Source organism: Streptomyces sp. NPDC007863 (assembly GCF_040633895.1).
Lineage (GTDB): Bacteria > Actinomycetota > Actinomycetes > Streptomycetales > Streptomycetaceae > Streptomyces.
Window position 1 is genome coordinate 109,921 of record NZ_JBEYEI010000021.1, and the last position, 55,258, is coordinate 165,178.

Consider the following 55,258-nt stretch of genomic DNA (forward strand, 5'->3'; position numbering starts at 1 on the left):
GATTTGCCGGTCAGGTCACCGAGTTTGCTGGACTTTTCTCGCGGAGTACCGCTGACCTGCTAGAACCGAGCCAGGCCCACCGACCATGCTGGGGTTCAACACCCTGGAAGGGAGAGCGTTCATGGCACGCCAGTTGCGCTTCACCGGTACCGACAGCAAGGTCGACGGTTGCCCCGCCCTGCACGTGGACGAGGGAACCGGCGACGTCATCGTCCAGGGCACACCGGTCACCGACCCGGCGGACCTCGCTCAGCTCCAGCACTTCGGACCGGACGAGGCGGCGGTGGCCGTACCGCGCGAGCTCCTCGTGAACTGGGGCCCCAAGGAGATGAAACGCGTGCCAGAAATGGTCGATCGGGACACGTTCCGGCGCCTCTTCGAGACCTTCGAGCACACCGCCTGGCGCCTGGAGACACGGCGCGGCTACGCGTCGGACCGGCAGGACCCCGACTACCAGGAATTCCTGGCCACGGGCGCGTGCCCCTGTGACCTCACCGAGCCCTGGTTCGCCAACATCCGTGCTCAGGTGGACGCGGGCAAAACGGTCGGCCGCGTCAGGATCGCCGACAACCCGCCGACCCCAGAGCAGTCGTTTCTGCTCTACTACTCCCGGCACAACGCGGCTTCCGGCGAGGACATCCGCTACCTGTGGCGCGAGAAGACCGCCGCCCTGCCCGCCGAGGACTTCTGGATCTTCGACTCCCGGATCGTGGCTCTCCTGCACTTCGACGACGATGACAACATGCTCGGCATCGAGTTGATCACCGAGCCGGCGGAGGTCGTCCGGTACTGCGTCGCCCGCGACGCGGCCACGCACCACGCTGTGCCGTACGACCGGTTCGCCGAGCAGGTGGCTGAGGCCGAGTGACGGGTGACCGGTGAGCACCGACTACCAGCGGGCCCGGGAAGCGTTGGGGGCGCGACTTCGCGAACTCCGCTTCACCTGTCCTGCCGGCCGGCTCACCGGTCAGCAGCTCGCCCAGCGGCTCGGCTGGCAGGGATCCAAGGTCAGCAAGCTGGAGAACGGGAAACAGACGGCGACCCCCGAGGACGTGAGGGCGTGGGCCGACGCGACCGCGCAGCCGGAGGCGTACCCCGAACTGGCAGCCCGGCTGGCCGGTTTCGAAACCGAGATCAGGTCGTGGCGCAGGGCGCTGGCCAACGGCTTCCGGCCGATGCACGAGGGACTGACCGCCGAGATCAACCGCTCCTCCGACATCTGGGTATGGGAGGAGGCGGTCGTCCCAGGTCTGTTGCAGACCCCCGAATACGCGCGACACGTCGTCCAGCGCTACGCGGATCTACTGGAGGTGACGAAGGGCGTCGAGGACGCCGTACGCTCCCGGACGCAGCGCCAGGAGTGGCTGTACCAGCCGGGGCACAAGCTGCGCGTACTGGTGTGGGAAGCTGCCCTGCGGTCACTGATCTGCCCGCCGTCGGTGCTGGTGAGCCAGCTCGACCGGCTCGCCGGGGTGATCGGGATGGACACGGTCGAGCTGGGCGTCGTCCCCCTCTCGGCACCAGTGAAGATCGTCCCCGCCAACGGCTTCTGGATCCTGGGCGACCGCCTGGTCGTCGCGGAGGACTGGCACGCCGAGTTGTGGCTGGACGACGCCGACAACCTCGCCTTGTACCGGAAGGTCTGGAAGACGCTGCGGGAGTCGGCCGCGTACGGGCCGGAAGCCCACACCATCGTCAACGCGGCTCGACGGGCACTGAAACCGTGAGGCGGGAAGAGGAGCGGGAACACCAGGCCCGGGACACCCGCCGACGGCTGTCAGAGGCAGGTCACCTGGAGGACGTAACCGCACTCATGGCGTGGGACGAGAAGGAAGACGAACATCCCACCGGTGACCCGCACGTGTTCGCTCCGGGGGTTCCCACCCTGGAACAGGGAGCCATCGAGGTAGAGGGCTTCCGCCGCCCTCACCAGCTCGTCCGCCCGCCCCTCCACCTCGGCGACGAAGGCCGGCGGCGCTCCCCCGATGACCTGCTCCTCGCTGGGGTCGTACTCCCACCTCCAGCTCACCCACCCACCGCCCTGTGCGCGGCTCGGATGATGTCCCCCGCGGCCCGTACGTGACGGCGGCTCTCCTCCGGGTCCTCGGCGATCTGCGCCAGGTACTCGGCGCGGCGCAGTTCACGCGCGGTGTCCGGGAAACGCTCAATCTCAATGACGGCGGCCCACTCGATCAGGAACATCCGCAGGGGTGCGATGCCGCTCTGCTCGATGGCCTCCGTGACGGCCGTACGCTGGCTGGCGTCCATCTCGGGCAACCGCTCGGGAGCGACGACGGCGAGGGCTGCCCGCAGCGCGGCGGGAGTCTGCTCGGGGCGCGGGATGAGTTCTCCGGCGTGGTCGGCCTGTGTCGTCACCATGTCCTCCAGAAAGGGTGCCCCGGCCAGCGTATCCAGCCGGAGCGAGCCGCCGCTCATACCTGGCCGCCGGCATGGCAGGCGCACCCGCACACGAGGTACCGCACGCCCGGTACGCCGCTGTCGCGGGGTGCGTGGTCGCGGCAGCGGTCGTGGCGGCCGACGATGCAGCGCGGGGAGCGGAACTCGGGCTCGGGCTCGGGCTCCGGCGCCAGGGCGCGGGCCAGGAGGGAGACGCTCACCGCGTCGGCGACCTCAGGGGTCACCCACCAGCCGTCGCCCGCGCGGTCGCGGTGCAGGCCGTCGTGGCCCACGTCGAGGACGCAGACGGACCCGCCCCACACGGGCCGGACCACCTCCGCGACGGCGTACACGGACCGCCGGGCCCCGCAGCGGCTCATCGGGCGCCCCCGGCGTGGATGTTGCGGCGGTCGACGTCGACACCGACCGTGGCCAGCCACAACGTCCACCGACGCCGCCGTTGCGCCGCCGGCGTGAGCGTCCAGAGAAGGAGAGGGAGGAAGGGGATCAGGGTGTGCGCGATAAGGTTCCGCACGTCATCAACTCCGTTGGTAGTTGGTGGCCATGCCCCGGGGCCGGTAGGACGGTCGCCGGGGTCTTGTACGTGCGCCTCACGATAGTCCGCGCTACACATTGCTACATAGTGACGTAGCTAGATCCATCCGAACGTGACTTTGTATGACTATCTAGTGTTGACGCATGAGCCTTGACCCGCAGTCGGGACGCCCGCTGTACATGCAGCTGGCTGACGTGATCGCAGCGAAGATCGCGGCCGGGGAGTACGCGCCCGACCGCATGGTTCCCGCACCGACCCGCCTCGCCGAGGAGTACGGCATCGCCGTGCTGACCGCCCGTCGTGCCATGCGCCAGCTCGCCGAGCACGGGCTGGTCTACACCGTGCCCGGCAAGGGCTCCTACGTCACACCCGCCGCCGGGGTCACCGCCATCCCAGGTGATCCGGGCGCCTCGCCGGGGAAGGCTCCCCGCATGGACCAGGACCAGGCCCGCCGGTGGCTCGCCGTCGCCCTCGACGAGGCCCGTGCGGGGCGGGACGAGGGCGGGGTGCCGATCGGGGCCGCGCTCTTCGGGGCCGGCGGGGAGCTGCTCGGGCGGGGGCACAACCGGCGGGTGCAGGACGGGGACCCGTCCGCGCACGCCGAGACCGCCGCGTTCCGGGACGCCGGGCGGCAGCGCTCGTACCGGGGGACGACGATGGTCACGACGCTCTCGCCGTGCTGGTACTGCTCCGGGCTGGTGCGGCAGTTCGGGATCTCCCGGGTGGTCGTCGGGGAGGACCGGACCTTCCGCGGCGGGCAGGAGTGGCTCGCCGCGCACGGGGTCGAGGTCCTCGTGCTCGACGATCCCGGCTGCGCCGAGCTGATGCGTACCTTCATCGCCGCCCACCCCGCCCTGTGGAACGAGGACATCGGTCATGAGTGAAGCCCGGCTGCCCGTCATCGACCTCTCCCGCGACCCCGCGCCGCAGCTCCCCGCCGTCGACCGGGCGCTGCGCGAGGCCGGGTTCCTGCTGGTCGGTGGGCACGGGGTCGATCCGGGGCTGCGACAGGAGATCCGTGAGAGCGCCCGGGCGTTCTTCCACCTGCCGGCCGCCGTCAAGGAGCCGTACGCCGTGCGGGTCGGCGGGCGGGGGTGGCTCGGACCGGGCGCGGAGGCGAACGGGTACGCGGAGGGGACCGCCACCCCGCCCGACCTGAAGGAGTCGCTGTCCTTCGCCGCCGAGGAGCCGACCGGCGACCCCGCCGTGGACGCCGAGTGGTTCCTGCCGAACCTCTGGCCCGCCGAGGTGCCGGAGCTGAAGCCGCTGGTGGAGACGTATCTCGCGCAGATGAAGGCGCTGTCGGACCGGGTGCTCGACCTGCTCGGGGTGGCGCTCGGCGAGGAGCGGGACTTCTTCACGCGGCACACCGGGCACCCCACCTTCGGGTTCAACATCAACTGGTACCCGGGGCAGGAGCGGACCGGCGCCCCGGAGCCGGGGCAGTTCCGGATCGGGCCGCACACCGACTTCGGGACCGTCACCGTCCTCGACCGGCAGCGGGGCAAGGGCGGGCTGCAGCTCTTCACCGACGCCGGCGGCTGGCAGGACGCGCCGTACGACCCGGCCGCCTTCACCGTCAACATCGGCGATCTGATGGCGAGCTGGACGGGCGGGCGGTGGCGGTCCGGACGGCACCGGGTGCTGCCGCCGCCGGCCGACGCGCCCGACGAGGAGCTGATGTCGCTGGTGTACTTCTACGAGTGCACCCCCGGCACCACGATCCACGGCATCGAGTCCCACCGGTACCTGCGGGCACAGCTCGACGCGATCGCCACGGAGTGACGACACTTCGGCAACGGTCCCGAAAAGGCGTTCCAGTTCCCTCCTGTTCCCAACACGCCGTCGTTATCCTGGAGTTCACTGCGACGGGGGTGGCGGGTGGACAGAGAGCTGTACGGCCGCGAGGCGGTCCTGGATCCTCGCGGACTGGCCGCGCGGCTCATCGGGCTCGGGCCGAACGGCCAGGGGCGGGTGCCCTTCGAGCACGGCGACGACCCGCCCGTCACCGTCTTCACCGGCGGGCGCGGCATGGGCAAGACCGTACTGCTCAAGGAAGTCCGCAACCGCTACCGCGACTTCACCCCGCTCGCCCTGCTCGACTGCGCCCACATCGAGGAGCCGGCCGATCACGGCGCCGGCTGGTCCCCGGTCACCGGCGCGCTCGCGGAGCTCTCGGTGCAGCTCGGGCGGAGGACCGACGCGGTCAGGGCCGTACCGTTCCCGCGGCTCGCGCTCGGGCTCGTCGCCGTCACCTCGGTCGGCTGGACGCGGGAGGACGACGAGCGGGCCCGCCGCGACCTGTTACGCCTCGGGCCGCTGCTCGCCACCGTCGACGCCGGGCGCGCGGCCGCCGCCGCCTGGGTCGGCCGGGTGCTCGCCAAGCTCGCCGGCACGGCCGCCGAGGCCGGCGCGCCCTTCGCCGGGCTCGTCGCGGAGGCCACCGTCGAGACGGTCGTCGACGAGTTCTTCAACCGCTTCAAGAAGGCGCCCGAGGAGTGGTTCGGCGGCTACCGCAACGCCGGCGGGCGCGGCCGGGCCGGGCTCCAGCAGCTCGCCGTCGACTTCGCGCAGGGCGGGCCACGCCGCGAGGAGGCCGAGGCCTTCCTCGTCCTCACCCTCACCGAGGACCTGCTCCGCGCCTACACCGGGCTGCGCCGCGGCAGCCGGGTCGGCAGGCCCCTGATCCTCCTGGACAACGCCCATGAGCTCGTGGGCCGCGCCCTGGTCGAACCGATTCTGCGGGCCCGCTCCGACGGCCGCCGCGACCACACCGTCGTCCTCGCCGCCTCCCGGCTGCGCGAACACGAGGCGCTGCGCCACGCCACCCGCCTCCGGCTGCCCGAGACCGCCCACCAGGCCCCCTGCCCGCGCACCGGCCGGGTCGGCTCCGGCCTCCTCGCCGTCGAGCTGACCCCGCTCACCCCCACCCAGACCCGCGCCGCCTTCGACCGCCACGACCCGGCCGGCAGCGCCCCCGCCACGCTCTCCCGGGCCGTCCACCGGCTCACCGGCGGCCGCCCGCTCGGCGTCGACCTGCTCGCCCGCGCCGCCGGCGAGACCCCGACAGCCGACCGCGCCCGCCTCACCCCCGGCGGGCTCCTCGACCGGACCGTGGAGCTCCGCGAGGACGCCGCGCCCCTGCCCGTCGCCCCCGCCCTCCTCGCCGCCCTGCTGCCGGTGCCCAGACCGGGGCCGTACGCGGTCCTCGCCGCCGCCCACGACGAGGACTCCGCCCGCCGCCTCGCCCAGGCCCGGCTCGCCGCCGAGTCCCTCGACGGCGACGTCGCCCTCCGCGTCCGCGACCGGCTCCGCGCCGAGCACTGGACCGACCACCCCGGCCACTTCGTCGGCGACCCGCTGCTGCGCTCCCTGCTGCTGCACCGGCTCCGCTTCGAGGACGCCGACCCTCCGCAGTACTCCGCCTGGCGGGCCGTCCACGAGACCCTCCGCCGCCACTACGGGCCCCAGCCGGGAGCGCACCGGCTCCACCACGACCTGGCGCTCGGCGACACCGCCGAGGCCGTCGCCCACCTCCGGCTCACCTTCCCCGGCCCCGACGTCCTCGGCTGGCTCGGCCTGCTGCGGTTCGTCGCCGCCGCCCCCTACCCGCGCGAGCGGGGCCGCACCAGCCCCGACCCGCGCCGGGCCGTCGCCCTCGGCCAGGAGGCCGACCCGGCGCTGCCCGACGGGCTCGGCCCCGACGCCGCCGAACTGCACCTCTCCGTACGGCGGCTGCTGCACGCCGTATGGCTGCTCACCGATCCGCTCGCGCTGCCCGACGAGGAGGTCGCCGCCCGGCTCGCGTACGAGCTGCGCCGGCTCTCCGGCCGTCACCTCACCGGCAGCGGTCCACTGTGGGACGCGGCCGGGCACTGGCCGCGGGACATCCGCGCCTGGCGGGAGCTGTCGCTGCCGCCCGGGCGCGAGGACGGAGTCTGACGCGATGTTCGACCGGCTGCGCCGCCGCTTCTTCTGGACGCCCCGGCAGAAGCTCCTCACCGTGCTCCTCGCGACCGCCCTCGTCGCCGGCCTCGGCGGCTGGGGCCTGGTGCGGCTCCTCCAGCCGGAGGACCGTTCCTGCGCCGCCGGCGTGGAACGGCCCTCCGGCAGCGGGGAGTGCGTCGGCGTGAACGGGGACGGCCACGCCTTCGGCGTCCCCGCCCTCGCCGCGATCACCGGCGCCATCGGGCGCGAGAACGCCACCCTCAAGGCCGGCGAGTACGCCACCGTCGCCGTGCTGCTCCCGATCACCGCCACCGACCCCGGCACCCGGGAGAAGATCCTCCGCGAACTCCAGGGCGCGTACGCCTACCAGTACCGGGCCAACCACGAGTCGAACAGCGAGACCCCGAAGATCCGGCTCGTCCTCGCCAACACCGGCAACAAGAACGCCCACTGGCGCACGGTCGTCGACCGGCTCGTCGCCATGACCGCCGCCCCCGACCGGCTGCGCGCCGTCTCCGGCGTCGCCACCTCCTCCGCCGAGGTGCGGGAGGCGGTCACCGCCCTCACCGGCGCGGGAATCGCCGTCGTCGGCACCACCATCACCGCCGACGACCTCGCCAACGGCCCCGGCCGCGACCGCTTCCCCGGCCTCGCCCGGGTCTCCCCCACCAACAGCGACGAGGCCCGGGCCCTCGCCGACTTCGGCCGGGTCGACGCGGCCCGCGCGATCCTCGTCCAGGACTCCCGCACCGGCGACCACTACATCGACACCCTGCGGACCGCCTTCGCCGAGTCCCTCAAGGGCGCCCCCTACGAGCCGCAGCTCTACACCTCGCCGAAGGACAACACCGAGGAGGGCACCACCGCCAACACCTTCCGCCAGATCACCCACCTGATCTGCGACACCCGCGCCGAGACCGTCTTCTTCGCCGGCCGCCACACCCAGCTGCGCCAGTTCATCAACGCGCTCGGCTCCCGCGGCTGCGCCGACCGCGCCTTCACCGTCCTGACCGGCGACGAGGGCTCGTACCTCGGCGCCGACGAGAAGCTGAACCGCGCGGCCCTCGGCAAGAAGCTGACCGTCCGGTACGCCGCGCTCGCCCACCCCGACGCCTGGAAGCCCGCACCGGGCCGGCCGGTGCCGACGACCGGCGGCTCGGTCGTCGCCTTCGAGACCTTCCTCACCGACATCGCCCGCGCCGACCCCAAGCCGATCCCGCTCCGGGACGGGCAGGCGATCATCGCGTACGACGCGATGGCGACGGCCGTCCACGCCATCCGCCAGGCCACCCCGGCGAACGCCCCCTACCCGGAGCTCGCCGACGTCGGCACCCAGTGGCCCCAGGTCAAGGGCTCGCTGCGGGTCCAGGGCGCGAGCGGCTGGATCTGCCTCGACAACCACGGCAACCCGTACAACAAGGCCGTCCCCATCGTGGAGCTCGCCGCCGACGGCACCCAGCGCTTCGTCCAGACCGCCTGGCCGGAGGGCGAACCCCCGACGACGAGCTGCCTGCCGCCGAAGAAGGGATAGACCGCGTCCGCTACGGCACCCACTTGGGCCAGGGCGCCACGTCCTGGGCGTACAGCTCGCGCAGCTCGCTCCAGCGCCCGGTCGTCCATTTCCGCCAGTCCATAGGGGCACCGTCCAGCGCGTCCCGCAGCCGCTCGAAGTGGTCGTGCCAGCCGGCCAGGCAGTCGAGGAGCAGGTCCCGGTCGCCCTGGAACTCGTTGGTGAAACGCAGCACGGTCGACGCCCCGCCGGCGTCCGGTTCCAGATGGAACCGGATCCGTCCGTGCGGGGCGTCGACCGTGTACTCGGCCACGTGGTCGGGGTCCCAGGCGGTCACCCGCCCGGAGACCTCGGTGTCGCCGTTCAGCCAGCGGAGGGTGACCCTCCCGTCCAGCCTCGGCTCCAGCGGGTCCGCCGCGCAGAGCCAGGAGGGCAGCCCCTCCGGCGAGGCGACCTTCTCCCACACCACCGCCTGGGGGTGCGGCAGCTCGATCACGTACCGCAGCAGGTGCGTGTCGCCGTCGTGGGTCTCGCTCCTGCCCCGGGGTATCTCGCTCATACCTCCAGCGTGGCCCCCCGAAGGGGGCCGTGCCAGCGCAGACGCCGTGCCGGCTCAGACGCCGGCGTAGGAGTGCTTGCTGCTGACGAAGATGTTCACGCCGTAGTAGTTGAAGAGGAAGCAGCCGAAGGCGATGAGCGCGATGTACGCGGCCTTGCGGCCCTTCCAGCCGGCCGTGGCCCGGGCGTGCAGGTAGGCGGCGTAACCGACCCACGTGATGAACGACCAGACCTCCTTGGCGTCCCAGCCCCAGTAGCGGCCCCACGCGTCGCCGGCCCAGATGGCGCCCGCGATGATCGTGAAGGTCCAGAGCGGGAAGATCGCCGCGTTGACCCGGTAGGCGAACTTGTCGAGGGTGGCGGCGGCGGGAAGCCGCTCCAGGACGGAGCGGGCGAAACCGCTCGGCGTGCCGCCGTTCGCGAGCTTGTTCTCGTACGAGTCGCGGAAGAGGTACAGCAGGGTGGCGACGGCGCCCAGGTAGAGCACGGCGCCGCAGAAGATCGCGGTGGAGACGTGGATCCACAGCCAGTACGAGTCCAGGGCGGGCACGAGCTGGTCGCTCTCGGTGTACAGCAGGGTGGTCGCCACGCCCAGGTCGAGCAGGACCGTCGTCACCAGCGGGAGCCCGATCCAGCGGACGTTCTTCCCGGCGAGCAGGAACGCCAGGTACACGCCCACCGCCACCGTGGAGAAGGTGGTGGAGAACTCGTACATGTTGCCCCAGGGGGCGCGCTGCACGGAGATCGCGCGCACGACCACGCCCGCCGCCTCCAGGGCGAAGGCGAGGACGGTGAGCGAGACGGCGATCCGGCCGTAGAGGTCGCCCTTGACCGTGCCGCCGGCGGCGCCGGGGCCGTCGGGGACGTCACGGGTGCCGGCCGCGGCCCGGGTGACGACCTTGGGCCGGTCCAGGACGGTGGTGCCGCCGGCCCCCTTGACCTGGACGGACACGGTGGCGGCCGCGGCCTCCTTCCGCTCCGTCAGCGCGGCGGCCGTGCGGCCGACCTTGCTGCGGCTGCCGAACACCCACTCGGCGATGTGGGCGAGGAAGGCCAGGGTGTAGACGGCCATCGAGGAGTAGACGAGCGTGTTGCTCATCTGCGCCAGGCTCTCGTTGGTCTCGGCGGCGAGGATCACTTCTCGACCCCTTCTGATGCTTCCGCTTCTGCTTCGGCGGGTTCGGATGCGGCGGGTTCGGACGCTGCGGAATCCGGTTCGGCGGCTTCCGGTTCGGCGGGTTCGGGCGCCGGGGGCGCCGTGGCGGTGAGCGCGACCGCGAGCTCGGCGAGCTCCTCGGGCAGCTTGGCGGACTCGCTGCGGCCGAGGCCCGCCATCTCGACGACGGTCGTGCCGTCCTCGCCGCGGACGGCGCGGACCCAGACCCGGCGCCGCTGGATGAAGAGCGAGCCGGTGAGTCCGGCGATCGCGGCGACCGCGCCGGAGAGGGCGAGGCCGTTGCCCGGCTGCTGGGAGACCTGGAAGCTCGCCCACTCCTTGATCTCCTTCTCGAAGGTGATCGAGCCGGCGCCGTCGGGCAGCGTCATGGTCTCGCCGGGCCGCATCCGCTGGGCGACCCCGGTGCCTCCGTCGACCTTGAACTGGGTCATCTTGGAGGTGTCGAGCTGGTACACGTTCTGCGGCAGCCCGGAGTTGACCCGCAGGTCGCCGCGGTAGCCGGTGAGGGCCATCACGGGGAAGTCGAGCGCGGGGAACTGGGAGAACATGTTCCCCTGCCCGGCGCCCGCGAAGGTGGGCACGAAGAAGGCCTTGAAGCCGAGCTGTTCCGGCTTGCCGTTCTTGTCGCGGTAGCCGTCCATCACCTTGATCGCGCCGGTGGAGGTGATGTTGTTGTCGATCGGCAGCAGCGGGACCGCGCCGCGGAAGACGACCTTGCCCCTGCCGTCCTTGACGGTGACGACCGGCGCGTAGCCGTGGGCGATCAGATAGACCTTGGAGTCGCCGACCTTCAGCGGCTCGTTGACCCGGATGACCGCCTTCTCGTCCTTGCCGTCGCCCCGCGTGTAGGTGACGGCCGCCTCGAAGGTGCGCGGGGTGCCGCGCTGCGGGCCGCTCTTCTCGTACGTACCGGTGAAGCGGTCCAGGGTGAAGCTGAACGGCTCCAGCTCGTCGACGCCGAACTGGGAGCCGGACTTGAAGTCGTCGTACTGGGTGAGCGTGTTGGAGAAGCCGTCGCCCTCGACGACCAGCTTGCCGCCCTCGGACTTGAAGAGCTGGCCCCAGGCGAAGGCCACCAGCATCACGATCAGCGCGAGGTGGAAGAGGAGGTTGCCCGCCTCCCGGAGGTAGCCCTTCTCGGCGGCGACCGCGTCACCCGCCGTACGGGCCCGGAAGCGGCGTCCCTTGAGGACGGCGAGGGCCGCCTCGCGGACCTCCTCGGGGTCCGCCTCGGTGCGCCAGGTGGTGTACGCGGGGAGGCGGGTGAGCCGCTTGGGGGCGCCCGGCGGCAGGCCGCGCAGCTGGCCGACGAACTGCCAGGTGCGCGGGACGATGCAGCCGATGAGGGAGACGAAGAGCAGGATGTAGATCGCGGAGAACCACACCGAGCTGTAGACGTCGAAGAGCTGGAGCTTCTCGTACAGCGGCGTGAGGGTCTCGTGCGCCTGCTTGAAGTCGGCGACCTTCATCTCGTCCGCGCTGGTCTGCGGGATGAGGGAGCCGGGGACGGCGCCGAGGGAGAGCAGGAAGAGCAGGATCAGCGCCACCCGCATGGAGGTGAGCTGGCGCCAGAACCAGCGGATCCAGCCGACGACCCCGAGGGTGGGGCCGCCGATCGTCTCTTCCCGGGGGGCGGTGGAGAGGTCGGCGCCGGCCGCGTCGTCACCGGTCGTGTGCTCGGTGTCCGCGGTGTCGGTCGCGTCCGTCGTTTCTGTCTTGCTCATGGATCAGATTCCCACCGTGAAGCCGCCGGCCCAGCCCTGCATCGTGGAGACCATGCTGTCCCAGACGCCTGTGAGGAGGAGGACACCCGTGACGATCATCATGCCGCCGCCGATCCTCATCACCCACACGTAATGCTTCTTGACCCAGCCGAAGGCGCCGAGGGCCTTGCGGAAGGCGACGGCGGCGAAGACGAACGGGACGCCGAGGCCGAGGCAGTACGCGAGGGCCAGTATGGCCCCGCGTCCGGCGCTGGCCTGTTCGAGGGCGAGCGCGTTGACCGAGGCGAGCGTCGGACCGATGCACGGGGTCCAGCCGATGCCGAAGAGCGCGCCGAGGACGGGCGCGCCGAGCAGGCCGGCGACGGGCTTCCGGTGGAAGCGGAACTCGCGCTGGGTGAACCAGGGCATCAGGCCCGCGAAGAAGAGCCCCATGAGGATCATGAAGACGCCGAGGACGGTGCCGAGCCCCTCGCTGTACTTCTCGAGCGTGCGGCCGAACTCGCCGAAGAGGGCGCCGCCGGAGACGAAGACGGCGGTGAAGCCCGCGACGAAGAGGAGGGCCCCGGCGGCCATCCGGCCGCGGCGCTGGTCGGCGAGGTCGGTGCCGGAGACACCGGTGACGTACGACAGGTAGCCGGGGACGAGCGGGAGCACGCACGGCGAGAAGAAGGAGACCAGGCCGGCCAGGAGGGCGACGGGGACGGCGAGCAGGAGGGCTCCGCTGGTGACGGTCTCGTTCACCGGCTCACTTCTCCTTGAGCAGCGGGTCGATCATGGACCGCAGCTTGGTCTCGTCGACGGCCATGAGCGCGCGGGCGGCGATCTTGCCCTCCTTGTCGAGCACGACGGTGGAGGGGATGCCCTTGGGGCTGAGGGTGCCCTTGGGGAAGCCGAAGAGGATGAGCTTGCCGTCCCGGTCGTAGAGGCTCGGGTACGGGATCTTGTAGTCGTCCTCGAAGGCGAGCGCCTGCTGCTTGTTGGCGTCGCGGGTGTTGAGGCCGACGAAGGCGACGTCCTCGCCCTTCAGGGCCTCGGCGGCCTTGGCGAAGTGCGGGGCCTCGGCGCGGCAGGGGCCGCACCAGGAGCCCCACACGTTGAGGACGACGACCTTGCCCTTGAGGTCGGCGACGTCGAGCTTCTCGCCCTCCAGGGTCTCGCCGGCGATCTGGTTGATCCCCTCGCGCTGTCCCTTGGGGACGGTGGAGACGCCGCCCTTGCTGGTGACGAAGTTGGTGTTGCCGCCACCGGAGGTGCCGTTGTCGTCGCCACCGCAGGCGGAGAGCACGAGGGCGGCGGACAGCGCGCCGACGGCGGCGAGGGCGCGTCGGGAGGCAGGACGGAGGCCACGGCTAAGGCTCATGTGAAAAGTTTCGCATGGGCGTTTGGGGGATCTTGGGCACCCCCCTACGTGCCCGTAACGCCCCTTGTCAAGATCGCCTAAGCGGCTTTGAGATAGGTGCTCCACCCACCGGCCGGCTTCTGCCCCACGTCGAGGGTACGCAGCCGGGCCAGGAGCGCCGGGTCCTGGACGTCCATCCAGTCGGTGAACTGGCGGAACGACACCAGCCGGACGTCCTTCTTCCCGGCCATCGCCTTGAGCGCCTCCTCGACGGCGTCCATGTAGATGCCGCCGTTCCACTGCTCGAAGTGGTTGCCGACGAAGAAGGGCGCGCGGTTGGACTCGTACGCGCGCGTGAAGCCGGCGATCAGCGCGTCGGTGGCCTGCTTGCGCCAGCCGGGATAGCGGGAGGGCATGCCCTTGGTCGAGTTCTTCGACTGGTTGGCGAGGATGTTGTAGTCCATGGAGAGGACCTCGAAGGAGTGCCCGGGGAAGGGCACGGCCTGGAGCGGGAAGTCCCAGATGCCCTTGCGCTTGACGGGCCAGGTCTGGCGGCCGCCGGGGGAGCTGGCGTCGTAGCGCCAGCCGAGGCGCTTGGCGGTGGGCAGCAGGTTGTCCTGGCCGAGGAGGCAGGGGGTGCGGCCGCCGACGAGCTCCTTGGAGTAGTCGAAGGGCAGCGGGTCGAGGTCGGTCCAGCCGCTGTTGGTCTTCCACTCGGTGACGAACTTCATCGCCTGGTCGATCTCGCTCTGCCACTGGGCCGGGGTCCAGTTGCCGACGGAGCCGGAGCCGCCGCAGAAGTGGCCGTTGAAGTGGGTGCCGATCTCGTGTCCGTCGAGCCAGGCCTGGCGGACGTTCTTGAGGGTGTCCTTGATGTGCTCGTCGGTGAGGTAGCCGATGTCGGAGGCGCCGACGCGGTTGTTCGGCGGGCGGTAGAGGTTCTTCTTGGACTCGGGCAGCAGGTAGACGCCGGAGAGGAAGAAGGTCATGGCCGCATCGTGGTTGCGGGCCAGTTCGAGGAAGCGGGGGAAGAGGCCGTTGCCGACCTCGCCGGCGCCGTCCCAGGAGAAGACGACGAACTGCGGCGGGGTCTGGCCGGGTTCGAGCGGGACGGGGGTGTCGGGCTGGTGGGGCTGCTTGCCGGTGTCGGCGGTGGAACCGTCGCCGATGAGCCGGACGTCGTCCTTGGTCGGCGCGGGAGTGGTGGTGTCGCCGCCGGTCGCGGGGGCACCGCCCTTGTCCGGTCCGGAACTTCCCTTGCCGCCCTGATCCTTGTCGCTGCACCCGGCGACCCCGAGCGCCGCCGCCGCTCCGACACCCGCTCCGAGAAGGCCCCTTCGACTGATCCCGCGCATGTCATCCCCATTCGCGCTGTTGTGTGACCGAAACATCATCCAAACCGACAATGAGTGAGATGCGGGGAGGAACACGGAGGTTCCGGTCACTCGCACAAAAATTTCAGGGCGGCCGGAGAGGAACCTCTCTCCGGCCGCCCTGACGTCGCTTCGACGATGCCGCTTTGACGATGTCCCGTCAAGCACATGCGCGGTGGGTACGGGGGCTACGCCCCGGCGGGTACGGGACTACGCCCCGAAGGCCTTCTGCCTGCCCTTCACCGGCTTGGCGCCGGCCCGCAGGTGCACCGGCACCAGATCGATCGCCGGCTCGCTGTACCCGACCGAGACGATCTTGTCGCCCTTGTACGTGAACGAGGTCAGCGAGGCCAGCGTGCACTGCCGGCGCCGCGGGTCGTGCCACAGCCTGCGCCGCTCCACGAAGGACCGCACGATCCAGATCGGCAGCTGGTGGCTGACCAGCACCGCCTCGTGCCCACGCGCCGCGTCCTTCGCCGCGTCCAGCGCGCCCATCATCCGCACGACCTGCTCGATGTACGGCTCGCCCCAGGACGGCTGGAAGGGGTTCGTGAGGTGCTTCCAGTTCGCCGGACGGCGCAGCGCCCCGTCGCCGACGCCGAAGGTCTTGCCCTCGAAGACGTTCGCCGCCTCGATGAGGCGCGAGTCGGTGGCCAGGTCCAGGCCGTGCGACTTGGCGATCGGGGTGGCCGTCTCCTGCGCCCGCTCCAGCGGGGAGGCGACGACGTGGGTGACGTCCCGCTCGGCCAGCGACTCGGCCACCCGGTCGGCCATCTGCCGGCCCAGCTCGGACAGGTGGTAGCCGGCCCGGCGCCCGTACAGCACGCCGTCCGGGTTGTGCACCTCGCCGTGGCGCATGAGGTGGACGACGGTGATGTCCTCCGCGCCCTTCACGTCCTCGCTCGCGCTCATGCCGTGGCCTCCGCGGCGGCGCGGGCGGCGGCGGGCAGCGCGGCGGCGATCCGCTCGATCGCGCGCTCGTCGTGCGCGGCGGAGACGAACCAGGACTCGAAGGCCGACGGCGGCAGGTAGACGCCGTCCGCGAGCATCGAGTGGAAGAAGGCGTTGAAGCGGAAGGCCTCCTGCCGCTTCGCCTCGTCGTAGTTCCGCACCTCGTCGGCGGTGAAGAAGACCGAGAACATGTTGGACGCGGTCTGCAGCCGGTGCGCCACGCCCTCCTTGGCGAGCGCGCCGGTGACCAGGCCCTGGATCTCCTTCGAGACCGCGTTCACCTTCTCGTACGCGGCCTCGTCGAGCAGCCGCAGCTGCGCGAGCCCGGCGGCGGTGGCGACCGGGTTACCGGAGAGCGTGCCCGCCTGGTAGACCGGGCCGGCCGGGGCGAGGTGCGCCATGACGTCGGCGCGGCCGCCGAACGCCGCGGCCGGGAAGCCGCCGCCCATGACCTTGCCGAAGGTCAGCAGGTCGGCCTTGACGCCGTCCACCCCGTACCAGCCGGCGCGGCTGGTACGGAAGCCGGTCATGACCTCGTCGGAGATGTACAGCGCGCCGTTCTCCCGGCACAGGTCCGCGAGGCCCTGGTTGAAGCCGGGCAGCGGCGGGACGACGCCCATGTTGCCGGGCGAGGCCTCGGTGATCACACAGGCGATCTCGCCCGGGTGCGAGGCGAACGCGGCCCGCACGGCCTCCAGGTCGTTGTACGGCAGCACGATCGTGTCGCCGGCCTGGGCGCCGGTCACGCCGGGCGTGTCGGGCAGGCCGAGGGTGGCGACGCCGGAGCCGGCGGCGGCCAGCAGCGCGTCCACGTGCCCGTGGTAGCAGCCCGCGAACTTGACGACCTTCGCGCGCCCGGTGAACCCGCGGGCGAGCCGGATCGCGGACATCGTCGCCTCGGTTCCGGAGGAGACCAGGCGCACCTGCTCCACCGGCTCCACGCGGGCCACGATCTCCTCTGCGAGCGCCACCTCGCCCTCGCCGGGCGTGCCGAAGGAGGTGCCGCGGGCCACCGCGGCCTGCACGGCGGCGGTCACCTCGGGGTGCGCGTGGCCGAGAATCATCGGTCCCCACGAGCAGACGAGGTCGACGTACTCGCGACCGTCCGCATCCGTGAGGTACGGACCGGTGCCGGACACCATGAACCGGGGCGTACCGCCCACAGCCCGGAAGGCCCGCACCGGTGAGTTCACGCCGCCGGGCGTCACAAGGGACGCGCGGTCGAAAAGCGTCTGTGAGACTGGGGCTTCGTATGAATACGACACAACGATCCTGACCTGCGAGTACGACGTCTGGTACGGAGGGACGGTGTGGGCACCCTGTGCGTCACGCCGGGGCGGCCTGCCGCCGCGTCTGCGAAACTGTGGCGACAGGGACCTCATGGGGTTGGCTCACGGGAACCATGGTGTCAGAGGCGGCGGCGTTTCTTGCGGACAGGTGTTTCACCGCAGTGACGCGGGGGAGGTCACTGACACGATGATCGGGTTGCGCGGCGGGGTCGTGTTGCCGAGAAAAAGCAGTCGGGTGGAGATATGCATCGCGGTGGCGGACCGGGCGAGGGGACGGACGACCTGGGTCCGGAGCCTGTCCGGCGGGGGAGGCACCGGCGCCGGCGGGCGGAGGACCCGGCCGCGCCGGACAATCGCGCGTCCCCCGAGCAGCCCCCTGCGGACCCGCCCCTCGGGAGCCGCAGCTTGGCGGTGACCTACAAGTACTTCGGCGCGCCCGACGGCGCCACGGCGGCCCGCGTCCCGATCTCGATGCGCCCGGAGGAGCTCGGCGGCGACGAGCTGGGCATGGGCGGCATGTTCTCCAAGATCAAGCCGGAGACCATAGCGGCGATGGTCCTCACCGGCATCCAGGGCCTGCCGCTGAACAAGGTCCCCCCGCTGGAACTGGTCGTCCTGCACCCCGACTACGCGGTGGTGAAGCTCCCGACGACCGTGGTCGACCCGCTGCGCGCGATCGGCGAGGAGTCGGTCGGCGCCGCCGCCTTCATCTGGTCCACCGTCCCCGACCGCGGCGGCCCGCGCGACGCCTTCGACGTCTACCAGCTCCTCCACGAGTGGCAGGACTTCTCCGTCCGCCTCCACGAGGCCGGCCACCAGCCGTACTGCCTGGTCTGGCCCTGACGGCTGGCTCTCTCCGCGTTTCCGACCGTCATAGCGCCTGAAATTAGGACGAATCGGATCTAATGCATGGAGGTTGGTTCCCAGGCGCCGTACGAGGAGGACCCTGTCGTGACCCGAGTGACCGGCTTCACCGGAATGACCGGAGCGACTGGAGCGACCGCGACGACCGGGGTGCGCCCGTCGGCGGCCCGCATGCCCGGGGCGCGGACCGCGGTGGGCGAGCCCATGCAGATCTCCGAGGTCGCCGCCCGCACCGAGCTCCCCCTGCGCACCATCCGGCAGTACGAGGACTGCGGCCTGGTCGTCCCCTCGGCTGCCTCCCCGGGCGGCTTCCCCCTCTACACGGACGCCGACGTGACCCGGCTGATGGTGATCCGCCGCATGCAGCCGCTCGGCTTCGGCCTCGACGAGACCCGTGAGCTCCTCACCTCGGTCGACCGTCTCGCCGCCGACCTCCCCGGCACGGACGGCGAACTCGAACCGGCCGAACGCGAGCTCCTGGTCGCCCGCGTCCGCCGCTACGAGGAGGCCGCCGCCGCCCGCGTCGCCGACCTCCGCCTCCAGCTGACCCGCGCCGAGGAGTTCGCCGCCTCCCTCCGCTCCCGCCTCACCGCCTGAGACGGCCCCGGGCGACGGGGAGGCGGGGGCACGGGACCGTCGGGAGCACGAGGCCCGGCGGCACAAAGGATTCAGGGGCGCGGGGGCTCCGCGAGGGCCTGGGCCAGGGCGTGGAAGAAGCGGGCGTAGGCGGCCGGGCTCGGCGGGGTCTCGGGGTTCCACGGCAGCAGCCGCGCGCCGGCCGGCAGCCGCTCCGGCCCCTCGGGCCGGCTCGCGTGGGCCCTGCTGTCGTACAGGACCAGCGCCGGGGCGAGGTCGAGGGCCCGCTCCCAGCCGGTGGTCAGCCAGTTCGCGCCCGGCCCCGGCCCCGGGTCGAGCAGCCGGACCCCGAGTCCGGCCAGCCGCGCCAGCTCCGGCCAGGCCACCGGACGCGCCAGGTGCACCTGCTCGGCGCCGCCCCCGGAGAGCGCCAGCACCCCGTACCCGCCGTCGGCCGCCGCGGCCGCGTCCCGTACCGCCTCCTCCGCCTCCGCGAGCACCCCCGCGCCGCCCGGCCCGTGCTCCGGCGCCCCCAGCGCCGCCCCCAGCTCCCCGAACCGTCCGATGATCGCCGGCAGACTCAGGTCGTTGCCGACGGAGAGCGCCACCAGCGGCACCCCCAGCCGCCCCAGGAGCTCCTCGTCCACGGCGTACGGGCTCTTCCCGTCGTACGTGACGTCCACCACCAGCTCCGGCCGCAGCTCCCGCAGCCGCTCCTCGTCCAGCGCCCGCCCCGGCCCCAGGTACGGCACTCCGGCCGCCGCGAGACCGCCGTCCTTCGCCGGGTCCGGCTCCGCCCCGTCATGCCCGGAGCCGTACACCGCGACCGGCGTCACCCCCAGGTCCAGGAGGGCCGCCCCGGCCCGTACGTAGGCGAGCACCCGTGTCGGCCTCGCCGCCGCCTCCGCCTCCACTCCCCTGTCGTCCGTGAAACCCCATCCGCGCACACCAGTTCCGGACATGCGGCTGCTCCCTCCCGGCCGGAATCTGCCTCCGCCGCCACCTTCGAACGGTTCCCCGTCCGGCACAAGAGGGCCTCCCCGGAGCGCGCCGCCCGCCCCGCCGCCCCGGGACTTTGGTCCCGGCCCCCCTGCCGAAAGTCCCCCACCGTGGTGTTAACTGAACGGGTCGGGAGGAAGCAGTAGGAATCGCCTGTGCCGCCGTGCCCGCACGCCCCCTGCCGGCGCGTGCGCCGTGCGCCGGCCTCCTCGCCCTGGAGTGAACGTCATGTCCGTGCCCGGCCAGTTCTCCGACCCCCGTGTCCTCACCCTCTTCGCCGTGCTCACGGTCGCGACGGGCGTGTGGCTGGTGACCGGCCTGCGCGCCCGCGCCCGCCGGATCCGCTCGCTGACGCCGATGGACCGCGTCTGGCACCCGCAGGAGTCGGTGCCGCTCACCCCGGCGGAGGAGCTCGCCTTCGGCCGGGTCGTCTCCCGCCTCTCCCTCACCTCCTCCGGCCGCCTGCGCTGACGGCGCCGCCCACGCCCCGACCCGCTTCCGCGTCTCCGCGGGCCGCCGGCGCAAGATCCACTGTTCTCGAAGGCAAGGTGCCTGTCGGCGTCCGTCATGGACTCGACGCAGGAAGATCTCCCCGGCCCCGTCGGGGAAAAACGCGTCAGGCCCCCGACCCGTCCCGGACCCCGCCCCCTACGGGCCGCTCGGGCCAAAGCCCGCCCGATGCCCGGCTCGACGCCCGGCTCGACGCCCGGCTGGACGCCTGGCTCGACGCCTGGCCCGGAGCCCGGTTCGGAGCCCACCCGAGGCCCCGCCTCGGATCGCGGCCCGCCTGTCGGTGCCGTGCCGTACGGTGCGCGCATGACCGAATCCCCCGCACTCCCCGAGCCGTCCGCGACCACCGGGGCCGCCGGGACCGCCGCCGCGGCCGTACGCCTCGAAGCCTGGTCCGAGGAGGACGCCGGGCTGCTGCGGGCGCTGAACGCGCTGGAGCTGATGGGGCACCTGGGCGGGCCGGAGACCGAGGAGCAGCTGGTCCGCCGCCACCGTCGGTACGTGGACCTGAGCGCCGACACCACGGGCGCGGGCCGGATGTTCCGGGTCGTGCTGCTGCCGGACGAGCGGGTCGCGGGCAGCATCGGCTTCTGGACGTCGGAGTGGCGGGGCGAGCCGGTGTACGAGACGGGCTGGGCGGTCCTGCCGGGCTTCCAGGGCCGCGGCGTCGCGACCCTGGCCACGCGCTCGGTGGCGGAGCGGGCCCGGGCCGCGGGGCTCCACGGCCACCTGTTCGCCTTCCCGTCGGTGGAGAACGCCGCGTCGAACGCGGTGTGCCGCAAGGCCGGGTTCGAGCTGCTCGGCGAGGAGGACTTCGAGTACCCGCCGGGCCGGCCGATGCGCTGCAACGCCTGGCGTCTCGACCTGGGGGCTACCGGGGGTCGGTGAGCGGCCGGACGAAGTGGAAGGCCACGATGTCGAAGCGCTCGCGCAGGTAGAAGCGGTGGGCGTCGGTGCGCTGGGTGCCGGAGTCGAGGTTGAGCTCGTGGCAGCCGGCGGCGCGGGCGTGGCCGTCCAGGTGGGCGATGAGCGCGTGGCCGACGCCGGTGGAGCGGACGACGGAGGCGGTCACCAGGTCGTCGACGTACAGCTTGCTGATCGAGCTGGTGTTGTGGACGAGCCGCCAGCCGGCCGCGCCGACGCACCGGCCGTCCTCGTCGTAGGCCGCCGTGAAGCGCAGGCCCTGGGCGTGGCCGCGCTCGTACACGTCCCGGAAGAGGGCGGGCGTGAGGTGCGGGCGCAGTTCGAGGAGGACCGGCAGGAGGTCGCTCTCCAGACGCGGGTCGCCGGGTTCGAGGTCGATGATCTTCATGCAGGGGACGGTAACCCAGCCCCCGGCGCCCTGTCGTGGCCGTGACCGCCCTGGTCACGACTGCGGTCGACTCCGGTCGCCTCCGGCGCCACGGCCCGGAAATCCCTGGCCCGCCGTCCGTGCCCGGTGCGATCCTGTCCCCGTGAACGGACCGGAGATCCAGATCAGTTTCGCGCCCGGCCTCGCCGTCTTCGTCGCCGCCGAGCGGCGCTCGGGGCGCACGGCCGTGGTGACCGACGGCGTCTCCTCGCTGGGCCATGTCGTCGAGTCCCTCGGCGTCCCGCTCACCGAGGCGGGCCGGCTTCTGGTCGACGGCCGTCCGGTGGCCGCCGCGCACGTGCCCGCCGCCGGCGAGACCGTCGAGGTCGAGGACGTCGCCCGCCCCCAGCCGGTGCCCGGCGCGCCCCTCCGGTTCCTGCTCGACGTGCACCTGGGCACCCTGGCCCGGCGGCTGCGGCTGCTGGGCGTCGACGCCGCGTACGAGAACGAGGACATCGGCGACCCGGCGCTCGCCGCGCTCTCCGCCCAGGAGCGGCGGGTCATGCTCTCCCGCGACCGCGGGCTGCTGCGCCGCCGCGAGCTGTGGGCGGGGGCGTACGTGTACAGCGACCGGCCCGACGACCAGCTCCGTGACGTCCTGGAGCGGTTCGCGCCGGCGCTGGCGCCGTGGACCCGCTGCACCGCCTGCAACGGGCTGCTCACCGACACCGGCAAGGACGAGGTGCGCGAGCGGCTGGAGCACGGCACCGAGAAGACGTACGACGTCTTCGCGCGGTGCGAGGAGTGCGACCGGGTGTACTGGCGGGGCGCGCACCACGCCCGTCTGGAGGCGATCGTCGACGAGGCGGTGCGCGAGTTCGGCGCGGCCGCCTCGTAGGTACCGCCGCGGTTCAGCGGGCCCTCGGCGGCTTCAGGGCGTCTCGGCCGTGAGGTAGCGCTGCACGGTCGGCGCCAGCCAGGCCACCACCTCGTCGCGGCTCATCTCGGCGGCCGGGGGGATGCGGAGCACGTAGCGGGCGAGCGCCATGCCGAGGATCTGGGAGGCGACGAGCGCGGCGCGGGCCGGGGCCTCCTCGGGCTTCGGGCAGACGCCGAGGGTGACGGGGCCGAGCTGCGCCCCGAAGATCGCCTGCATGCGGGCGGCCCCCGCCTCGTTGGTGACGCCGACTCTGAGCAGTGCGGTGAGGACGTCGTCGCGCTCCCAGCGGTCGAGGAAGTGGTTCACGAGGACGGCCCCGATGTGCCGGGAGGGCAGTGCGCCCAGGGGCGGCAGGGCCAGGTCGATCTCGGAGGCGGCGGCGAAGAGCCCTTCCTTGTTCCCGAAGTAGCGCATGACCATCGACGGGTCGATCTCTGCGTCGCGGGCGATGGCCCGGATCGTGGCGCGCTCGTACCCGTCGGCGGCGAAGCGCTCGCGGGCGGCCTCCAGGATCGCGGCCCGCGTGGTGTCGGAGCGGCGTGCGGTCGTCATGCCCACAACTGTAGGCCAACAGGTGTTGACACGTCACACGGGGTGGTCATACCGTTGCCAACAAGCGTAGGCCAACAAGCGTTGACCCATCGGAGGCAGCCATGCGCACCACCGAATCCCACCCGGCCGACACCACCACCGAGCCCCTCGGCGCCGACGTCGTCGTCATCGGCGCCGGCCCCACCGGACTGCTGCTCGCCGGCGACCTCGCCGCCGCCGGCCTCGCCGTCACCCTCGTCGAGCGCCGACCCGCCGGCCGCTCCAACCTCACCCGCGCCTTCGGCGTGCACGCCCGCACGCTGGAACTGCTCGACACCCGAGGCCTCGCCGACGCCCTGGAAGCCACCGGCATCCGGCTGAACCGCATGCGGCTCTTCGGCAACCTCTCCCTCGACCTCAGCCGCCTCCCCTCCCGCTTCGACCACATCCTCATCACCCCCCAGTACGAGGTCGAGCGCCTCCTCGAACAGCGCGCGGTCGACGCCGGCGTCACCTTCCGCCACGACACCTCCCTCACCGCCCTCCACCAGGACGCCGACGGCGTCACCGCCGAACTCGCCGGCCCCGACGGCACCCCCTTCACGCTCCGCGCCCGCCACCTCGTCGGCACCGACGGCCACCGCAGCACCGTCCGCACCGCCCTCGGGCTGCCCTTCCCCGGCACCAGCGTCATCCGCTCGATCGTCCTCGCCGACGTCCGGCTCACCGAGGAGCCCGCCGCCTCCCTGACCGTCAACGGCACCGGGGACACCTTCGCCTTCATCGCCCCCTTCGGCGACGGCTGGTACCGCGTCATGGGCTGGGACCGCACCCGCCAGGTCCCCGACAGCGAGCCCATCGACCTCGACGAGGTCCGCGACCTCGCCCGCCGTGCCCTCGGCACCGACCACGGCATGCACGACGCCCGCTGGATCTCCCGCTTCCACAGCGACGAGCGCCAGGCCCCGGCCTACCGCGTCGGCCGCGTCTTCCTCGCCGGGGACGCCGCCCACGTCCACTCCCCCGCCGGCGGCCAGGGCATGAACACCGGCCTCCAGGACGCCGCCAACCTCTCCTGGAAGCTCGCCGCCGTCCACCGCGGCGAAGCCCCCGACCCCGAGGCCCTCCTCGACAGCTACCAGACCGAGCGCCACCCCGTCGGCACCATGGTCCTGCGCAGCAGCGGCGCCCTCATCCGCCTCGCCATGGCCCACACCCCCGCCACCCGCGCGCTGCGGGCCGTCGCCACCACCGTCCTCGGCGTCCTGCGCCCCGCCTCCGCCAAGGCCCTCGGCATGATCAGCGGCATCGGCATCACCTACGCCCCCGTCCCCGGCGGCGGCCGCGCCTCCGGCCGGCGCGCCCCCGACGCCCGGCTCCGCGAGGGCCGGCTCCACGAGCTGCTCCGGGCGGGCGAGTTCGTCCTCGTCGCCCCCGAGGGCACCGCCCCGGCCCTGCCGCCCTCCGCCCCGACCGGCGCGGCACGCGTCGTGCGGGCCACCTGGACGGACCCCGCCCGCCGGACCGCGGTCCTCGTCCGCCCCGACGGATACGTGCACTGGAGCAGCCGATGAGCAGCGACCCGGCACCCCTGACGGGCACCTCAGAAGACGTACGGGTCCCCGGTGGCGAGGACCAGCACCCGGTGCCGGTCGTTGAAGGAGTTCCGGTCGGCCCCGCCGGCCCGCCAGGCCGTGCTCACGTCGACCGTCAGCTCCTGCGGCCGGCCCACGGTCCTCAGGTCCAGCGCCAGCTCACCCGCCGCCCCGCCGCCGGACAGCGCACCCGTCCGGCAGGACACCACCCGGGCGCTGCTCCACAGACACCCCGGAGGCAGCTCCTGGCCGCCCGCCATGGGCGCGGAGAAGGCCAGCCGGACGGTGGCGTCCGCGACGTCGGACGGCCCGTGGTTCTCCGTCACCAGCCACACCCCGACCCGCCCGTCCCACAGGGAGACATGACCGTGGTGGGCGAGATCCGCCTCGGCCCCGGCCGCGCCGGCGACCGCCGCGGCACCCACGTCACCACCCGCGTCACCACCCCCGTCACCGGTCCCCTCACCGGTCGCCCCGGCCGTCGTCCCGGCACCCAGCACCACGAGCGCCGCCAGCACGGCCCCGAGCACACCCTTCGACATCGCACGCATAAGGCAAAAATACCCATAGATCATCCCATTTTCTGACAATCCGTCAGCCCGCGTGTCCTCCGGAGCCACCGACCCGCCGCCTATCCTGACCACGACACCGACCGACCACCTGTGCGAGGAGCCTCCGCCATGTCCGCCCCCATCGCCGTCATCACCGGAGCGAGCAGCGGCATCGGCGCCGCCACGGCCCGGCAGCTGGCCGCCGCCGGCTACCGCGTGGTCCTCACCGCCCGCCGCAAGGACCGCATCGAGGCCCTCGCCGCCGAGATCACCGAGGCCGGCCACCAGGCCACCGCGTACGCCCTCGACGTCACCGACCGCGCCGCCGTCGACGAGTTCGCCACCGCCTTCCGCACCCTCGCCGTCCTCGTCAACAACGCCGGCGGCGCCCTCGGCCTCGACCCCGTCGCCACCGGCGACCCCGAGGACTGGCGCCGCATGTACGACGTCAACGTCCTCGGCACCCTCCACATGACCCAGGCCCTGCTGCCCGCGCTCACCGCGAGCGGCGACGGCACCGTCGTCGTCCTCTCCTCCACCGCCGGCCACTCCACCTACGAAGGCGGCGCCGGCTACGTCGCCGCCAAGAACGGCGCCCGCGTCCTCGCCGAGACCCTCCGCCTGGAGATCGTCGGCACCCCGGTCCGCGTCATCGAGATCGCCCCCGGCCTGGTCAAGACCGAGGAGTTCGCCACCACCCGCTTCCGCGGCGACACCGACCGCGCCGCCAAGGTCTACGCCGGCGTGGCCGAGCCCCTCACCGCCGACGACGTCGCCGACACCATCACCTGGGCCTGCACCCGCCCGCCGCACGTCAACATCGACCTCCTGGTCGTCCGCCCCCGTGCCCAGGCCTCCAACACCAAGCTCCACCGCGAGCCGTAGGCAGCGAGCCGTGGACGGCGTGGACCGCGAGGTGGCAGCGGGCACGACGAAGGGCCCCGGCGCAGCGCACCGGGGCCCTCCCACCGAGCCGTCCTAGCCCTTCACGCAGATGACCTGCTTGAGCTTGGCGACGACCTCCACGAGGTCGGTCTGCTGCTCGATGACCTTCTCGATCGGCTTGTACGCACCCGGGATCTCGTCCACGACGCCGGAGTCCTTGCGGCACTCCACGCCCTGCGTCTGCTCCTCCAGGTCCCGCGTCGTGAAGCGCTTCTTCGCCGCGTTCCGGCTCATCTTCCGGCCCGCGCCGTGCGAGGCCGAGTTGAACGAGGCCGCGTTCCCGAGGCCCTTCACGATGTACGAGCCGGTGCCCATCGAGCCCGGGATGATGCCGAACTCGCCGGAGCCGGCCCGGATCGCGCCCTTGCGGGTCACGAGCAGGTCCATGCCCTCGTACCGCTCTTCCGCCACGTAGTTGTGGTGGCAGGAGATCACCGGCTCGAAGGACACCTTCGCCTTCCGGAACTCCTTGCGGACGACCTCCTGGAAGAGCGCCATCATGATCGCGCGGTTGTACTTCGCGTACTCCTGCGCCCAGAAGAGGTCGTGCCGGTAGGCCGCCATCTGCGGGGTCTCGGAGACGAAGACCGCGAGGTCACGGTCGATGATCCCCTGGTTGTGCGGCAGCCGCTGCGCCACGCCGATGTGGTGCTCGGCGAGCTCCTTGCCGATGTTCCGCGAGCCCGAGTGCAGCATCAGCCACACCGCCCCGGACGTGTCCACGCAGAGCTCCACGAAGTGGTTGCCGGAGCCGAGCGTCCCCATCTGGAGCGCGGCCCGCTCGCGGCGGAACTTCACCGCGTCCGCCACCCCGTCGAAGCGCGACCAGAAGTCGTCCCAGCCGCCCGTCGGGAACTGGTAGAGCCGCTTCGGGTCGACCTCGTCGCGGTGCATGCCCCGGCCGACCGGGATCGCCTGCTCGATCTTCGAGCGGAGGCGGGAGAGGTCGGCGGGGAGGTCCTCGGCCGTCAGGGAGGTCTTCACCGCGGACATGCCGCAGCCGATGTCCACACCGACCGCCGCCGGGCAGACAGCGTCCTTCATGGCGATCACCGAACCGACCGTCGCGCCCTTGCCGTAATGCACGTCGGGCATGACCGCGAGGCCCTTGATCCACGGCAGCGTCGCCACGTTCCGCAGCTGCTGCATCGCGCCGCCCTCCACCGTGGAAGGATCGGCCCACATCCGGATGGGCACCTGCGCACCCGGTACCTCTACATACGACATACTTCCTCGATTCCCCCGAAAAGTCCGATAACGCAAAAACCGGAGCCAAAGCCCGTACAGGTGACGGCGGACCGGCATCAACGGCTGTGCGTGCGATAGACATTGTGTCCATCCGCCTTCACGGGGCGGCAAACAGTTTTCGGGAAAGACTTCGGGAGAAGGGAGCCTGGGACGGTGCAGCGAAAGAGGTACTCACCCGGCCGCGTCCCCGGCACTCTCCTCGGCCTCGGCGCCGGTCTCGGCGTCGCGCTCGGCGCCCTGACCGGCTGCTCGGCGGCCGGTACCGCCGAGGACGTCACGGTCGACGCGAAGGCCGGCTCCGCCGCCGTGCCCGTCGCGCCCCCAGGCCGCTACCGCACCCTCTTCGAACCGTGCGGCGCCGTCCCCCAGGCCGCCCTGCGCGAGCTGCTCCCCGGGACCGTGGCGCTCGCCGACGCCGAGCGTGCCAAGGCGCTGCGCGGCACGGCCGCGGTCACGTACGACACGGACCGCCGCGTCGGCTGCACCTGGACCGCCGACACGGCGGACGGCGGTTCGCACCGCCTGGTGCTCGACGTGGAGCGGGTGGTCTCGTACGACCCGACGGTGAGTGACGCCACGCGGGCGCAGGAGGTCTACACCCGCAAGCAGCTCGCGGCCGGGATCGCCGTACCGGTGACCCCGACACCCACCCCCACCGGGCCCACCGCGCCGAGCGGCGCCCCGACGACGCCCCCGCAGGCCCCGACCGCCTCGGGCACCGCCACCACGCCCCCGCCCTCCCCCACCAAGGCGCCGACGACCGGCACCGGCACCACCACCGGGGCCACCCCCACCGGAGGCCCCTCTTCCACCTCCTCCTCCACCTCCTCCGGCGCCCCCGCCGCAGGCACCCCTTCCGCGCCGGCGACGACCGGCCTGGAGCCCCGGCTGCTCGGCGGGCTCGGCGACATCGCCTTCGTCGGCGACACCCTCGGTTCGGCCGGCGGCGCCGGCCGCCAGCGGGTCGTGAGCGTGGTGTTCCGCACATCGAACGTCGTCGTGACCGTCGAGTACCGGCAGCGCACGACGGGCACGGCGCCGGCCCCGGACAGCAAGGAACTGCAGGACAGGGCGCAGAATCTGGCCCGTCTGCTGGCGGACCGGCTGGAGGAGTAGCCGGCCGCCCGGTGTCCCGCGCGGCCCCCCGGGCCGCGGGGGGACCACGTAACGTGTCGGCGTACCCAGGGCCGCCAGGGCCACCGACCGGCACCGGCACCACCGGCCGTACGACAAGCGACTGAAGGAACCATGCAGCGATCAGCTCCGCGACTCACCCGCATCCTCGCCGCCGCAGCCGTCCCCGTGATGCTCGTCGTCGCCGGCTGCTCCTCGGACTCGGGAAGCGACGGCGACGGAGCCGCCAAGACGGGCGGGGAGAAGGCGAAGGCGACCGCGACCGCCACCGCGTCGGCGACCCCGTCCCCGACGCCGACCGTCGAGCCCGCGAAGTTCGCGAAGCTGCCCTCGGCGTGCAAGGCGATCGCGGCGAAGACCACCGCCGCGCTGGTTCCGAAGGCGAAGAACGAGAACGGCACCGCCGCGCCCTCCACGGACCTCGCCCACCGCAGCGGCTGCTCGTGGAACGGCCTGGAGGACAAGGGCGTCAAGGGCTCGCAGTACCGCTGGCTCGACGTGTCGTTCTACCGGTACGACTCCGAGGTCTCCCTCGGCAGCGGCCAGGCGCGCGCGCAGGAGAACTTCGCCAAGGAGCTCGGGAAGATCCAGGGCACCACCGGTGCGAAGACGCTGAGCACCACGTCGGTGACCGGTATCGGCGACGAGGCGAAGATGGTCACGTACACCGTCAACAAGACCGGCGAGAACTTCCCCTACGCGTCGGTCGTGGCGCGCACCGGCAACGTGCTGGTCCTGCTGTCGTACAACGGCGCCGGATACGCGGGCGCGCCCGTGCCGCGGGCGAAGACGATCGTCGAGGGTGCGACGAAGGCGGCGAAGGAGGCGGTCGCCTCCGTGGGCGCCGCCAACAAGTAGTCGTACCCGCCGATCGGCCCGGCCAACCCCCGTCGGCCGCCCGGGTACTGACACAAATCAACACAGACAGGCGTGTCCGAGCGGAGCCCGTCCCTCCCCAGAGGGTCGGGCTTCGTTCATGTGTGCCACTCTGGGGCCCGCGAGACGTCGAATCACGGGAGGGGATCGCGGGTGGCCGCGATGGAGCTGACACGCACACACCGCATACTCATCGGGCTCGTCATCGGCGGCGCGGTGATCATCGCGGGGATCGGTTTCGCGGGTTCGTACGCGGCCGTGCGCGAGCTTGCCGTACACAAGGGCTTCGGTACGTTCTCGTACTTCTTCCCGATCGGCATCGACGCGGGCATCTGTGTGCTGCTCGCCCTGGACCTGCTGCTGACCTGGCTCAGGATCCCCTTCCCGCTGCTGCGGCAGACGGCGTGGCTCCTGACGGCGGCGACGATCGCGTTCAACGGCGCGGCGGCCTGGCCCGACCCGCTGGGCGTCGGCATGCACGCGGTCATCCCGATGCTGTTCGTGGTCGCGGTCGAGGCGGCGCGGCACGCGGTGGGCCGGATCGCGGACATCACCGCGGACAAGCACATGGAGGGCGTGCGGCTGACCCGGTGGCTGCTGTCGCCGGTGCCGACGTTCCGGCTGTGGCGGCGGATGAAGCTGTGGGAGCTGCGCTCGTACGACCAGGTGATCAAGCTGGAGCAGGAGCGGCTGATCTACCAGGCCCGGCTCCAGGCCCGCTTCGGCCGCGGCTGGCGGCGCAAGGCGCCGGTGGAGGCGCTGATGCCGCTGCGGCTCGCCCGGTACGGCGTCCCGCTCGCGGAGACGGCCCCGGCGGGCCTCGCGGCGGCGGGCGTCGAGCCGGTCCTCCTGCCGCCGAACCCGCACCCCACCGCGCACCCGGCCCCGGCTCCGGTCCAGGTCCCCGTCGCGGTCGCCGCGGCCCCGGTCCCGGCCCCGCAGCTGCCGGCGGCACCGCACCAGGCGCAGGGCCAGGCACAGGGCCAGGCGCAGGGCCAGGCACAGGCAGAGCCGCCGCAGGTACCGGCACAGCCGCAGCTGCCCCGGATGCAGGCCCCTCAGCACCCGGCCCCTCAGCACCCGGCCCCCCAGCATCAGGAGCCGCAGCAGGAGCCGCACCACCCGAACCACCAGAGCCCCTGGTTCGACACCCCGCAGGTCACGCCGGAGGCGTACGGGGGGACGTACAGCGCGCAGACCGCGGAGGGCCTCCCGGGGCACGTCCAGCCGCCGGTCCCCGACCCGTCGACTCCCGAGGTCCTGGCTCCCGAGCTGTTCGGGGAGCCTCAGCAGCCCGACCCGAACCAGCAGCCCGACCCGCAGCTGGAGGAGCTCCGCGAGACCGTCTACAAGGTGATGTACGGCTTCGTGCAGGAGAGCGACCGCTTCCCCACGACGTTCGAGCTCGACCAGCTGATGGCGGAGTCGTACGCCGCCCAGGAACTCCCGGCCCCGCCCACGGACCTGCTCCGGTGGGTGACGCCGGAGGTGCAGCGGCGCATCCAGCAGAACATGGCGGAGTTCGACCCGTCCTGACCCCACCCGTCCTGACCCACCCGTCCTGACCCACCCGCGCCTACGGCGAAGGGCCGCCCCCGTCACGGGAGCGGCCCTTCGCCGTAGGCGGTCGGCCGGCTTACGCGCCGAGCAGCTTGCGCACCCGGTCCGCGCCGACGGCGAGGAGCAGGGTGGGCAGGCGGGGGCCCGTCTCGCGGCTCACGAGGAGCTTGTAGAGGAGGGCGAAGAAGGAGCGCTGGGCGACCTTCAGCTCGGGGGTGGGCTTGGCCTCGGGGGTGAGGCCGGCCATGACCTTCGGGACGCCGTAGACGAGCGTGGTGAGCCCGTCGAGCGACCAGTGGCTGTCGAGGCCCTCCAGGAGCAGCCGGAGCGACTCCCGGCCCTCGTCGTCCAGGGAGCCGAGGAGCTCGGTGTCGGGCTCCTCGCGGACGATGGTGCGCTGGTCGGCCGGGACCTGGGTGGTGATCCAGTTCTCGGCGCGGTCGAGGCGCGGCCGGACCTCGTCGAGCGAGGTGACCGGGGACTCCGGGTCGAGGTCGGTGAGGATCCGGAGGGTCTGCTCGTCGTGGCCGGCGGTGATGTCGGCGACGGAGGCCAGCGTGCGGTACGGCAGCGGGCGCGGGGTGCGCGGCAGCTCACCGGCCGCGGTGCGGGCGGCACGCGTGTGCGCGGCGGCGTCGGCCGGCAGCACGGTGCCGTCGGCGACCTTGGCCTCCAGCTTGTCCCACTCGTCGTAGAGCCGCTGGATCTCCTGGTCGAAGGCGATCTTGAAGGACTGGTTGGGCCTGCGGCGGGCGTAGAGCCAGCGGAGCAGCTGCGGCTCCATGATCTCCAGGGCGTCGGCCGCGGTGGGCACGCCGCCCTTCGAGGAGGACATCTTGGCCATGCCGCTGATGCCGACGAAGGCGTACATGGGGCCGATGGGCTGGACGCCGTCGAAGAGGGTGACGATCTGCCCGCCGACCTGGAAGGAGGAGCCGGGCGAGGAGTGGTCGACGCCGGAGGGCTCGAAGATGACGCCCTCGTAGGCCCAGCGCATGGGCCAGTCGACCTTCCACACCAGCTTGCCGCGGTTGAACTCGCTGAGCTTGACGGTCTCGGCGAAGCCGCAGGGGGAGCAGGTGTAGCTCAGCTCGGTGGTGTCGTCGTCGTAGGCGGTGACGGTGGTGAAGTCCTTCCCGCACTGCCCGCAGTAGGGCTTGTACGGGAAGTACCCGGCGCCGCCGCCGGAGCCGTCGTCCTCGCCGGCCGCGCCGGAGCCCTCGGCGGCCTCCAGCTCGGCCTCGTCGACCGGCTTCTGGGACTGCTTCTTGGGCGCCTTCTTCGTCCGGTACTGGTCGAGGATGGCGTCGATGTCGCCGCGGCGGCGCATGGCGTGCAGGATCTGCTCGCGGTAGACGCCGGAGGTGTACTGCTCCGTCTGGCTGATCGGGTCGTACTCGACGCCGAGCTCGGCCAGGGCCTCGACCATGGCGGCCTTGAAGTGCTCGGCCCAGTTGGCGTGGGGCGAGCCGGCGGGGGCGGGGACGGAGGTCAGGGGCTTGCCGATGTGCTCGGCCCAGGACTCGTCGATGCCCTCGATGCCGTTCGGCACCTTGCGGTAGCGGTCGTAGTCGTCCCACGAGATGAGGTGACGGACGGTGTACCCGCGGCGGCGGATCTCGTCGGCGACCAGGTGCGGGGTCATGACCTCGCGGAGGTTGCCGAGGTGGATCGGGCCGGAGGGGGAGAGGCCGGAGGCGACGACGACCGGTTTGCCAGGCGCACGTCGCTCCGACTCGGTGATGACCTCGTCCGCGAAACGGGAGACCCAGTCGGTCTCGGTGCTGCTCTGAGCCACGGTCGGTACGTCCTTCTTTCCGGAATCCTTGCGGGAATGCCTCGGAGCCTCCAAGGCCCTACACCCGTCATTGTCCCAGACGGAACCGGACACCCCGAGGTTGTCCACAGGCCGGATTCCACTCGGGCGTCCCGTCACGACTTGTCCACAGCCTGGGGGACGGGCGGGAAAACACGTTGCCCACCCATGGGACACTTGACAAGCGAAATAGACCACCGGGACACCCGGACACGACACAACAGGAACGGAAGCTCATGGCCTCGGTCCCTTCCCTCGCTTCGACCGTGCAGCAGCGCCTCGCGGAAGGCCTCTCGGCAGCCCTGCCGGAGGCCGGTTCCGCCGACCCGCTGCTGCGACGAAGCGACCGGGCCGACTTCCAGGCCAACGGCATCCTGGCGCTGGCCAAGCAGCTCAAGGGCAATCCGCGTGAGCTGGCGACGAAGGTCGTCGCGTCGATCCCCGCGAACGACGTGCTGAAGGAGATCGAGGTCTCCGGCCCCGGCTTCCTCAACATCACCGTGTCGGACGCGGCGATCGTGGAGACCCTCGCGGCCCGCGCCGCCGACGCGCGCCTCGGCGTGCCGCTGAACGAGGCGGCGGGCACGACGGTCATCGACTACGCCCAGCCGAACGTGGCGAAGGAGATGCACGTCGGCCACCTCCGCTCCGCGGTGATCGGCGCGGCGATGGTGGAGATCCTGGAGTTCACGGGCGAGTCCGTGGTCCGCCGGCACCACATCGGCGACTGGGGCACCCAGTTCGGCATGCTCATCCAGTACCTGATCGAGCACCCGCACGAGCTGGACCACAAGGCCGAGGGCACGGACGCGGAGGTCTCCGGCGAGGAGGCCATGTCGAACCTGAACCGGCTGTACAAGGCGTCCCGCGCGATGTTCGACGCGGACGAGGAGTTCAAGACCCGGGCGCGCGCCCGGGTGGTGGACCTCCAGGCCGGTGACGAGGAGACCCTCGCCCTGTGGCAGCGGTTCGTCGACGAGTCGAAGATCTACTTCTACTCGGTCTTCGAGAAGCTCGACATGGACGTCCGGGACCCCGACATCGTCGGCGAGTCCGGCTACAACGACATGCTCCAGGAGACGTGCCGGATCCTGGAGGAGTCGGGCGTCGCCGTCCGCTCCGAGGGCGCGCTGTGCGTCTTCTTCGACGACGTCAAGGGCCCGGACGGCAACCCGGTCCCGCTGATCGTCCAGAAGTCCGACGGCGGCTTCGGCTACGCGGCGACGGACCTGTCCGCCATCCGCGACCGGGTGCAGAACCTGAAGGCGACCTCGCTGCTGTACGTGGTGGACGCCCGCCAGTCCCTGCACTTCAAGATGGTCTTCGAGACGGCCCGCCGGGCCGGCTGGCTGAACGACGAGGTGAAGGCCGTCCAGCTGGCCTTCGGCACGGTCCTCGGCAAGGACGGCAAGCCCTTCAAGACCCGTGAGGGCGAGACGGTCCGGCTGGTGGACCTGCTGGACGAGGCGATCGACCGCGCCTCGGCCGTGGTCCGCGAGAAGGCCCAGGACCTCACGGAGGAGGAGATCGCCGAGCGGGGCGCCCAGGTGGGCATCGGCGCGGTGAAGTACGCGGACCTGTCGACCTCGGCGGCCCGTGACTACAAGTTCGACCTCGACCAGATGGTCTCGCTCAACGGCGACACGTCCGTGTACCTCCAGTACGCGTACGCCCGTATCCAGTCGATCCTGCGGAAGGCCGGGGACGCCAAGCCGGCCGCCCACCCCGAGCTGGAGCTGGCGCCGTCCGAGCGGGCCCTCGGCCTCCACCTCGACGGCTTCGGCGAGACGATCGCCGAGACCGCCGCGGAGTACGCGCCGCACAAGCTGGCCGCGTACCTGTACCAGGTGGCCTCGCTGTACACGACGTTCTACTCGGAGTGCCCCGTCCTCAAGGCGGACACCCCTGAGCAGGTCGAGAACCGCCTCTTCCTGTGCGATCTGACCGCCCGCACGCTCCACCAGGGCATGGCCCTGCTGGGCATCCGGACGCCCGAGCGCCTCTGACGCTCCCGGGCGGGTGGGTCACTCCTGAGCGACCCACTCGCCCTTGTCGGGCCAGTAGCCGTAGACCGTACGCCCCTCGATGGCGTGCGTACGGAACGGCTGCCCGCCGTCGTCGATCCGTACGGTCCCCTTCCGGTCCCCGGTGCTCCACTCCAGCTCCAGGTACCAGGTGACGGCGTGCTCCTCGGTGTGGACGTCGAGGTTGAGTACCTCCGCGTCCCCGGTGGCGACCCGGTACGGGAAGTCCTTCGCCGGCACCACCCGGTCCCCGTCCTGCCCGGCGACCGCCTTCACGTACGGCCGGTGCGCGTCGAGGTCGACGTCGAAGGTCTGCGGAGTGATCCCGCTGCCGCAGCCGTCGCCCATGGAGTACGCCGGCGCGGCCGGCGGCCGGTCCCGCTCGACGACCCGGACGCGGAGCCCCGACAGCACGACCGGGTCCCGGGTGCGGCCGGTGACGGTCACCTGGAGCTGCATGTGCCCGCCGTCGATCCCGCCGAGCGCGCGGGCCCACGGGCGGGTGTCCTGCGGCGGGGGCGGTGGCGGCACGTGCTGCGGCTTCTGGTCGAGGACGTAGTACTGCCCGCAGGGTTCGGCCCAGTTGTACGAGCTGACGCCGGCGTTGAGCGGAGCGGACGCCGGCGGCGTGGCGGGGCCCCCGCGCGGCTCCTTCTCCCCGTCCCGCACCACCAGATAGGCACCGGGCACGGCGATCGCCGCCACGACGGCGATCGCTGCCACGGCGGCCGACGCCCCCGTGAACCGCGCCCGGGGCGCGGATTCCGGTGACGCCACGACCACGACCTCCGCCTCGTCGGAAGGGCCGGAAGGGGAGGGCTCCGAGGGCCGGGCGACCGTCGCCGTCTCCCCGCTCCGTCCCCGGGCCTCGTCGGCGACGATCCACGCGCGATGGAGCTCGACGAGCTCCTCCCGGCTCGCACCGCACAGCCGGCCGAGCCGTTCCACGGGGGCGAAGTCGGTCGGGACGGCGTCACCGTTGCAGTACCGGTGCAGGGTGGACGTGCTGACGTGGAGCCGCTTGGCGAGCGCTCCGTAACTCAGCCCCGACCGTTCCTTCAGCCCCCGCAGCAGCCCGGCGAGCCGGTCCCCCGTGTCCATCCGTCGCTCCCCCATCGCTGGTCGGCGTCCCGGGAACGCGTTCCGGGCGACGTATGTCTCCCCAGGTCAGAGGGGGTGGAAGCGTTCCAGCGTCCCTCATTGTCCCGCGTCGATCGACACCGGGTCACACCGGCTCGCAGCATGGAGTCATGCCGAACAGCCGCGTCGCCGACGCCCTGGCAGTGACGGTGCTGATCATCTGCACCGCGATCGTCATGACCCTCCTCGACGGCCGCTGAGCGACCGACCCACCGGCCCGGCCGGCTCACCACCCGACCGACCCATCGATCCGCCCACGGGGGAACCACCATGCGCACGTCCGTCCGTACCCTCACCCTGCCCGCCGCCGCGCTCATCGCGGCCCTCGCCCTCACCGCCTGCCAGTCGTCCGGCCAGGAGGCGGCGGCCCCGGCCCCCGCGAAGCCCGCCCGGACCACGGCGGCGCCCACGCCCACGGCCACGGCCGCGCCTTCGACCCCGACCCCGACCGAGCAGCCCACGACGGCCCCGACGAAGGCACCGGCGACCAAGCCCCCGACGCCGACGGCAACGGCGACGACGGCCCCGCGGAAGACCACCGCACCGCCGGCCAAGCCCGCGCCCAAGCCCGGCGCCACGAGCGAGACCCCCTCCCTCCGCCCCTGCACCGCCGCCGACGTGAAGGTCGTGGCGAGCAAGGTGAGCCGCCCGATCAACCACCTCGCCCTCACGATCACGAACCTCGGCGACCACACCTGCCACGCCCTGAACGCGCCCCTGGTCGGCTTCGACGACAGCCAGGCGCCGATCGCGATCGTGGAGGACAGCAAGCCGCAGGCCGTGGTGACCCTGGCCCCCGGGGCCTCGGGCTACGCCTCCCTGATCCTCACCGGGGAGCCGGGCGCGGACACGCACGGCATGACCGTCCGCACGATCAAGGTGAGCCTGACCGCGGACAGCATGGTGACGCTCAAGGCCCCGGAGGGCACGTACGTGGACGACGGCGCCGCCGTCTCGTACTGGCAGCAGGAACTGGAGGACGCCCTCCGGTACTGACCCGCGATCGGCACGGGAACCGGCCGGCTACCGGTTGATCGGGTACGACTTCCGGCCGGACGCCTCGTCGATCTCCGCGTGCGCCTTCTGGAGGAGCTGCGAGGCCAGGTCCATCAGGGCCCGGGCGCCCGCGATCTCCTCGCCGACCCTGAGTTGTTCGGGATCGGCGGGGTTCCGGTGGGCGGTGCCGTGGGCGCGGAACTCGGTGCCGTCCGAGAGCCGGACCATGGCCGCCGACCGCGTCCGGTCGCCCTTCCCCTCGAACTCCATGTCGATGTGCCATCCGACGAGCGTGTTCATCATGAGGACCACCTCCGGGAGGTACCTGTCGGGTACCTCTCCAGGGTGCGCCGTACCACGCGCCCCCACCACTCGCCCCCACCACTCGCCCCACGCGCACCACCCGCCCCGGAGACCGGCCGAAGCGTACGCGTCGTTGTCAGTGCCGCCCCGTACGTTGCGGACATGGTGATGATCCCGAACCAGTTGCCCCGGCTCGCGTCCGACCCGTCCGGCCGGTCCCTCGGCCTCGACCTGCCGCCCGGCGCCCTCACCGGCCCGGCGGACGACCCGTACTTCTGGTCGGGGCACGGCCCCGGCGGCCCCGGCGCCTGGGCGGCCCTGCGCCCGGCGGCCCGCACGGCGGGCCTGCTGCCGGTGCTGCTGGGCGGGGACCGCGGCCCGGAGGAGTGGGAGCTGGAGCCGGAGATGACGAGCGATCCGGCGGAGCACGACGCCGAGGACGTGCTCGCCGGGTTGTGGGAGGACTACGCGGACTCCGAGGTGCCCGAGGAGGAGCGGGACCCCCGGGTGACCGCCGCCGTCGAGGAACTCTTCGGCGAGCAGCCCGGATACGCGGAGCTGCTGGCCCCCTTCGCGGCAGGCTGGCCGGGCCTGGGCCCGGCGCTGCCGCCGCGCACGGACCCCGACCGGGCGGCGGCCGGCCTCGCCGAGGCCCTGACCGCGCCGGGCTCCTGGCTGGCGGACGCCCGCCCGGCGCTGGTCCGGGCGCGGCGCAGCGCCGACATACCGGCGGCCATCGGCTGGACGGGGCCGCTGAACCACGAGGACGACGTGGCCCGGCTCTCCGCCGTTCTGCGCTCCTGGGAGGACCGTTTCGGCGCCCGGGTCGTCGCGCTCACCTTCGACCAGCTGGTGGTGTCGGTGGCCGCGCCGCCCCGGACGGCGGAGGAGGCCGAGGCGGTGGCGGCGGAGCACTTCGCCTTCTGCCCGGACGTCATCACCCAGGGCGACCACGACACTCTGCGCGCCTACGCCCGCGAGGAGCTGGTGGACGCCCCGGCATGGAGCTTCTGGTGGGACTAGGCCCGGATCGGACCCCGGCTAGCGGGCCCCGGCGGAGAGCATCCGCGCGGCCTCGGTGGCCCAGTAGGTGAGGATCATCCGGCCGCCGGCGCGCCGGATGCCGGTGAGGGTCTCCAGGATCGCCTTCTCGCGGTCGATCCAGCCCTTCTCCGCGGCGGCCTCGACCATCGCGTACTCACCGCTGATCTGGTACGCGGCGACGGGTACGTCCACGGCCTCGGCGACCTTCGCGAGCACGTCCAGGTACGGGCCGGCCGGCTTCACCATCACCATGTCCGCGCCCTCCTCCAGGTCCAGCGCCAGCTCGCGCATCGACTCGCGGAGGTTGGCCGGGTCCTGCTGGTAGGTCTTGCGGTCGCCCTTGAGGGAGGAGCCGACGGCCTCGCGGAAGGGGCCGTAGAAGGCGGAGGAGTACTTCGCGGTGTACGCGAGGATCGACACGTCCTCCTTGCCGATCGTGTCCAGCGCGTCGCGGACGACGCCGACCTGGCCGTCCATCATCCCGGAGGGGCCGACGACGTGGACGCCGGCGTCGGCCTGGACCTGCGCCATCTCGGCGTAGCGCTCCAGAGTGGCGTCGTTGTCGACCCGGCCGTCCTCGTCCAGGACGCCGCAGTGGCCGTGGTCGGTGTACTCGTCGAGGCACAGGTCCGACATGATCACGAGCTCGTCGCCGACCTCGGCTCGGACGTCGCGGATCGCGACCTGGAGGATGCCGTCCGGGTCGGTCCCGGCGGTCCCGAGCCCGTCCTTCTTCGCGTCCTCCGGAACGCCGAAGAGCATGATCCCGGAGACCCCGGCCTCCACCGCCTCCACGGCGGCCCGCCGCAGCGTGTCCCGCGTGTGCTGCACGACGCCCGGCATGGCCGCGATCGGCACGGGCTCGGCGACGCCCTCGCGGACGAACGCGGGCAGGATCAGGTCGGCCGGGGAGAGACGGGTCTCGGCGACCATCCGGCGCATGGCGGGCGTCGTCCGCAGCCGCCGCGGCCGCGCCCCCGGAAAGCTTCCATACGATTCCATACCAGGAGGCTACGCCCGCCCCTCACCGCCACTTACCGACACCGTGTTGCCGCCGCCCCCGCTACCCCTGCGGGCAGGCGTCCCGCTGGGGGTCCCCTGGCCGAAGTCCTTGGGAGGGAACGGACGGGTGGGTACGACGAAACGGCGGCGCCGCGACGCGAAAAGGTGCGGGCCCCCGCGCAAACGGAAACCCGCACCCACTCACCTCACGGCACTACGTAGTGCGCCGCCTCCGTGCCCCCGGGCGTCGCTCGCTCGGGCGCGTCACCGGGTCGCCCGCCTCCAGCGCCGCCTCCCGGCGCCGGATGCCGAACTCCGCCAGCGCCTCCGCGAGCTTGTGCACGGACGGCTCGGGCGACAGCACGTCGACCCGCAGCCCGTGCTCCTCCGCCGTCTTGGCCGTCGCCGGGCCGATGCAGGCGATCACGGTGACGTTGTGCGGCTTGCCGGCGATGCCGACGAGGTTCCGCACGGTCGACGACGACGTGAAGAGCACCGCGTCGAAGCCGCCGCCCTTGATCGCCTCGCGCGTGTCCGCCGGCGGCGGCGACGCGCGCACGGTCCGGTAGGCGGTGACGTCGTCGACCTCCCAGCCGAGCTCGATGAGCCCCGCGACCAGCGTCTCGGTCGCGATGTCGGCCCGCGGCAGGAAGACGCGGTCGATCGGGTCGAAGACCGGGTCGTACGGCGGCCAGTCCTCCAGGAGCCCCGCGGCGGACTGCTCGCCGCTCGGCACGAGGTCCGGCTTCACACCGAAGTCGACCAGCGCCGCGGCCGTCTGCTCGCCCACCGCCGCGACCTTGATCCCGGCGAAGGCGCGGGCGTCGAGCCCGTACTCCTCGAACTTCTCGCGCACGGCCTTGACCGCGTTCACGGAGGTGAAGGCGATCCACTCGTACCGTCCGGTGACGAGCCCCTTCACGGCCCGCTCCATCTGCTGCGGGGTCCGCGGCGGCTCGACCGCGATGGTCGGGACCTCGTGCGGCACGGCGCCGTAGGAGCGCAGCTGGTCGGAGAGCGACGCGGCCTGCTCCTTGGTGCGCGGCACGAGCACCCGCCAGCCGAAGAGCGGCTTGGACTCGAACCACGAGAGCCGGTCGCGCTGCGCCGGGGCGCTGCGCTCGCCGACCACGGCTATCACCGGCCGGTGGCCCTCGGGAGAGGGGAGCACCTTGCCCTGCTTGAAGACCTGCGCGATCGTCCCGAGGGTCGCCGTCCAGGTCCGCTGGCGGGTGGTCGTGCCGGCGATGGTGACGGTGAGCGGGGTGTCCGGCTTGCGGCCGGCGGCCACCAGCTCGCCGGCGGCCGCGGCGACCGCGTCCAGCGAGGTGGAGACGACGACGGTGCCGTCGGAGGCGCCGACCTCGGCCCAGCACCGGTCGTCGGCGGTCCGCGCGTCGACGAAGCGGACGTCGGTGCCCTGCTCGTCGCGGAGCGGCACACCGGCGTACGCGGGGACGCCGACCACGTTCGCGACGCCGGGCACGACCTCGAAGGGGATGCCCTCGGCGGCGCAGGCGAGCATCTCGGCGCCCGCGTTCCCGTCGAGGCCGGGGTCGCCGGTCACCGCACGGACGACCCGCCTGCCGCCGCGCGCGGCCTCCATGACAAGATTGGCCGCATCCCTCAACACGGGGACACCGGCGGTTGTTGACGCCTCGTCAACAACCGTCAGCTCAGGCGTGCTCACGCCCGTGCGCGCATGGCCGCGGACGACTTCGAGGACCTCCGGCTCGGCGATCAGGACGTCCGCTCCGGCGAGGGCCTCGACGGCCCGGAGGGTCAGGAGTCCGGGGTCGCCTGGTCCTGCGCCGAGGAAGGTGACGTGGCCGTGGCCCGCGAAGACGGGGGACACGGGGCTGGTGGTCGGGCTGGTGGGGTTCAAAGTGCTCGCTCCCCCATAAGACCGGCCGCACCCTTGGCGAGCATCTCGGCCGCGAGTTCGCGTCCGAGCGCCGCCGCCTCGTCGTGCGAGGTGGGTACGGGACCGGTGGTGGACAGCTGCACCAGCGTCGAGCCGTCGGTGGTGCCGACGACGCCGCGCAGGCGCATTTCGGTGACAACCTGCCCGTGACCGGGGCCGTCGGCGAGGATGTCGGCGAGCGCTCCCACGGGTGCGCTGCAGCCGGCCTCCAGGGCGGCGAGCAGGGATCGCTCGGCGGTCACGGCGGCCCGCGTCTGCGGGTCGTCGAGGGCGGCGAGCGTGGCGACGAGGTCGGAGTTCGACGCCGGGCATTCGACGGCCAGGGCACCCTGGCCGGGGGCGGGCAGCATGAAGTCGACCGGCAGGTGCTCGGCCGACAGGCCGCCGAGGAGCTCCTCGGTGCCGCCGATGCGGTTGAGTCCGGCCGCGGCGAGGACGACGGCGTCGAGCTCGCCCTTGCGGACGTAGCCGACGCGGGTGTCGACGTTGCCCCGGATCGGGACGCAGGTCAGGTCGAGGCCGTGGCTGCGGGCGTACGCGTGCAGCTGGGCCATCCGGCGCGGCGAGCCGGTGCCGACGCGGGCGCCCTTGGGGAGCCGGTCGAGGGAGAGGCCCTCGCCGGTGATCAGGACGTCGCGCGGGTCCTCGCGCTTCGGGATCGCGGCCAGCACCAGGTCGGGGTGCTGGGCGGTCGGCAGGTCCTTCAGGGAGTGGACGGCGAAGTCGACCTCGCCGTCGAGCAGCGCGTCGCGCAGGGCCGCGACGAAGACGCCGGTGCCGCCGATCTGCGCGAGGTGCTCACGGGAGGTGTCCCCGTACGTGGTGATCTCCACGAGCTCGACGGGCCGGCCGGTCAGCTGCCGGACGGCGTCGGCCACGTGCCCGGACTGGGCCATGGCGAGCTTGCTGCGCCTGGTCCCGAGCCTCAGTGCCCTCTCGGTCATACTCGCCCTCGGTTCTTGACGTCGGCGTCATTCAGGTCGGCCCGGGAGACGGAAGCCACCGTCTCCGGGTCGAGGTCGAAGAGTGTCCGCAGCGCGTCGGCGTACCCGGCGCCGCCGGGCTCGCTGGCGAGCTGCTTGACCCGCACGGTCGGCGCGTGCAGGAGCTTGTCGACGACGCGGCGCACGGTCTGGGTGATCTCGGCGCGCTGCTTGTCGTCGAGGCCGGGGAGGCGGCCTTCCAGGCGGGCGACCTCGCTGGCCACCACGTCGGCGGCCATGGTGCGCAGGGCGACCACGGTCGGGGTGATGTGGGCGGCGCGCTGGGCGGCGCCGAAGGCGGCGACCTCGTCGGAGACGATGGAGCGGACCTGGTCGACGTCGTGGGCCATGGGGGCGTCGGCGGAGGCGTCGGCCAGGGATTCGATGTCGACGAGCCGGACGCCGGGGATCCGGTGGGCGGCGGCGTCGATGTCGCGGGGCATGGCGAGGTCGAGCAGGTACAGCGGCTCGTCGCGGCTCTCGGCGACCGTCGCGATCGCCTCGCCGGTGAGGACGAGTCCGGTGGCTCCGGTGCAGGAGACGACGATGTCCGCCCGGCCCAGTTCGTCGCCGACGGCAACCATCTCGGCCGCGCGCGCGGCCACGCCCGTACCTCCGGGCTCGGCGAGGATCTCGGCGAGCCGCTCGGCGCGGGCGAGGGTGCGGTTGGCGATGACGATCTCGGCGACCCCGGCGCGGGCGAGGGTCGCGGCGGCCAGCGAGGACATCGAGCCGGCGCCGATGACCAGGGCCCTCTTGCCGCGGGCCCAGCTCTCGACGTCGGTGTCCTGGGCGAGCTGCTCCAGGCCGAAGGTGACGAGCGACTGCCCGGCCCGGTCGATGCCGGTCTCGCTGTGGGCGCGCTTGCCGACCCGCAGGGCCTGCTGGAAGAGGTCGTTCAGGAGCCGGCCCGCGGTGTGCTGGACCTGGCCGAGGGCGAGGGCGTCCTTGATCTGGCCGAGGATCTGGCCCTCGCCGACGACCATGGAGTCGAGGCCGCAGGCCACCGAGAAGAGGTGGTGGACGGCCCGGTCCTCGTAGTGCACGTAGAGGTAGGGGGTGAGCTCGTCCAGGCCGACGCCGCTGTGCTGGGCGAGCAGCGTGGACAGCTCGGCGACGCCGGCGTGGAACTTGTCGACGTCGGCGTAGAGCTCGATGCGGTTGCAGGTGGCGAGGACGGTGGCCTCGGCGGCCGGTTCGGCGGCGAGGGTGTCCTGGAGGAGCTTGGTCTGGGTGTCCGCCTGCAGCGAGGCCCGCTCCAGGATGGAGACGGGGGCGCTGCGGTGGCTCAGCCCGACGACGAGGAGGCTCATGCCGGCATCACCGCGGGGGCGTCCCCGTCGGGTCCCTTGCGGCCGCTGTCGGCGGTGGTCCGGGCGGCGGGCGGCGCCGCGGGCGGCGCGGTCTCCTCGCCCGGCTCCTCGCCGGCCTTGCGCTGCTCGTGGAAGGCGAGGATCTGCAGCTCGATGGAGAGGTCCACCTTGCGCACGTCGACGCCGTCGGGCACGGAGAGCACGGTCGGGGCGAAGTTGAGGATGGAGGTGACGCCGGCGGCGACGAGCCGGTCGCAGACCGCCTGGGCGACGCCGGCCGGGGTCGCGATGACGCCGATGGAGACGCCGTCCTCGGCGATGATCTTCTCCAGGTCGTCGCTGTGCTGGACGGGGATCCCGGCGACCGGCTTGCCGGTCATGGCGGGGTCGGCGTCGATCAGCGCGGCGACGCGGAAGCCTCGGGAGGCGAAGCCGCCGTATCCGGCGAGCGCGGCGCCGAGGTTACCGATGCCGACGATGACGACCGGCCAGTCCTGGGTCAGGCCGAGCTCGCGGGAGATCTGGTAGACGAGGTACTCGACGTCGTAGCCGACACCGCGGGTGCCGTACGAGCCGAGGTAGCTGAAGTCCTTGCGCAGCTTCGCGGAGTTGACGCCGGCCGCGGCCGCGAGCTCCTCCGAGGAGACCGTGGGTACGGAGCGTTCCGAGAGCGCGGTCAGGGCGCGCAGATACAGCGGAAGGCGGGCGACGGTGGCCTCGGGAATTCCTCGGCTACGGGTCGCCGGTCGGTGAGTTCGGCCAGTTGCCACGGTGCTCCTGCGGGATGAGCGGGGCTGCAGGCGGCCATATGTCCCAGGACCGCCCCGTCGAATGCAGGCTATGTCTTTGTGAACGCGTGCACAAAGATGGTGTCCGTTTTGTCTACCCAAAGTGACCGGGGTCACGCGACCGGTTATCGACGGTACGGAACCGTCACACGGTGCGACACGTTGAGATCCCGAAGGGGGCAAAGCCGCACACTCTCCTCACGACGTGGCCCCCGAATGCCAACAAAACGTCCACGATGGTAACCGGCTTTCGGTCAGGCACCCAGTTCGCGCCGGAGCCGCTCGGCGTCCACCCGCCAGAAGGTGTGCTGCTCCCCGTCCACCAGGACGACGGGGATCTGCTCCCAGTACTCCTTGTACAGCGCCTCGTCCTGGAGGATGTCCCGCTCCTCCCAGCGCGCCCCGGTCTCGGCGCAGACGGCCTCGATCACCGCCCGGGCGTCGTCGCAGAGATGACACCCCGGCTTCCCGATGAGCGTCACGGTCCGCGCGGCCGGATCCTTGGCCGCGTCCCTCTTCTTGGTACGTCCGAACATGCCGTCCATTGTCCCGCCCGGTCACGGCGGGGACCCGCACTGTTCACACGACGGCATCGCCACAAGTCGGGAAGGACCGAACAGACTGGCTATGCTCCAGACATGGCCGCTCTGGGATGGCTCACCCCCCGTAGGCGCTCCGCCACCGCGCGCAGCGTCCTCGCAGGCGAGGCCGCCGCCGAGGCGGCCCGCAAGACCTCGCTCCAGCTGGAGCGGGAGCGCGAGGAGGAGGCCGCCGCCCTCGAAGCGGCCGAGGCCGCCGAAACCGCGCCCGAGGAGCCCGAGTTCCCCGTCGCGGGCGACGTCCGGGCCGCCGCCTTCTTCGACCTCGACAACACCGTGATGCAGGGCGCCGCGATCTTCCACTTCGGCCGCGGCCTGTACAAGCGGAAGTTCTTCCAGCGCCGCGAACTCGCCCGCTTCGCCTGGGCGCAGGTCTGGTTCCGGCTGGCCGGCGTCGAGGACCCGGCCCACATGCAGGAGGCCCGCGACAGCGCGCTCTCCATCGTCAAGGGCCACCGCGTCTCCGAACTGATGTCGATCGGCGAGGAGATCTACGACGAGTACATGGCCGACCGGATCTGGCCGGGCACCCGCGCCTTGGCCCAGGCCCACCTCGACGCGGGCCAGAAGGTCTGGCTGGTGACGGCCGCCCCGGTCGAGACGGCCACGATCATCGCCCGCCGCCTCGGCCTCACCGGCGCCCTGGGCACGGTCGCCGAGTCCGTCGACGGCGTCTACACCGGCCGCCTCGTCGGCGAGCTGCTGCACGGCCCGGCCAAGGCCGAGGCGGTACGCGCCCTGGCCGCCGCCGAGGGCCTGGACCTCGCCCGCTGCGCCGCGTACAGCGACTCGCACAACGACATCCCGATGCTCTCGCTCGTCGGCCACCCGTACGCGATCAACCCCGACACCAAGCTGCGCCGGCACGCCAGGGACCTGGAATGGCGGCTGCGCGACTACCGGACCGGCCGCAAGGCCGCCAAGATCGGCATCCCGGCCGCCGCGGGCCTCGGCGCCGTCGCCGGCGGCACCGCCGCCGCGGTCGCCCTGCACCGCCGCCGCCGCTGAACCGCGCCCGTACCCGAACGCCCCGCCGCTCACGGAGCGCCACGCCCGTGGCGATACGTTTCGGCTGCGATCATCTGCGACAACCACGGACCAGCGGGACTCACCCGTCCGTGGTCGAACAGCGCCCGCACACCCCGGCTCCCGGGCATTCCCGCGCCCTTACCCAGGAGCGGCGGCGCTCACTCTCCCCTACCGCACATGAGCACAACGCAACGCCGACGCAATCACACTCGGAAGTCACTCGATCAATAACCGATCACGAAGTGCGACTTGATCTGCTTGCAAGCAGTAACAGAACCGACGTAATCGATGATTTGAGCAACTGGGTGTAGCGCTGCCTGTACGAAGCGTTATTCTCCTCAGACGCACAGCGGAACCCTCCCGTCGCCACGACGAGTGAACGGATCCGCACTGCACGTGATGGAAGCTCTGCCTCTGGGAGTCCCGTGTACCCACACGTCGGGGTTGACGCCTCGGGCCTGGCTACGCTGCGCGCAACGGTCCTCGACCACTTGCGTGGCTTCGTCCCCACCGCGTACGTCGGCCCTGCGCCCGCCTTCGCCTTCGCCGCACCGGCACCGGCCGGCCCTTGCTATGCCCTGGCCGACGGCGGTGCCGCCGTCGGCAGACGGGGCGCGCGCGGCGGCGCCGGCAACTCGACCGCCGCCCGACGCCCCACCGCCGACAGCGACAGCGCCCGGATGATGGACCTGGTCGAGCGCGCTCAGGCGGGCGAGGCCGAGGCCTTCGGCCGGCTGTACGACCAGTACAGCGACACCGTCTACCGCTACATCTACTACCGCGTCGGCGGGAAGGCGACGGCGGAGGACCTCACCAGCGAGACCTTCCTGCGCGCCCTGCGCCGGATCTCCACCTTCACCTGGCAGGGCCGCGACTTCGGCGCCTGGCTGGTCACCATCGCCCGCAACCTCGTCGCCGACCACTTCAAGTCCAGCCGCTTCCGGCTGGAGGTCACCACCGGCGAGATGCTCGACGCCAACGAGGTCGAACGCAGCCCGGAGGACTCCGTCCTCGAGTCCCTCTCCAACGCCGCGCTCCTCGACGCCGTCCGCCGCCTCAACCCCCAGCAGCAGGAGTGCGTCACCCTCCGCTTCCTCCAGGGCCTCTCGGTCGCCGAGACCGCGCGGGTCATGGGGAAGAACGAGGGCGCCATCAAGACCCTCCAGTACCGGGCCGTCCGCACCCTGGCCCGACTCCTGCCCGAAGACGCCCGCTGACCGGACCGGCCCCACCGTTCCCGGACCGCCGACCGCCGCCGCCCCCCTCCCCCCATCCCCTCACTCCCCTCCCCGTGTCCCCTCCCCCACAGAAGTCACTTGTCCCCCTCACCCCCACCTCTCCCCCCACGCCACCACTGCCCGTCCCAAATCACAGTCGGTGACGCATCGATGACGCACTGGTCCGATCATCTTTCGCGCGTAACCCAAGTGCCGCGCCGCTCGTTGTGCGAAATGCAGGCTCCCTGTGGTCACGCCCTGCCTGCGGATACTCACTCGTTCGTGTGGATCCGCTCAAGGCGGGCAACCTTCCGGACCCCTTGGGGAGTCGACCGTCATGACGAGAGGAGGTGCCGCCAGTGATCGCGAACGTGCACCGGCGGGCGAACGCCTTCGCCCAAGCCCTGGAGGACCGGGCGCCCGAGGGCGAGGCCGCCGACCGGCCCGACGCCCCGGCCGACACGGGCGACCAGGGACGGCTGTTGGCCTTGGCGAGCGGACTCGGCGACCTGCCGAAACCGGAACTCGACCCCGAGGTCAAGGTGGTGCAGCGAGCCCAGCTCGTCGCCGCCATGGAGGCGATGTTCGCCCAAGGGACGGCCGCCGCGGGCCCTACCGTCCCGGAGCAGCGGAGTACCAGGGGCGCCCACCGGGCATCCCCCCTGCGCAAACTCCGCCCGCGCAGCCGCTGGACGAAGGGGCTCGCCGCCGGCGGCCTCACCGTCGGGGTGGCGGCCGGAGCCTTCGGCGGCGTCGCCGCCGCCAGCTCCGACGCCCTCCCCGGTGACTCGCTCTACGGCCTCAAGCGCGGCATGGAAGACCTCAAGCTGGGCATGGCCGACGACGACGCCGACCGCGGGGGCATCTACCTCGACCAGGCGTCCACCCGGCTCAGCGAGGCCCGCCGCCTCATGGAGCGCGCCCGCGCCGGGGACCTCGACCACGAGTCCCTCGGCGAGATCCGGCGCGCCCTCGGCGGCATGAAGCACGACGCCGAGGAGGGCCACCGGCTGCTCCGCCAGGCCTACGACCGGGACGGCGAGCTCGCCCCGATGGCCCGGCTGAACTCCTTCGCCCAGGCCCACCGCGACACCTGGAACGGCCTGCGCGACCGTCTCCCCGTCCAGCTCACGGACGTCGGCGAAGAGGTCAGCGGCGTCTTCGACGCCATAGACCAGGAAGTCGAGCCGCTCCAGTCGATGCTGCCCCGCACCCTCGAAAAGGGCGCGGCCGACCCCGGCTCCAGCAGCAGCCCCACCGCCCGCCAGAACCAGCCGGGCACGGACACCAGGCAGCCCACGACCACCCAGGGCACCCCGGCCCAGGACGGTCACTCCGCCACCACCCCCCGCCCCAGCGGCACCACCCAGGGCGTGGGCACCGGCACCACGACCGGCACCGGCACCACCCCGAGCCCGGGCGCCGAGACAGGTACCACCGCCCCCGAGGACGACGGACTCCTCGGCGGCAACACCGGCGGCCTCCTGCCGAGCCCGACGGGCACCACCGCCCCCGAGGAACAGCAGGTGACCCCCACGCCCCCCGACGTCACCATCCCGCCACTCCTGCCGGGCCTCCTTCCAGGCCTCGGCATCGACAGCGAGGACGCTCGCTGACAAGAGGAAGGGGCGCCCCCACGGACGGGGGGCGCCCCTTCCTCCATCTCCGCAGGCCCCTCAGAAGAACACCGACCGCCGCTGCACCAGCAGCTTGTAGAGCGTGTGCTGGATCTGCTCGCGGACCTGGTCCGTCAGGTTGAACATCAGCATCGGGTCCTCCGCCGCCTCCGGCGGGTAGCCGTCCGTCGGGATCGGCTCCCCGAACTCGATCGTCCACTTCGTCGGCAGCGGCAGCATCCCCAGCGGCCCCAGCCACGGGAACGTCGGCGTCACCGGCACGTACGGCAGACCGAGCAGCCGCGCCAGCGTCTTCGCGTTCCCGATCATCGGGTATATCTCCTCGGCGCCCACGATCGAGCAGGGCACGATCGGCACCCCCGCCCGCAGCGCCGTCGAGACGAAGCCGCCCCGGCCGAACCGCTGGAGCTTGTACCGCTCCGAGAACGGCTTCCCGATCCCCTTGAAGCCCTCCGGCATCACGCCGACGACCTCCCCGGCCTTCAGCAGCCGCTCCGCGTCCTCCGCGCACGCGAGGGTGTGCCCCGCCTTCCGGGCCAGCTCGTTGACCACCGGCAGCACGAAGACCAGATCCGCCGCGAGCAGCCGCAGGTGCCGGCCCGCCGGATGGTGGTCGTGCACCGCCACCTGCATCATCAGCCCGTCCAGCGGCAGCGTCCCGGAATGGTTGGCGACGATCAGCGCCCCGCCCTTCTCCGGGATGTTCCCGACGCCCTTCACCTCCACCCGGAAGTACTTCTCGTACAGCGGGCGCAGCAGCGACATCAGCACCTGGTCGGTCAGCTCGGCGTCGTACCCGAACTCGTCGACCTCGTACTCCCCCGTGACCCGGCGCCGCAGGAACGCGAGCCCGCCCGCGAGCTTCCGCTCCCACCCGGCCCGCCCGGTCTCCTCCGTGCCGGGCTCCGCCACGGGCTCCGGGGCGGGCGCCTCGTCCGGCACCTCCCGCGCCCCCGGCAGCGCCCGTACGGCCGCAGGACCGCCGGGCCCGGCCCCGGACGGCTCCTCGGGCCGGCCGGGCCGCCGCCGGGCCCGCGAACGGTCGTCGTCGAAAGGAATCACCTTGGCGTCCGCCATCGCTGTCGCCGCTCCTCAGGCACCGTCGTGAGAGTCAGGAGAAGGAACCGCCCCCGGGACGACCCGGTCCGCCAGCCGGTCCACCGCCTCCGCGAGCCGCTCCGGCGGCAGCAGCCCCGGCCCCCGGCTCGCCGCGAAGTCCGCGAAGGCCTCTGCCGTGGAGTACCGCGGCCGGAAACCCAGCACCTCCCGCAGCTGGACGGTCGACACGACCCGCCCGTGCGTGAGGAGCCGGATCTGCTCGGGCGCGAAGTCCGTCAGCCCCACCGTGCGCAGCGCCGAGCCCACCCAGGTCACCGCGGGCAGCAGCACCGGCACCGTCGGCCGCCCGAGCCGCCGCGCGCACTGGGACAGCAGCAGCACCCCGTCGCCCGCCACGTTGAAGGTCCCGCTGTTCAGGGACGCCCGGCGCGGCTCCTGCGCCACGAGGCGCAGGACGTCGATCACGTCGTCCTCGTGGACGAACTGGAGGCGCGGGTCGTATCCCAGGACCGTCGGCAGCACCGGCAGCGACAGGTACTCGGTCAGCGGCGACTGCACCCGGGGGCCCAGGATGTTCGCGAACCGCAGCACGCACACCGCCACGTCCGGCCGCCGCCGGGCGAAGCCCCGCACGTACCCCTCGACCTCGACGGCGTCCTTGGCGAAACCCCCGCTCGGCAGCGACTTCGCCGGCGTCGTCTCGGTGAAGACCGCCGGATCGCGCGGCGCGGAGCCGTACACGGCCGTACTGGACTTCACCACGAGCCGGCCGACCCGCGGCGACTGCTGGCAGGCCCCGAGCAGCTGCATGGTGCCGATGACGTTGGTCTCCTTGACCGCCGTCCTGCCGCCGGCGCCCAGCGCCGTCCCCGTCACGTCGAGGTGCACCACCGTGTCCACCTCGTGCTCCGCGAGGACCTTGGCGATGGCCGGCCGGCGGATGTCCGCCCGGACGAAGTCGGCGGCCCCCAGCGGATGCGCGGGCTCCACCGCGTCCACGGCCACCACCCGCTCCACCTCCGGGTCCCGCTGGATGCGCCGCACGAAACGGCCCCCCAGATGCCGGGCGGCACCGGTGACGAGCACGACCTTGCCCAAGATCAGCGCCTTCCGTCCGAACTTCCGTCCGTCTTTCCGTAGCCGCCACCGTAGCGCCTGAGCATTTCGGCGCAATGAAAACGTGGCCCTCCACCGATGACGGTGAAGAGCCACGCCTTCTCACGCACGGGAAACCGCTCGCGCGGCCGCCGCTTACTTCTTGTTGCGACGCTGAACGCGCGTGCGCTTGAGCAGCTTGCGGTGCTTCTTCTTGGCCATCCGCTTGCGCCGCTTCTTGATAACAGAGCCCACGACTACCCTCGCTCACTTCTTCTCACTGGTGCGGGGCGTCTGGGCCCACACGACCTACGAGGGGTCAGCCTACCGCCCCTGGCACCACACGAGTAATCCGAGGGCCGGACGCGGCTCACCGGCCGTTCGGCCGCAGGTCGACCGCGCGCCCCCTACGCGGTCCCCACCCCCACGTACGACTCCCTCAGGTACGCGTGAACCGCCTGCTCCGGGACCCGGAAGGACCGGCCCACCCGGATCGCCGGCAGATGACCGCTGTGCACCAAGCGGTACACGGTCATCTTCGATACGCGCATCACCGCGGCGACTTCCGCCACGGTCAGGAACTTGACCTCGTTGAGAGGCCGATCGCCAGCAGCCATGACCCACCTGTACCTTCCGCCGCGACGCCCACCGGCTTCCCCTCCGGTGACTCTTCGTCGTCGAACGCTCACGAATCAGACTAGGGGCGGGTGGTGCGAGTGGGGAAGAGGAGCCCCTATCGCCCGTTTACCGTGACAGACACGCTCGATTGAGTACATAGCGCGTGAGGGGACGGTAGTACGCCGAGGGCACGCCGTCATCCAGCGGGACGGCCACCGCCACCTGCCCCTCGGCCTCCCCGACGAAGAGCGCCGGATCGTCGGTGTCGGCCAGCCCGATCGCCTCGATACCCAGCTGACCAGCACCGCAGACCCAGCCGTGGTCGCCCACGACCAGCTCCGGCAACGGCCCGCCGGCCTCCGCGGCGCTCTCCAGGGCGGCCCGCACGGGCAGCGCCGAGTGGGAGTGCGCCCCCGGCTCACGCCCGCCCTCCGACGGCCCCGCCTCCCGTACGAACGCGACGCCGCGTACGTAGTCGAGGACGTACGTGCGTAGACCGAACCGGGTCGTTATGTCGACACATCGCCCCTGCGCCGGGGTGAGTACGTCACATCCCGCCGCCGACAGAGCGTCTGCGAGCGCGACGTAGAAACCGAGCAGCCGGTGCGGATGCCCCGTCCCGAACAGCACCGGAGCCCGCCGCGCCGCCGCCACCGCCAGCCGCCCGGCGAACGCCTCCAGACCGCGCAGCGTCCGCTCCGGATCGATCGCGTCCGGCCCCGAGCGGTACGCCGGATCCCCCGACACCCCGCACTTCTCCGCCATCAGCCGCAGCAGGTCCGCCTCGCCCCAGCCGCCGGCCGGCACGAGGCCCAGCGTCACCCGGGGGTCCCGCGCGGCGAAGAGCCGATAGCTCCGCAGGCTCTCCTCCCGCGAGGTCGCCACCGTCCCCGCCAACCCCGCCGCCAACAGATGCGCCCGCAGCGCCCCGGTACTCAACACCCTCACGATGCTGCCGGATCACCACTGTCGGAGCGTCAGAATCCGCTGCACGCCGCACAGTTGGCGTAACAGGACGGTACGGGTCAGGCGAGCAGCCCGCGCAGCGGGAAGGCCGCCTTCCGGGTCGCGAGCACCGCCTGGTCGAGGCGGTCCGCGGGGTCGTAACCGGCCGTCCAGTCACGGAAGTCCACCGGCCACCGCCCGTCCGTCATCCGCCCCGGACCCAGCTGCCGGGTCCGCGCGTACACCTCGTCCCGCCACGAGGACGGCACCACCGTCTCGGGCGCCACGGGCGCGTGCGCCGCGATACCCACCAGGTGCGTCCACGACCGCGGTACGACGTCGACCACGGCGTATCCGCCGCCGCCGAGCGCCACCCACCGGCCGTCCGCGTGGGCGTGCGCCAGCTCGTGGCACGCCTCCTGCACGGCCCGCTGCGCGTCCAGCGACACCGCCAGGTGGGCCAGCGGGTCGTCGAAGTGGGTGTCCGCCCCGTGCTGGGTCACCAGGACCTGCGGCCGGAAGTCGGCGAGGAGCTCCGGCACCACCGCGTGGAAGGCCCGCAGCCAGCCGGCGTCCCCGGTGCCGGCGGGCAGCGCCACGTTCACCGCGCTCCCCTCGCCGGCCCCGGCCGCGCCGGTCTCCTCCGGCCAGCCGGTCTGCGGGAACAGCGTCCGCGGATGCTCGTGCAGCGAGATCGTCAGGACCCTCGGGTCCTCCCAGAACGCCGCCTGCACCCCGTCCCCGTGGTGCACGTCGACGTCCACGTACGCGACCCGCTCCGCGCCCAGCTCCAGGAGCCGGGCGATGGCCAGCGAGGCGTCGTTGTAGACGCAGAACCCGGCCGCCCCGCCGGGCATCGCGTGGTGCAGCCCGCCGGCGAAGTTCACCGCGTGCCCCGCCTCGCCCCGCCACACGGCCTCCGCCGCCGCCACCGACTGCCCGGCGATCAGCGCGGACGCCTCGTGCATCCCCGCGAACGCCGGATCGTCGACCGTCCCGAGCCCGTACGCCTGGTCGGCGTGGCGCGGATCGGCGGAGGCGGCCTTCACGGCGTCCAGGTAGTCCTCGCGGTGCACGAGCCGCAGCGTCGAGTCCCCGGCCGGCTTGGCCGCCACCACGTCCACCGCCCGGTCGAGCCCGAAGGCGCGGACCAGACCCATGGTCAGTGCGAGCCGTACCGGGTCCATCGGGTGCTGGGGTCCGAAGTCGTAGCCCGTGACAGCTTCATCCCACATCAACAGTGCGCGGCCGCTCATGACCGCCACCGTATCGGGCCTCCCGCGCGCCGAACGACGTGGCATACGCCACCGTGACCAGGACGAGCACCATCGGCACCACCATGGCCCCCCGGTAGCTCCAGGCGTCCCCGAGCGCCCCGACGAGCGGCGAGCCGACGAGGAAGCCGACGTAGTTGAAGACGTTGAGCCGCGCGACGGCCGCGTCGCTGTTCTCCGGGAAGAGCCGCCCGGCCGCCGCGAAGGTCTGCGGCACGATCACGCTCAGCCCGAGCCCGAGGACGGTGAAGGCCGCGATCCCCACCCACGCCGACGGCGCCACCGCCACCAGCGCGAACCCGCACGCCGCGAGCACCGCCCCGGCCCGCACGACCACCGCCGCCCCGAAGTACCGCACCCCCAGGTCGCCCACGGCCCGCCCGAGCAGCGTCGTCACCATGTACGCGTTGTACGGGACGGTCGCCGCCTCCTCCGAACCGCCGAGCACGTCCTGGAGGTACTTCGCCGACCAGTTGGAGACCGTCGAGTCCCCGATGTACGCGAAGGTCATCACCAGGCACAGCGGCAGCAGCAGCTTGAACGACAGCGCCCCGCCCCTCGCCTCCCCGCTCCCGTCCGGCGCCGGCTTCCCGTCGACGTACCACCGGCTGCCGAGGTACGCCGCCGGCGCCAGCACCACGACGACCGGCAGGTAGGACCAGAACAGTGTCAGGTGCCAGTGCGCCCCGGCCCAGGCCAGCGAGGCGCCGGCGATCCCGCCGAGGCTGTACGCGGCATGAAAGCCGAGCATGATGCTCCGGCCGTACGTCCGCTGGAGGCTCACCCCCAGCATGTTCATGGAGGCGTCGAGCGCGCCGACCGCGAGCCCGAACACCCCCAGCGCCACGGCCGCCGTCCACAGGGCGTCCCCCGCCCCCACGCCGAGCAGCGCGAGGAGCACGACGGGCTGGGACCACCGCAGCACCCGCGAGGGCGCCACCCGGGCCACGACCTTCTCGGTCGCCACGCTCGCGACCCCGGCGAGGATCGGCACGGCGGCCAGGAAGAGGGGCAGCAGCCCGTCGGAGATCCCGTACCGGTCCTGGATCCCGGGTATCCGGGTCACGAGCAGCGCGAAGGCCACGCCCTGGACGAAGAAACTGAGGGCCAGGGACCCCCGCCCCCGCCGCAGCCGCACATCGGTCATGGCCGCACAGCGTAGGGCCGCCTCCTACCGATGGGTAGATGGATCACAGACCCAAAATGGCGGGCAGCTCCTCCATGCGCGAGAAGAACCCTTGTGCTCCCGCCAGCCGGTCCCGCGGTGTCATCGCCGTGAACCCGTACACGTCCATCCCGGCCGCGACGGCCGCCTGCACCCCGAGCCGGCTGTCCTCGACGACGACGCACCGCTCGGGCGCCACCCCCCTCCGCGCGGCCGCGTGGAGGAAGAGGTCCGGCGCCGGCTTGCCCCGCCCCACGTCCTCGGCGCTGTAGACGAGCTCGTCGGGGAAGTAGGCGTCGAGCCCGGTCTTCCGGTGCCCGACCCGGATCCGCTCGTGACTCCCGGACGAGGCCACGCAGTACGGCACTCCGTCGGCGACGAGCCGCTTCAGCACGTCCACCGCCCCTTCCACCGGCTCCAGTTCCTCCTGGAAGGCGGCGAAGACCCGCGCGTGGAAGGTCGAGTCGAAGTCCTCGGGCAGCCGCTGCCCGGTCCGCTCCCGCACGAGGTCGTGGATCCGGTGCATCGCGGATCCCATGTAGTCACGGACGGATTCCTCGTACGTGGTGGGGTGCCCGAGCTCGGTGAGGTAGCCGGCCAGCAGCCGGTTGGAGATCGGCTCGCTGTCGACGAGCACGCCGTCGTTGTCGAAGATGATCAGGTCATGGCGCATGCGTCCAGCCTAGAACGCAAAAATGCCTCAACCCCCAGACAAGGTCTGGGGGTTGAGGCTAAAAATTGTTCGGCGGCGTCCTACTCTCCCACAGGGTCCCCCCTGCAGTACCATCGGCGCTGAAAGGCTTAGCTTCCGGGTTCGGAATGTAACCGGGCGTTTCCCTAACGCT

The 55,258-nt window shown here is 72.4% G+C and carries 55 protein-coding genes, 1 rRNA gene and 1 pseudogene; 23 read left to right on the forward strand and 34 right to left on the reverse strand.

Translation table 11 applies throughout. From position 1 onward, the window contains the following. Window positions 1–121 precede the first annotated feature (121 nt). Window positions 122–868 carry a DUF6879 family protein gene (locus tag ABZ621_RS29710; protein ID WP_360609513.1) on the forward strand — a complete coding sequence of 249 codons (747 nt, stop codon included), beginning with the start codon at window positions 122–124 and terminating at the stop codon, window positions 866–868. 10 nt (window positions 869–878) lie between these two features. Beyond that, window positions 879–1,727: a helix-turn-helix transcriptional regulator gene (locus tag ABZ621_RS29715; RefSeq protein ID WP_360609514.1), complete on the forward strand. Its 849-nt coding sequence runs from the start codon at window positions 879–881 to the stop codon at window positions 1,725–1,727. 50 nt (window positions 1,728–1,777) lie between these two features. Here the strand turns inward: ABZ621_RS29715 and ABZ621_RS29720 are convergent, their stop codons facing one another. From ABZ621_RS29720 to ABZ621_RS29730, 3 genes are read right to left on the reverse strand one after another with little or no spacing between them, the layout of a single operon-like run. Then, entirely contained in the window at window positions 1,778–2,029 is a 252-nt protein-coding gene (locus ABZ621_RS29720) for a hypothetical protein (RefSeq protein WP_360609515.1), read from the reverse strand. Then, window positions 2,026–2,379, reverse strand: coding sequence for a hypothetical protein (locus ABZ621_RS29725; protein ID WP_360609516.1), 354 nt, complete (start codon window positions 2,377–2,379; stop codon window positions 2,026–2,028). The genes ABZ621_RS29720 and ABZ621_RS29725 overlap by 4 nt, the downstream gene beginning before the upstream one ends. Window positions 2,380–2,432: 53 nt before the next feature. Continuing rightward, window positions 2,433–2,777 carry a hypothetical protein gene (locus ABZ621_RS29730; RefSeq protein ID WP_360609517.1) on the reverse strand — a complete coding sequence of 115 codons (345 nt, stop codon included), beginning with the start codon at window positions 2,775–2,777 and terminating at the stop codon, window positions 2,433–2,435. Window positions 2,778–3,132: 355 nt separating this feature from the next. Between ABZ621_RS29730 and ABZ621_RS29735 the strand changes: the two are divergent. From ABZ621_RS29735 to ABZ621_RS29755, 5 genes and pseudogenes are all read left to right on the forward strand, one after another. Next, a pseudogene (locus tag ABZ621_RS29735) lies at window positions 3,133–3,306 on the forward strand (winged helix-turn-helix domain-containing protein); the annotation flags it as partial. Window positions 3,307–3,384: 78 nt separating this feature from the next. Beyond that, a complete protein-coding gene (locus ABZ621_RS29740; protein ID WP_360609569.1) occupies window positions 3,385–3,837 on the forward strand; it encodes a nucleoside deaminase in 453 nt (150 codons plus the stop codon). Next, entirely contained in the window at window positions 3,830–4,738 is a 909-nt protein-coding gene (locus tag ABZ621_RS29745; protein ID WP_360609518.1) for a 2-oxoglutarate and iron-dependent oxygenase domain-containing protein, read from the forward strand. The genes ABZ621_RS29740 and ABZ621_RS29745 overlap by 8 nt, the downstream gene beginning before the upstream one ends. A 96-nt stretch (window positions 4,739–4,834) precedes the next feature. Beyond that, complete coding sequence (locus ABZ621_RS29750; RefSeq protein ID WP_360609519.1) at window positions 4,835–6,895, forward strand: hypothetical protein; 2,061 nt, start codon at window positions 4,835–4,837, stop codon at window positions 6,893–6,895. Window positions 6,896–6,899: 4 nt separating this feature from the next. Continuing rightward, the gene (locus tag ABZ621_RS29755) at window positions 6,900–8,432 is read left to right on the forward strand and encodes a hypothetical protein (RefSeq protein ID WP_360609520.1); all 1,533 of its coding nucleotides are present in this window, start codon (window positions 6,900–6,902) and stop codon (window positions 8,430–8,432) included. A gap of 10 nt (window positions 8,433–8,442) precedes the next feature. On the opposite strand, the gene ABZ621_RS29760 is transcribed toward ABZ621_RS29755, so the two are convergent. From ABZ621_RS29760 to hemL, 8 genes are all read right to left on the reverse strand, one after another. Further along, the gene (locus ABZ621_RS29760) at window positions 8,443–8,970 is read right to left on the reverse strand and encodes an SRPBCC family protein (RefSeq protein ID WP_360609521.1); all 528 of its coding nucleotides are present in this window, start codon (window positions 8,968–8,970) and stop codon (window positions 8,443–8,445) included. Between the two features lie 54 nt (window positions 8,971–9,024). Further along, window positions 9,025–10,107 (reverse strand): c-type cytochrome biogenesis protein CcsB, encoded by a 1,083-nt coding sequence (gene ccsB / locus ABZ621_RS29765; RefSeq protein WP_360609522.1) that lies wholly within the window; start codon window positions 10,105–10,107, stop codon window positions 9,025–9,027. Continuing rightward, complete coding sequence (locus ABZ621_RS29770) at window positions 10,104–11,870, reverse strand: cytochrome c biogenesis protein ResB (protein WP_360609523.1); 1,767 nt, start codon at window positions 11,868–11,870, stop codon at window positions 10,104–10,106. Before ABZ621_RS29770 ends, ccsB begins: the two co-directional genes overlap by 4 nt. Window positions 11,871–11,873: 3 nt before the next feature. Next, a complete protein-coding gene (locus ABZ621_RS29775; protein WP_360609524.1) occupies window positions 11,874–12,611 on the reverse strand; it encodes a cytochrome c biogenesis protein CcdA in 738 nt (245 codons plus the stop codon). 4 nt (window positions 12,612–12,615) lie between these two features. Continuing rightward, window positions 12,616–13,230 (reverse strand): TlpA disulfide reductase family protein, encoded by a 615-nt coding sequence (locus tag ABZ621_RS29780; RefSeq protein WP_360609525.1) that lies wholly within the window; start codon window positions 13,228–13,230, stop codon window positions 12,616–12,618. A gap of 77 nt (window positions 13,231–13,307) precedes the next feature. Next, entirely contained in the window at window positions 13,308–14,564 is a 1,257-nt protein-coding gene (locus ABZ621_RS29785; protein WP_360609526.1) for a hypothetical protein, read from the reverse strand. Window positions 14,565–14,792: 228 nt separating this feature from the next. Continuing rightward, window positions 14,793–15,494, reverse strand: coding sequence for a histidine phosphatase family protein (locus ABZ621_RS29790; RefSeq protein ID WP_360609527.1), 702 nt, complete (start codon window positions 15,492–15,494; stop codon window positions 14,793–14,795). After that, window positions 15,491–16,798 (reverse strand): glutamate-1-semialdehyde 2,1-aminomutase, encoded by a 1,308-nt coding sequence (gene hemL, locus ABZ621_RS29795; RefSeq protein ID WP_360609528.1) that lies wholly within the window; start codon window positions 16,796–16,798, stop codon window positions 15,491–15,493. The genes ABZ621_RS29790 and hemL overlap by 4 nt, the downstream gene beginning before the upstream one ends. A gap of 267 nt (window positions 16,799–17,065) precedes the next feature. On the opposite strand from hemL, the gene ABZ621_RS29800 reads away from it, so the two are divergent. Both ABZ621_RS29800 and ABZ621_RS29805 read left to right on the forward strand, forming a co-directional pair. Next, window positions 17,066–17,665, forward strand: coding sequence for a hypothetical protein (locus ABZ621_RS29800; RefSeq protein WP_360609529.1), 600 nt, complete (start codon window positions 17,066–17,068; stop codon window positions 17,663–17,665). Between the two features lie 192 nt (window positions 17,666–17,857). After that, a complete protein-coding gene (locus ABZ621_RS29805; RefSeq protein WP_360609570.1) occupies window positions 17,858–18,283 on the forward strand; it encodes a MerR family transcriptional regulator in 426 nt (141 codons plus the stop codon). Between the two features lie 71 nt (window positions 18,284–18,354). On the opposite strand, the gene ABZ621_RS29810 is transcribed toward ABZ621_RS29805, so the two are convergent. Then, on the reverse strand, window positions 18,355–19,224 hold the full coding sequence (locus tag ABZ621_RS29810; RefSeq protein ID WP_360609530.1) for an ABC transporter substrate-binding protein: 870 nt from the start codon (window positions 19,222–19,224) through the stop codon (window positions 18,355–18,357). A gap of 265 nt (window positions 19,225–19,489) precedes the next feature. On the opposite strand from ABZ621_RS29810, the gene ABZ621_RS29815 reads away from it, so the two are divergent. After that, a complete protein-coding gene (locus ABZ621_RS29815) occupies window positions 19,490–19,732 on the forward strand; it encodes a hypothetical protein (protein ID WP_360609531.1) in 243 nt (80 codons plus the stop codon). 345 nt (window positions 19,733–20,077) lie between these two features. Next, window positions 20,078–20,659, forward strand: a complete 582-nt coding sequence (locus tag ABZ621_RS29820; protein ID WP_360609532.1) for a GNAT family N-acetyltransferase — start codon at window positions 20,078–20,080, stop codon at window positions 20,657–20,659. Here the strand turns inward: ABZ621_RS29820 and ABZ621_RS29825 are convergent. Then, entirely contained in the window at window positions 20,643–21,083 is a 441-nt protein-coding gene (locus tag ABZ621_RS29825; protein ID WP_360609533.1) for a GNAT family N-acetyltransferase, read from the reverse strand. The two genes, ABZ621_RS29820 and ABZ621_RS29825, sit on opposite strands and share 17 nt — an antisense overlap. A gap of 142 nt (window positions 21,084–21,225) precedes the next feature. On the opposite strand from ABZ621_RS29825, the gene ABZ621_RS29830 reads away from it, so the two are divergent. Next, complete coding sequence (locus ABZ621_RS29830) at window positions 21,226–21,960, forward strand: Mut7-C RNAse domain-containing protein (protein WP_360609534.1); 735 nt, start codon at window positions 21,226–21,228, stop codon at window positions 21,958–21,960. Between the two features lie 33 nt (window positions 21,961–21,993). Here the strand turns inward: ABZ621_RS29830 and ABZ621_RS29835 are convergent, their stop codons facing one another. Then, window positions 21,994–22,554 (reverse strand): TetR family transcriptional regulator, encoded by a 561-nt coding sequence (locus ABZ621_RS29835; RefSeq protein ID WP_360609535.1) that lies wholly within the window; start codon window positions 22,552–22,554, stop codon window positions 21,994–21,996. A gap of 101 nt (window positions 22,555–22,655) precedes the next feature. Here ABZ621_RS29835 and ABZ621_RS29840 point away from each other — a divergent pair, with 101 nt between their 5' ends. Next, window positions 22,656–24,107 carry an FAD-dependent oxidoreductase gene (locus ABZ621_RS29840; RefSeq protein WP_360609536.1) on the forward strand — a complete coding sequence of 484 codons (1,452 nt, stop codon included), beginning with the start codon at window positions 22,656–22,658 and terminating at the stop codon, window positions 24,105–24,107. A 29-nt stretch (window positions 24,108–24,136) separates the two neighbouring features. Here the strand turns inward: ABZ621_RS29840 and ABZ621_RS29845 are convergent, their stop codons facing one another. Then, window positions 24,137–24,679 (reverse strand): hypothetical protein, encoded by a 543-nt coding sequence (locus ABZ621_RS29845; RefSeq protein WP_360609537.1) that lies wholly within the window; start codon window positions 24,677–24,679, stop codon window positions 24,137–24,139. A 129-nt stretch (window positions 24,680–24,808) separates the two neighbouring features. Between ABZ621_RS29845 and ABZ621_RS29850 the strand changes: the two genes are divergently transcribed. Further along, window positions 24,809–25,564, forward strand: a complete 756-nt coding sequence (locus ABZ621_RS29850) for an SDR family NAD(P)-dependent oxidoreductase (protein ID WP_360609538.1) — start codon at window positions 24,809–24,811, stop codon at window positions 25,562–25,564. A 93-nt stretch (window positions 25,565–25,657) separates the two neighbouring features. Here ABZ621_RS29850 and ABZ621_RS29855 read toward each other — a convergent pair whose 3' ends face one another. Next, window positions 25,658–26,851: an RtcB family protein gene (locus ABZ621_RS29855; RefSeq protein WP_360609539.1), complete on the reverse strand. Its 1,194-nt coding sequence runs from the start codon at window positions 26,849–26,851 to the stop codon at window positions 25,658–25,660. Window positions 26,852–27,025: 174 nt separating this feature from the next. Here ABZ621_RS29855 and ABZ621_RS29860 point away from each other — a divergent pair, with 174 nt between their 5' ends. From ABZ621_RS29860 to ABZ621_RS29870, 3 genes are all read left to right on the forward strand, one after another. Further along, the gene (locus tag ABZ621_RS29860; protein WP_360609540.1) at window positions 27,026–27,988 is read left to right on the forward strand and encodes a DUF3558 domain-containing protein; all 963 of its coding nucleotides are present in this window, start codon (window positions 27,026–27,028) and stop codon (window positions 27,986–27,988) included. A 132-nt stretch (window positions 27,989–28,120) separates the two neighbouring features. Continuing rightward, window positions 28,121–28,864 (forward strand): DUF3558 domain-containing protein, encoded by a 744-nt coding sequence (locus ABZ621_RS29865; protein ID WP_360609541.1) that lies wholly within the window; start codon window positions 28,121–28,123, stop codon window positions 28,862–28,864. Between the two features lie 171 nt (window positions 28,865–29,035). Next, a complete protein-coding gene (locus tag ABZ621_RS29870; protein ID WP_360609542.1) occupies window positions 29,036–30,418 on the forward strand; it encodes a DUF2637 domain-containing protein in 1,383 nt (460 codons plus the stop codon). 100 nt (window positions 30,419–30,518) lie between these two features. Here the strand turns inward: ABZ621_RS29870 and lysS are convergent, their stop codons facing one another. After that, window positions 30,519–32,240, reverse strand: coding sequence for a lysine--tRNA ligase (gene lysS / locus ABZ621_RS29875; RefSeq protein ID WP_360609543.1), 1,722 nt, complete (start codon window positions 32,238–32,240; stop codon window positions 30,519–30,521). Between the two features lie 254 nt (window positions 32,241–32,494). Between lysS and argS the strand changes: the two genes are divergently transcribed. Continuing rightward, the gene (gene argS / locus ABZ621_RS29880; RefSeq protein ID WP_360609544.1) at window positions 32,495–34,264 is read left to right on the forward strand and encodes an arginine--tRNA ligase; all 1,770 of its coding nucleotides are present in this window, start codon (window positions 32,495–32,497) and stop codon (window positions 34,262–34,264) included. 18 nt (window positions 34,265–34,282) lie between these two features. On the opposite strand, the gene ABZ621_RS29885 is transcribed toward argS, so the two are convergent. Further along, window positions 34,283–35,383, reverse strand: a complete 1,101-nt coding sequence (locus ABZ621_RS29885) for a helix-turn-helix transcriptional regulator (RefSeq protein WP_360609545.1) — start codon at window positions 35,381–35,383, stop codon at window positions 34,283–34,285. A gap of 309 nt (window positions 35,384–35,692) precedes the next feature. On the opposite strand from ABZ621_RS29885, the gene ABZ621_RS29890 reads away from it, so the two are divergent. Beyond that, window positions 35,693–36,418 carry a DUF4232 domain-containing protein gene (locus tag ABZ621_RS29890; protein ID WP_360609546.1) on the forward strand — a complete coding sequence of 242 codons (726 nt, stop codon included), beginning with the start codon at window positions 35,693–35,695 and terminating at the stop codon, window positions 36,416–36,418. Between the two features lie 27 nt (window positions 36,419–36,445). On the opposite strand, the gene ABZ621_RS29895 is transcribed toward ABZ621_RS29890, so the two are convergent. Continuing rightward, window positions 36,446–36,718 (reverse strand): DUF1876 domain-containing protein, encoded by a 273-nt coding sequence (locus ABZ621_RS29895; RefSeq protein ID WP_360609571.1) that lies wholly within the window; start codon window positions 36,716–36,718, stop codon window positions 36,446–36,448. A gap of 165 nt (window positions 36,719–36,883) precedes the next feature. Between ABZ621_RS29895 and ABZ621_RS29900 the strand changes: the two genes are divergently transcribed. Continuing rightward, entirely contained in the window at window positions 36,884–37,744 is an 861-nt protein-coding gene (locus tag ABZ621_RS29900; RefSeq protein WP_360609547.1) for a DUF4253 domain-containing protein, read from the forward strand. Between the two features lie 18 nt (window positions 37,745–37,762). On the opposite strand, the gene hemB is transcribed toward ABZ621_RS29900, so the two are convergent. The 6 genes from hemB to ABZ621_RS29930 form a co-directional block, all read right to left on the reverse strand. Continuing rightward, entirely contained in the window at window positions 37,763–38,767 is a 1,005-nt protein-coding gene (gene hemB, locus ABZ621_RS29905) for a porphobilinogen synthase (RefSeq protein ID WP_360609548.1), read from the reverse strand. A gap of 214 nt (window positions 38,768–38,981) precedes the next feature. After that, complete coding sequence (locus ABZ621_RS29910) at window positions 38,982–40,652, reverse strand: uroporphyrinogen-III synthase (protein ID WP_360609549.1); 1,671 nt, start codon at window positions 40,650–40,652, stop codon at window positions 38,982–38,984. Continuing rightward, a complete protein-coding gene (hemC, locus tag ABZ621_RS29915; protein ID WP_360609550.1) occupies window positions 40,649–41,635 on the reverse strand; it encodes a hydroxymethylbilane synthase in 987 nt (328 codons plus the stop codon). The genes ABZ621_RS29910 and hemC overlap by 4 nt, the downstream gene beginning before the upstream one ends. Next, window positions 41,632–42,987: a glutamyl-tRNA reductase gene (locus ABZ621_RS29920; RefSeq protein WP_360609551.1), complete on the reverse strand. Its 1,356-nt coding sequence runs from the start codon at window positions 42,985–42,987 to the stop codon at window positions 41,632–41,634. Before ABZ621_RS29920 ends, hemC begins: the two co-directional genes overlap by 4 nt. Beyond that, window positions 42,984–43,757, reverse strand: a complete 774-nt coding sequence (locus ABZ621_RS29925; RefSeq protein ID WP_360609552.1) for a redox-sensing transcriptional repressor Rex — start codon at window positions 43,755–43,757, stop codon at window positions 42,984–42,986. The genes ABZ621_RS29920 and ABZ621_RS29925 overlap by 4 nt, the downstream gene beginning before the upstream one ends. A gap of 272 nt (window positions 43,758–44,029) precedes the next feature. Next, on the reverse strand, window positions 44,030–44,320 hold the full coding sequence (locus ABZ621_RS29930) for a glutaredoxin family protein (RefSeq protein ID WP_360609553.1): 291 nt from the start codon (window positions 44,318–44,320) through the stop codon (window positions 44,030–44,032). Window positions 44,321–44,413: 93 nt separating this feature from the next. Between ABZ621_RS29930 and ABZ621_RS29935 the strand changes: the two genes are divergently transcribed. The 3 genes from ABZ621_RS29935 (at window position 44,414) to ABZ621_RS29945 (ending at window position 48,236) form a co-directional block, all read left to right on the forward strand. Beyond that, on the forward strand, window positions 44,414–45,382 hold the full coding sequence (locus tag ABZ621_RS29935; protein WP_360609554.1) for an HAD-IB family hydrolase: 969 nt from the start codon (window positions 44,414–44,416) through the stop codon (window positions 45,380–45,382). Window positions 45,383–45,828: 446 nt separating this feature from the next. After that, entirely contained in the window at window positions 45,829–46,620 is a 792-nt protein-coding gene (locus ABZ621_RS29940) for an ECF subfamily RNA polymerase sigma factor, BldN family (RefSeq protein WP_169094351.1), read from the forward strand. A 359-nt stretch (window positions 46,621–46,979) separates the two neighbouring features. Continuing rightward, entirely contained in the window at window positions 46,980–48,236 is a 1,257-nt protein-coding gene (locus ABZ621_RS29945) for a DUF5667 domain-containing protein (protein WP_360609555.1), read from the forward strand. Window positions 48,237–48,296: 60 nt separating this feature from the next. Here the strand turns inward: ABZ621_RS29945 and ABZ621_RS29950 are convergent, their stop codons facing one another. The 9 genes from ABZ621_RS29950 to rrf all read right to left on the reverse strand — a co-directional run. Then, window positions 48,297–49,334 (reverse strand): lysophospholipid acyltransferase family protein, encoded by a 1,038-nt coding sequence (locus ABZ621_RS29950; RefSeq protein WP_360609556.1) that lies wholly within the window; start codon window positions 49,332–49,334, stop codon window positions 48,297–48,299. A gap of 15 nt (window positions 49,335–49,349) precedes the next feature. Beyond that, on the reverse strand, window positions 49,350–50,414 hold the full coding sequence (locus ABZ621_RS29955; protein ID WP_360609557.1) for an NAD-dependent epimerase/dehydratase family protein: 1,065 nt from the start codon (window positions 50,412–50,414) through the stop codon (window positions 49,350–49,352). A 153-nt stretch (window positions 50,415–50,567) separates the two neighbouring features. Then, window positions 50,568–50,666, reverse strand: coding sequence for an AURKAIP1/COX24 domain-containing protein (locus ABZ621_RS29960; protein ID WP_003948845.1), 99 nt, complete (start codon window positions 50,664–50,666; stop codon window positions 50,568–50,570). 152 nt (window positions 50,667–50,818) lie between these two features. Beyond that, complete coding sequence (locus ABZ621_RS29965; protein WP_030495139.1) at window positions 50,819–51,028, reverse strand: helix-turn-helix domain-containing protein; 210 nt, start codon at window positions 51,026–51,028, stop codon at window positions 50,819–50,821. A 127-nt stretch (window positions 51,029–51,155) separates the two neighbouring features. Then, window positions 51,156–51,971 carry a phosphatase gene (locus tag ABZ621_RS29970; protein WP_360609558.1) on the reverse strand — a complete coding sequence of 272 codons (816 nt, stop codon included), beginning with the start codon at window positions 51,969–51,971 and terminating at the stop codon, window positions 51,156–51,158. A gap of 83 nt (window positions 51,972–52,054) precedes the next feature. Then, window positions 52,055–53,230: an acetoin utilization protein AcuC gene (locus tag ABZ621_RS29975; protein WP_360609559.1), complete on the reverse strand. Its 1,176-nt coding sequence runs from the start codon at window positions 53,228–53,230 to the stop codon at window positions 52,055–52,057. Further along, on the reverse strand, window positions 53,199–54,395 hold the full coding sequence (locus ABZ621_RS29980) for an MFS transporter (protein ID WP_360609560.1): 1,197 nt from the start codon (window positions 54,393–54,395) through the stop codon (window positions 53,199–53,201). Before ABZ621_RS29980 ends, ABZ621_RS29975 begins: the two co-directional genes overlap by 32 nt. Window positions 54,396–54,438: 43 nt before the next feature. Beyond that, window positions 54,439–55,086: an HAD family hydrolase gene (locus ABZ621_RS29985; RefSeq protein ID WP_360609561.1), complete on the reverse strand. Its 648-nt coding sequence runs from the start codon at window positions 55,084–55,086 to the stop codon at window positions 54,439–54,441. Between the two features lie 67 nt (window positions 55,087–55,153). Further along, a 5S ribosomal RNA gene (gene rrf / locus ABZ621_RS29990) occupies window positions 55,154–55,258 on the reverse strand; the annotation flags it as partial.

Excerpts from the sequence above, each read along its gene's own strand:
- ABZ621_RS29835 (WP_360609535.1), bottom strand. The coding sequence starts at position 22,554 with ATGACGACCGCACGCCGCTCCGACACCACGCGGGCCGCGATCCTGGAG.
- ABZ621_RS29755 (WP_360609520.1), top strand. The coding sequence starts at position 6,900 with ATGTTCGACCGGCTGCGCCGCCGCTTCTTCTGGACGCCCCGGCAGAAG.
- ABZ621_RS29895 (WP_360609571.1), bottom strand. The coding sequence starts at position 36,718 with ATGAACACGCTCGTCGGATGGCACATCGACATGGAGTTCGAGGGGAAG.
- ABZ621_RS29745 (WP_360609518.1), top strand. The coding sequence starts at position 3,830 with ATGAGTGAAGCCCGGCTGCCCGTCATCGACCTCTCCCGCGACCCCGCG.
- ABZ621_RS29965 (WP_030495139.1), bottom strand. The coding sequence starts at position 51,028 with ATGGCTGCTGGCGATCGGCCTCTCAACGAGGTCAAGTTCCTGACCGTG.
- ABZ621_RS29760 (WP_360609521.1), bottom strand. The coding sequence starts at position 8,970 with ATGAGCGAGATACCCCGGGGCAGGAGCGAGACCCACGACGGCGACACG.
- ABZ621_RS29985 (WP_360609561.1), bottom strand. The coding sequence starts at position 55,086 with ATGCGCCATGACCTGATCATCTTCGACAACGACGGCGTGCTCGTCGAC.
- ABZ621_RS29920 (WP_360609551.1), bottom strand. The coding sequence starts at position 42,987 with ATGAGCCTCCTCGTCGTCGGGCTGAGCCACCGCAGCGCCCCCGTCTCC.
- ABZ621_RS29820 (WP_360609532.1), top strand. The coding sequence starts at position 20,078 with ATGACCGAATCCCCCGCACTCCCCGAGCCGTCCGCGACCACCGGGGCC.
- argS (WP_360609544.1), top strand. The coding sequence starts at position 32,495 with ATGGCCTCGGTCCCTTCCCTCGCTTCGACCGTGCAGCAGCGCCTCGCG.
- ABZ621_RS29800 (WP_360609529.1), top strand. The coding sequence starts at position 17,066 with ATGCATCGCGGTGGCGGACCGGGCGAGGGGACGGACGACCTGGGTCCG.
- ABZ621_RS29725 (WP_360609516.1), bottom strand. The coding sequence starts at position 2,379 with ATGGTGACGACACAGGCCGACCACGCCGGAGAACTCATCCCGCGCCCC.
- ABZ621_RS29930 (WP_360609553.1), bottom strand. The coding sequence starts at position 44,320 with ATGGACGGCATGTTCGGACGTACCAAGAAGAGGGACGCGGCCAAGGAT.
- ABZ621_RS29950 (WP_360609556.1), bottom strand. The coding sequence starts at position 49,334 with ATGGCGGACGCCAAGGTGATTCCTTTCGACGACGACCGTTCGCGGGCC.
- ABZ621_RS29825 (WP_360609533.1), bottom strand. The coding sequence starts at position 21,083 with ATGAAGATCATCGACCTCGAACCCGGCGACCCGCGTCTGGAGAGCGAC.
- ABZ621_RS29785 (WP_360609526.1), bottom strand. The coding sequence starts at position 14,564 with ATGCGCGGGATCAGTCGAAGGGGCCTTCTCGGAGCGGGTGTCGGAGCG.
- ABZ621_RS29890 (WP_360609546.1), top strand. The coding sequence starts at position 35,693 with ATGCGCACGTCCGTCCGTACCCTCACCCTGCCCGCCGCCGCGCTCATC.
- ABZ621_RS29770 (WP_360609523.1), bottom strand. The coding sequence starts at position 11,870 with ATGAGCAAGACAGAAACGACGGACGCGACCGACACCGCGGACACCGAG.
- ABZ621_RS29850 (WP_360609538.1), top strand. The coding sequence starts at position 24,809 with ATGTCCGCCCCCATCGCCGTCATCACCGGAGCGAGCAGCGGCATCGGC.
- ABZ621_RS29935 (WP_360609554.1), top strand. The coding sequence starts at position 44,414 with ATGGCCGCTCTGGGATGGCTCACCCCCCGTAGGCGCTCCGCCACCGCG.
- hemB (WP_360609548.1), bottom strand. The coding sequence starts at position 38,767 with ATGGAATCGTATGGAAGCTTTCCGGGGGCGCGGCCGCGGCGGCTGCGG.
- ABZ621_RS29980 (WP_360609560.1), bottom strand. The coding sequence starts at position 54,395 with ATGACCGATGTGCGGCTGCGGCGGGGGCGGGGGTCCCTGGCCCTCAGT.
- ABZ621_RS29710 (WP_360609513.1), top strand. The coding sequence starts at position 122 with ATGGCACGCCAGTTGCGCTTCACCGGTACCGACAGCAAGGTCGACGGT.
- ABZ621_RS29730 (WP_360609517.1), bottom strand. The coding sequence starts at position 2,777 with ATGAGCCGCTGCGGGGCCCGGCGGTCCGTGTACGCCGTCGCGGAGGTG.
- ABZ621_RS29815 (WP_360609531.1), top strand. The coding sequence starts at position 19,490 with ATGTCCGTGCCCGGCCAGTTCTCCGACCCCCGTGTCCTCACCCTCTTC.
- ABZ621_RS29810 (WP_360609530.1), bottom strand. The coding sequence starts at position 19,224 with ATGTCCGGAACTGGTGTGCGCGGATGGGGTTTCACGGACGACAGGGGA.
- ABZ621_RS29900 (WP_360609547.1), top strand. The coding sequence starts at position 36,884 with ATGGTGATGATCCCGAACCAGTTGCCCCGGCTCGCGTCCGACCCGTCC.
- hemC (WP_360609550.1), bottom strand. The coding sequence starts at position 41,635 with ATGACCGAGAGGGCACTGAGGCTCGGGACCAGGCGCAGCAAGCTCGCC.
- ABZ621_RS29845 (WP_360609537.1), bottom strand. The coding sequence starts at position 24,679 with ATGCGTGCGATGTCGAAGGGTGTGCTCGGGGCCGTGCTGGCGGCGCTC.
- ABZ621_RS29740 (WP_360609569.1), top strand. The coding sequence starts at position 3,385 with ATGGACCAGGACCAGGCCCGCCGGTGGCTCGCCGTCGCCCTCGACGAG.
- ABZ621_RS29780 (WP_360609525.1), bottom strand. The coding sequence starts at position 13,230 with ATGAGCCTTAGCCGTGGCCTCCGTCCTGCCTCCCGACGCGCCCTCGCC.
- ABZ621_RS29805 (WP_360609570.1), top strand. The coding sequence starts at position 17,858 with ATGCCCGGGGCGCGGACCGCGGTGGGCGAGCCCATGCAGATCTCCGAG.
- ABZ621_RS29790 (WP_360609527.1), bottom strand. The coding sequence starts at position 15,494 with ATGAGCGCGAGCGAGGACGTGAAGGGCGCGGAGGACATCACCGTCGTC.
- ABZ621_RS29885 (WP_360609545.1), bottom strand. The coding sequence starts at position 35,383 with ATGGACACGGGGGACCGGCTCGCCGGGCTGCTGCGGGGGCTGAAGGAA.
- ABZ621_RS29840 (WP_360609536.1), top strand. The coding sequence starts at position 22,656 with ATGCGCACCACCGAATCCCACCCGGCCGACACCACCACCGAGCCCCTC.
- ABZ621_RS29855 (WP_360609539.1), bottom strand. The coding sequence starts at position 26,851 with ATGTCGTATGTAGAGGTACCGGGTGCGCAGGTGCCCATCCGGATGTGG.
- ABZ621_RS29865 (WP_360609541.1), top strand. The coding sequence starts at position 28,121 with ATGCAGCGATCAGCTCCGCGACTCACCCGCATCCTCGCCGCCGCAGCC.
- ABZ621_RS29975 (WP_360609559.1), bottom strand. The coding sequence starts at position 53,230 with ATGAGCGGCCGCGCACTGTTGATGTGGGATGAAGCTGTCACGGGCTAC.